At 48.5% G+C, this 57,671-nt stretch carries 51 protein-coding genes and 1 tRNA gene (2 of these 52 cut by a window edge); 23 read left to right on the plus strand and 29 right to left on the minus strand.

The window, feature by feature from the left end; all coding sequences use genetic code 11:
- On the minus strand, positions 1 to 1,307 hold the beginning of the coding sequence (locus tag DXD25_RS00825; protein ID WP_117661346.1) for a two-component regulator propeller domain-containing protein. Its footprint begins 1,519 nt before the window's first position; only the first 1,307 of its 2,826 coding nucleotides appear in the window; it begins with the start codon at positions 1,305 to 1,307; its stop codon lies off the left edge, out of view.
- A 171-nt stretch (positions 1,308 to 1,478) separates the two neighbouring features.
- Entirely contained in the window at positions 1,479 to 3,281 is a 1,803-nt protein-coding gene (gene typA / locus DXD25_RS00830; RefSeq protein ID WP_117661347.1) for a translational GTPase TypA, read from the minus strand.
- Between the two features lie 179 nt (positions 3,282 to 3,460).
- Here typA and rpsO point away from each other — a divergent pair, with 179 nt between their 5' ends.
- Positions 3,461 to 3,730, plus strand: a complete 270-nt coding sequence (rpsO, locus tag DXD25_RS00835) for a 30S ribosomal protein S15 (RefSeq protein ID WP_022122065.1) — start codon at positions 3,461 to 3,463, stop codon at positions 3,728 to 3,730.
- Positions 3,731 to 3,829: 99 nt separating this feature from the next.
- Here the strand turns inward: rpsO and DXD25_RS00840 are convergent, their stop codons facing one another.
- From DXD25_RS00840 to DXD25_RS00895, 12 genes are all read right to left on the minus strand, one after another.
- Positions 3,830 to 4,741 (minus strand): hypothetical protein, encoded by a 912-nt coding sequence (locus DXD25_RS00840; RefSeq protein ID WP_117661348.1) that lies wholly within the window; start codon positions 4,739 to 4,741, stop codon positions 3,830 to 3,832.
- Positions 4,742 to 5,013: 272 nt separating this feature from the next.
- Positions 5,014 to 5,418: a 2-amino-4-hydroxy-6-hydroxymethyldihydropteridine diphosphokinase gene (folK, locus tag DXD25_RS00845; RefSeq protein WP_117661349.1), complete on the minus strand. Its 405-nt coding sequence runs from the start codon at positions 5,416 to 5,418 to the stop codon at positions 5,014 to 5,016.
- Between the two features lie 94 nt (positions 5,419 to 5,512).
- Positions 5,513 to 6,697 (minus strand): tRNA preQ1(34) S-adenosylmethionine ribosyltransferase-isomerase QueA, encoded by a 1,185-nt coding sequence (gene queA, locus DXD25_RS00850; RefSeq protein WP_117661350.1) that lies wholly within the window; start codon positions 6,695 to 6,697, stop codon positions 5,513 to 5,515.
- Between the two features lie 62 nt (positions 6,698 to 6,759).
- Positions 6,760 to 7,473: a tRNA pseudouridine(55) synthase TruB gene (truB, locus tag DXD25_RS00855; protein WP_117661351.1), complete on the minus strand. Its 714-nt coding sequence runs from the start codon at positions 7,471 to 7,473 to the stop codon at positions 6,760 to 6,762.
- A gap of 3 nt (positions 7,474 to 7,476) precedes the next feature.
- Complete coding sequence (locus DXD25_RS00860) at positions 7,477 to 8,274, minus strand: undecaprenyl-diphosphate phosphatase (RefSeq protein WP_117661352.1); 798 nt, start codon at positions 8,272 to 8,274, stop codon at positions 7,477 to 7,479.
- An 84-nt stretch (positions 8,275 to 8,358) separates the two neighbouring features.
- Positions 8,359 to 8,586 carry a DUF3098 domain-containing protein gene (locus DXD25_RS00865; protein WP_117661353.1) on the minus strand — a complete coding sequence of 76 codons (228 nt, stop codon included), beginning with the start codon at positions 8,584 to 8,586 and terminating at the stop codon, positions 8,359 to 8,361.
- Between the two features lie 26 nt (positions 8,587 to 8,612).
- Positions 8,613 to 9,491 (minus strand): ABC transporter permease, encoded by an 879-nt coding sequence (locus tag DXD25_RS00870; RefSeq protein ID WP_117661354.1) that lies wholly within the window; start codon positions 9,489 to 9,491, stop codon positions 8,613 to 8,615.
- Between the two features lie 583 nt (positions 9,492 to 10,074).
- On the minus strand, positions 10,075 to 10,857 hold the full coding sequence (lpxA, locus tag DXD25_RS00875) for an acyl-ACP--UDP-N-acetylglucosamine O-acyltransferase (RefSeq protein WP_117661355.1): 783 nt from the start codon (positions 10,855 to 10,857) through the stop codon (positions 10,075 to 10,077).
- Between the two features lie 33 nt (positions 10,858 to 10,890).
- On the minus strand, positions 10,891 to 12,285 hold the full coding sequence (locus DXD25_RS00880; protein WP_117661356.1) for an efflux transporter outer membrane subunit: 1,395 nt from the start codon (positions 12,283 to 12,285) through the stop codon (positions 10,891 to 10,893).
- A gap of 27 nt (positions 12,286 to 12,312) precedes the next feature.
- Positions 12,313 to 15,579: an efflux RND transporter permease subunit gene (locus DXD25_RS00885; protein WP_117661357.1), complete on the minus strand. Its 3,267-nt coding sequence runs from the start codon at positions 15,577 to 15,579 to the stop codon at positions 12,313 to 12,315.
- 33 nt (positions 15,580 to 15,612) lie between these two features.
- Positions 15,613 to 16,824: an efflux RND transporter periplasmic adaptor subunit gene (locus DXD25_RS00890; protein ID WP_117661358.1), complete on the minus strand. Its 1,212-nt coding sequence runs from the start codon at positions 16,822 to 16,824 to the stop codon at positions 15,613 to 15,615.
- A gap of 157 nt (positions 16,825 to 16,981) precedes the next feature.
- Positions 16,982 to 18,430 carry a CCA tRNA nucleotidyltransferase gene (locus DXD25_RS00895; RefSeq protein WP_117661359.1) on the minus strand — a complete coding sequence of 483 codons (1,449 nt, stop codon included), beginning with the start codon at positions 18,428 to 18,430 and terminating at the stop codon, positions 16,982 to 16,984.
- 192 nt (positions 18,431 to 18,622) lie between these two features.
- Between DXD25_RS00895 and DXD25_RS00900 the strand changes: the two genes are divergently transcribed.
- From DXD25_RS00900 to DXD25_RS00920, 5 genes are all read left to right on the plus strand, one after another.
- Positions 18,623 to 19,171, plus strand: a complete 549-nt coding sequence (locus tag DXD25_RS00900; protein ID WP_158556270.1) for a DUF1599 domain-containing protein — start codon at positions 18,623 to 18,625, stop codon at positions 19,169 to 19,171.
- 57 nt (positions 19,172 to 19,228) lie between these two features.
- A complete protein-coding gene (locus DXD25_RS00905; protein ID WP_117661361.1) occupies positions 19,229 to 21,313 on the plus strand; it encodes a BT_3928 family protein in 2,085 nt (694 codons plus the stop codon).
- Between the two features lie 139 nt (positions 21,314 to 21,452).
- On the plus strand, positions 21,453 to 22,166 hold the full coding sequence (locus DXD25_RS00910) for an SPOR domain-containing protein (protein ID WP_117661362.1): 714 nt from the start codon (positions 21,453 to 21,455) through the stop codon (positions 22,164 to 22,166).
- A 118-nt stretch (positions 22,167 to 22,284) separates the two neighbouring features.
- Positions 22,285 to 22,878 carry a GTP cyclohydrolase I FolE gene (gene folE, locus DXD25_RS00915; RefSeq protein WP_089544011.1) on the plus strand — a complete coding sequence of 198 codons (594 nt, stop codon included), beginning with the start codon at positions 22,285 to 22,287 and terminating at the stop codon, positions 22,876 to 22,878.
- Between the two features lie 57 nt (positions 22,879 to 22,935).
- Positions 22,936 to 23,688 (plus strand): exodeoxyribonuclease III, encoded by a 753-nt coding sequence (locus DXD25_RS00920; protein WP_117661363.1) that lies wholly within the window; start codon positions 22,936 to 22,938, stop codon positions 23,686 to 23,688.
- 262 nt (positions 23,689 to 23,950) lie between these two features.
- Here the strand turns inward: DXD25_RS00920 and DXD25_RS00925 are convergent, their stop codons facing one another.
- Positions 23,951 to 24,457 (minus strand): hypothetical protein, encoded by a 507-nt coding sequence (locus DXD25_RS00925; RefSeq protein WP_117661364.1) that lies wholly within the window; start codon positions 24,455 to 24,457, stop codon positions 23,951 to 23,953.
- A gap of 387 nt (positions 24,458 to 24,844) precedes the next feature.
- Between DXD25_RS00925 and DXD25_RS00930 the strand changes: the two genes are divergently transcribed.
- The 4 genes from DXD25_RS00930 to DXD25_RS00945 all read left to right on the plus strand — a co-directional run bounded on the left by DXD25_RS00930 (position 24,845) and on the right by DXD25_RS00945 (position 30,526).
- Positions 24,845 to 26,086: a 3-phosphoshikimate 1-carboxyvinyltransferase gene (locus DXD25_RS00930; RefSeq protein WP_117661425.1), complete on the plus strand. Its 1,242-nt coding sequence runs from the start codon at positions 24,845 to 24,847 to the stop codon at positions 26,084 to 26,086.
- A gap of 20 nt (positions 26,087 to 26,106) precedes the next feature.
- On the plus strand, positions 26,107 to 26,490 hold the full coding sequence (locus tag DXD25_RS00935) for a hypothetical protein (RefSeq protein WP_117661365.1): 384 nt from the start codon (positions 26,107 to 26,109) through the stop codon (positions 26,488 to 26,490).
- 77 nt (positions 26,491 to 26,567) lie between these two features.
- Positions 26,568 to 27,386, plus strand: a complete 819-nt coding sequence (locus tag DXD25_RS00940) for a metal ABC transporter permease (RefSeq protein WP_117661366.1) — start codon at positions 26,568 to 26,570, stop codon at positions 27,384 to 27,386.
- A gap of 5 nt (positions 27,387 to 27,391) precedes the next feature.
- On the plus strand, positions 27,392 to 30,526 hold the full coding sequence (locus DXD25_RS00945; RefSeq protein ID WP_117661367.1) for a tetratricopeptide repeat protein: 3,135 nt from the start codon (positions 27,392 to 27,394) through the stop codon (positions 30,524 to 30,526).
- Positions 30,527 to 30,559: 33 nt separating this feature from the next.
- Here the strand turns inward: DXD25_RS00945 and DXD25_RS00950 are convergent, their stop codons facing one another.
- Entirely contained in the window at positions 30,560 to 31,162 is a 603-nt protein-coding gene (locus DXD25_RS00950; RefSeq protein ID WP_089544017.1) for a lysine exporter LysO family protein, read from the minus strand.
- Complete coding sequence (locus DXD25_RS00955) at positions 31,152 to 31,433, minus strand: LysO family transporter (protein ID WP_089544018.1); 282 nt, start codon at positions 31,431 to 31,433, stop codon at positions 31,152 to 31,154. Before DXD25_RS00955 ends, DXD25_RS00950 begins: the two co-directional genes overlap by 11 nt.
- Before the next feature lie 481 nt (positions 31,434 to 31,914).
- Here DXD25_RS00955 and DXD25_RS00960 point away from each other — a divergent pair, with 481 nt between their 5' ends.
- Together DXD25_RS00960 and tsaE are read left to right on the plus strand one after the other, a co-directional pair.
- Positions 31,915 to 33,531 (plus strand): bifunctional response regulator/alkaline phosphatase family protein, encoded by a 1,617-nt coding sequence (locus tag DXD25_RS00960; protein ID WP_117661368.1) that lies wholly within the window; start codon positions 31,915 to 31,917, stop codon positions 33,529 to 33,531.
- A gap of 92 nt (positions 33,532 to 33,623) precedes the next feature.
- Positions 33,624 to 34,034 carry a tRNA (adenosine(37)-N6)-threonylcarbamoyltransferase complex ATPase subunit type 1 TsaE gene (gene tsaE, locus DXD25_RS00965; protein WP_089544028.1) on the plus strand — a complete coding sequence of 137 codons (411 nt, stop codon included), beginning with the start codon at positions 33,624 to 33,626 and terminating at the stop codon, positions 34,032 to 34,034.
- Positions 34,035 to 34,130: 96 nt separating this feature from the next.
- Here the strand turns inward: tsaE and trxA are convergent, their stop codons facing one another.
- Positions 34,131 to 34,445, minus strand: a complete 315-nt coding sequence (gene trxA, locus DXD25_RS00970; RefSeq protein ID WP_117661369.1) for a thioredoxin — start codon at positions 34,443 to 34,445, stop codon at positions 34,131 to 34,133.
- A 47-nt stretch (positions 34,446 to 34,492) separates the two neighbouring features.
- Positions 34,493 to 38,203 (minus strand): DNA polymerase III subunit alpha, encoded by a 3,711-nt coding sequence (dnaE, locus tag DXD25_RS00975; RefSeq protein ID WP_117661370.1) that lies wholly within the window; start codon positions 38,201 to 38,203, stop codon positions 34,493 to 34,495.
- Between the two features lie 138 nt (positions 38,204 to 38,341).
- On the opposite strand from dnaE, the gene DXD25_RS00980 reads away from it, so the two are divergent.
- Both DXD25_RS00980 and pssA read left to right on the plus strand, forming a co-directional pair.
- Positions 38,342 to 39,034, plus strand: coding sequence for a phosphatidylserine decarboxylase family protein (locus DXD25_RS00980; RefSeq protein WP_117661371.1), 693 nt, complete (start codon positions 38,342 to 38,344; stop codon positions 39,032 to 39,034).
- 6 nt (positions 39,035 to 39,040) lie between these two features.
- Complete coding sequence (gene pssA, locus DXD25_RS00985; protein ID WP_117661372.1) at positions 39,041 to 39,769, plus strand: CDP-diacylglycerol--serine O-phosphatidyltransferase; 729 nt, start codon at positions 39,041 to 39,043, stop codon at positions 39,767 to 39,769.
- A gap of 150 nt (positions 39,770 to 39,919) precedes the next feature.
- On the opposite strand, the gene pyrH is transcribed toward pssA, so the two are convergent.
- From pyrH to DXD25_RS01000, 3 genes are all read right to left on the minus strand, one after another.
- Entirely contained in the window at positions 39,920 to 40,630 is a 711-nt protein-coding gene (gene pyrH / locus DXD25_RS00990; protein WP_089544033.1) for a UMP kinase, read from the minus strand.
- An 18-nt stretch (positions 40,631 to 40,648) separates the two neighbouring features.
- Positions 40,649 to 41,401 carry a biotin--[acetyl-CoA-carboxylase] ligase gene (locus tag DXD25_RS00995; protein ID WP_117661373.1) on the minus strand — a complete coding sequence of 251 codons (753 nt, stop codon included), beginning with the start codon at positions 41,399 to 41,401 and terminating at the stop codon, positions 40,649 to 40,651.
- A gap of 87 nt (positions 41,402 to 41,488) precedes the next feature.
- Positions 41,489 to 41,866, minus strand: a complete 378-nt coding sequence (locus tag DXD25_RS01000) for a YraN family protein (RefSeq protein ID WP_117661374.1) — start codon at positions 41,864 to 41,866, stop codon at positions 41,489 to 41,491.
- Between the two features lie 152 nt (positions 41,867 to 42,018).
- Here DXD25_RS01000 and DXD25_RS01005 point away from each other — a divergent pair, with 152 nt between their 5' ends.
- Positions 42,019 to 42,465, plus strand: a complete 447-nt coding sequence (locus tag DXD25_RS01005; RefSeq protein ID WP_117661375.1) for a nucleoside deaminase — start codon at positions 42,019 to 42,021, stop codon at positions 42,463 to 42,465.
- A 3-nt stretch (positions 42,466 to 42,468) separates the two neighbouring features.
- Here DXD25_RS01005 and DXD25_RS01010 read toward each other — a convergent pair whose 3' ends face one another.
- Both DXD25_RS01010 and rsmI read right to left on the minus strand, forming a co-directional pair.
- Positions 42,469 to 43,317: a hypothetical protein gene (locus DXD25_RS01010; protein WP_117661376.1), complete on the minus strand. Its 849-nt coding sequence runs from the start codon at positions 43,315 to 43,317 to the stop codon at positions 42,469 to 42,471.
- 39 nt (positions 43,318 to 43,356) lie between these two features.
- Positions 43,357 to 44,088 carry a 16S rRNA (cytidine(1402)-2'-O)-methyltransferase gene (rsmI, locus tag DXD25_RS01015; RefSeq protein ID WP_117661377.1) on the minus strand — a complete coding sequence of 244 codons (732 nt, stop codon included), beginning with the start codon at positions 44,086 to 44,088 and terminating at the stop codon, positions 43,357 to 43,359.
- A gap of 96 nt (positions 44,089 to 44,184) precedes the next feature.
- On the opposite strand from rsmI, the gene DXD25_RS01020 reads away from it, so the two are divergent.
- The 4 genes from DXD25_RS01020 (at position 44,185) to DXD25_RS01035 (ending at position 47,056) form a co-directional block, all read left to right on the plus strand.
- Complete coding sequence (locus DXD25_RS01020) at positions 44,185 to 44,766, plus strand: thymidine kinase (RefSeq protein ID WP_089544039.1); 582 nt, start codon at positions 44,185 to 44,187, stop codon at positions 44,764 to 44,766.
- Between the two features lie 81 nt (positions 44,767 to 44,847).
- On the plus strand, positions 44,848 to 45,987 hold the full coding sequence (locus DXD25_RS01025) for an AI-2E family transporter (RefSeq protein ID WP_117661378.1): 1,140 nt from the start codon (positions 44,848 to 44,850) through the stop codon (positions 45,985 to 45,987).
- Between the two features lie 77 nt (positions 45,988 to 46,064).
- Positions 46,065 to 46,137, plus strand: a tRNA-Lys gene (locus DXD25_RS01030).
- Positions 46,138 to 46,399: 262 nt separating this feature from the next.
- On the plus strand, positions 46,400 to 47,056 hold the full coding sequence (locus DXD25_RS01035; protein WP_117661379.1) for a DUF4840 domain-containing protein: 657 nt from the start codon (positions 46,400 to 46,402) through the stop codon (positions 47,054 to 47,056).
- 171 nt (positions 47,057 to 47,227) lie between these two features.
- Here DXD25_RS01035 and xylE read toward each other — a convergent pair whose 3' ends face one another.
- Positions 47,228 to 48,688 (minus strand): D-xylose transporter XylE, encoded by a 1,461-nt coding sequence (gene xylE / locus DXD25_RS01040; RefSeq protein ID WP_117661380.1) that lies wholly within the window; start codon positions 48,686 to 48,688, stop codon positions 47,228 to 47,230.
- Positions 48,689 to 48,820: 132 nt separating this feature from the next.
- Here xylE and DXD25_RS01045 point away from each other — a divergent pair, with 132 nt between their 5' ends.
- The 4 genes from DXD25_RS01045 (at position 48,821) to DXD25_RS01060 (ending at position 52,791) form a co-directional block, all read left to right on the plus strand.
- On the plus strand, positions 48,821 to 49,777 hold the full coding sequence (locus DXD25_RS01045) for a methylenetetrahydrofolate reductase (RefSeq protein WP_089544044.1): 957 nt from the start codon (positions 48,821 to 48,823) through the stop codon (positions 49,775 to 49,777).
- Between the two features lie 13 nt (positions 49,778 to 49,790).
- A complete protein-coding gene (locus DXD25_RS01050) occupies positions 49,791 to 50,903 on the plus strand; it encodes a DNA polymerase III subunit delta (RefSeq protein WP_117661381.1) in 1,113 nt (370 codons plus the stop codon).
- Positions 50,904 to 50,965: 62 nt separating this feature from the next.
- Positions 50,966 to 52,306, plus strand: a complete 1,341-nt coding sequence (locus DXD25_RS01055) for a regulatory iron-sulfur-containing complex subunit RicT (RefSeq protein WP_117661382.1) — start codon at positions 50,966 to 50,968, stop codon at positions 52,304 to 52,306.
- A gap of 2 nt (positions 52,307 to 52,308) precedes the next feature.
- The gene (locus tag DXD25_RS01060; RefSeq protein ID WP_117661383.1) at positions 52,309 to 52,791 is read left to right on the plus strand and encodes a gliding motility lipoprotein GldH; all 483 of its coding nucleotides are present in this window, start codon (positions 52,309 to 52,311) and stop codon (positions 52,789 to 52,791) included.
- A gap of 37 nt (positions 52,792 to 52,828) precedes the next feature.
- Here the strand turns inward: DXD25_RS01060 and rodA are convergent, their stop codons facing one another.
- From rodA to mreC, 4 genes are all read right to left on the minus strand, one after another.
- Entirely contained in the window at positions 52,829 to 54,301 is a 1,473-nt protein-coding gene (gene rodA, locus DXD25_RS01065; RefSeq protein WP_089544048.1) for a rod shape-determining protein RodA, read from the minus strand.
- 75 nt (positions 54,302 to 54,376) lie between these two features.
- The gene (gene mrdA, locus DXD25_RS01070; protein ID WP_117661384.1) at positions 54,377 to 56,227 is read right to left on the minus strand and encodes a penicillin-binding protein 2; all 1,851 of its coding nucleotides are present in this window, start codon (positions 56,225 to 56,227) and stop codon (positions 54,377 to 54,379) included.
- Positions 56,228 to 56,290: 63 nt separating this feature from the next.
- The gene (gene mreD / locus DXD25_RS01075) at positions 56,291 to 56,791 is read right to left on the minus strand and encodes a rod shape-determining protein MreD (protein WP_117661385.1); all 501 of its coding nucleotides are present in this window, start codon (positions 56,789 to 56,791) and stop codon (positions 56,291 to 56,293) included.
- Between the two features lie 33 nt (positions 56,792 to 56,824).
- Positions 56,825 to 57,671 carry the 3' portion of a rod shape-determining protein MreC gene (mreC, locus tag DXD25_RS01080; RefSeq protein WP_117661386.1) on the minus strand. The gene runs 32 nt beyond the window's last position, so 847 of the gene's 879 nt are visible here — the last part of the coding sequence; the start codon falls outside the window, past its right edge; its stop codon occupies positions 56,825 to 56,827.

Consider the following 57,671-nt stretch of genomic DNA (forward strand, 5'->3'; position numbering starts at 1 on the left):
AATTGAATCGCATGAGACTTTCTTACAGCCTTGACTAGGCGATTTTGATTACGTAGTTTCAACCACATTCCACCTGTATGAGAACGCTTCATCAAAGAAACCTCTCCCAAACCAAGAGTACTTCCGGATGTCATTGTTCCATTCTTTAAATCATAGAGCAATACCCCATAACGATCTTGTCCCATCCATAGCATATCAGCTCCATCATAACCGAGATTAACAATATTAGCATCATGCTGAAGCGTCTCCTTCAGATTAGGTAATGTATAACTCACAGCTCCAGAATGATCAAAGTAAATTGTATATCCCATATCATATGAACCCAACCAAAGATTTCCTTCACGATCTTTCAATATCATAGTGAACATCTTATGAGAATCTATAATTCCGGATATATCAACTGGTACCAATTTACCTTTCTGGTATTTCATTGCGTGTAACTCATCGTAAGAAAGCATCCATAAATAGCCTAACTGATCATCCTGAGCCATACTAAAGAAAATCTTATCTTCTGCATTTGTACCGGAGATTTTTACTATCTGTCGCTGATAACATGTAGAGTCGGACGCCTTAGGATTAAAAAGCCACAATCCATCACCCCAAGTACCAATCCAATAATGTCCCTGCTTATCCTGTAACATTGTATAGGGAGTAGCACCTTGAGGCATTGGGGGATATTTTATAAAGGAATTACGTATCTTATCATAAGCAAACAATCCACAATAGGTCATTGCCCAAAGGCGATTATCACGATCCACATACAATTGGCGAAAACCTATATCATGGGAATCTTTTTGCAAACCATAAGCAACAACCTGTTTCCCATCTGGGGAACAACGAAAAACATGATTGCCTGCAGCTACCCAAACTTCTTCTGTAGAGGGATTGGTGACAATATCCGTAATTGCTAAATCTTTTATTTTTTTATCTAGTATCTTCGTTGTCTTCCAAGTCTGCTTATCGTATAAAGTAATTCCTACACCAGTAGCTATCCACACATAACGATCATTATCTGTAATATATACAACACGGTTATCAGACAATAAATCTGGATGTTTATAATTAGATCTAAATGTATGTAAACGATAACCATCATACCTAGCCAAACCTGATGTCATACCAAACCACAAGTATCCAGTTCGATCTTGATAGATATCAAAGACCTCATTAGAATACAACTGATAGAAAAAAGGAATAGGGCGTGCCACCATATGCTGAGCTTTTACATCATTATAAGTGCAAAAGCTAATACATATAAAAATACACCTTATTATATAAATAACATCTAGGTTTTTATTTTTTGCCATAAATAAGTTATTCTTTAAAATGACTGTTAATTACATTAAGACAATACTAAGATAAACTTTCATAACCTATATCATACCCATATTGAATATAAAGAATCCCCTGCCAATCGAATACCTAAGTAATCGATTAGAGGGGAATTCTCACGGATCCATTTATATATAAGCTATAGCTTAATCCTTATTACTACGCTTGCGCTCCAAGTGATCGAGAATCACCTTGCGCATACGCATACTCTTAGGAGTTACCTCTACGTACTCATCCTCACGGATGTACTCCAGGCACTCCTCAAGGCTCATCACGGTCTTTGGAATCACGCGAGCCTTGTCGTCAGAACCAGAAGCACGGACGTTGGTCAACTGCTTTGCCTTGGTTACATTAACCACCAGATCGTTGTCGTGAACATGCTCACCAACAACCTCGCCGCCGTAAACCTCCTCACCTGGGTCGATGAAGAACTTACCGCGATCCTGCAGCTTGTCGATGGCGTAAGCATAGGCAGTACCTGTTTCCAGCGCAATCATGCTACCGTTAGAACGGCGGGGAATCTCGCCCTTATATGGCTGATACTCCTTGAAACGGTGGGCCATGATAGCCTCACCCTGAGAAGCAGTGAGCACATTGGTACGAAGACCGATGATACCACGTGAAGGAATATCGAACTCGATATCAACACGCTCGCCCATGTTCAGCATAGAGGTCATATCACCCTTACGACGGGTAACCATATCAATCATCTTAGAAGCAAACTCCTCCGGAACGTTGATGGTCAACTCCTCGATAGGCTCGCACTTCACGCCATCAATCTCCTTGTAGATAACCTGAGGCTGACCTACCTGAAGCTCATAGCCCTCACGGCGCATGGTCTCGATGAGCACAGAAAGATGGAGCACACCACGACCAGAAACGATCCACTTATCAGTGGTGTCCTCGTAAGGCTGAACACGAAGAGCCAGGTTCTTCTCCAACTCCTTGTTCAGGCGGTCCTGAATGTGGCGTGATGTACAGAACTTACCCTCCTTACCGAAGAATGGTGAATCGTTGATGGTGAAGAGCATACTCATGGTAGGCTCATCTACAGCGATTGGAGGAAGTGGCTCTGGGTTCTCGTAGTCGCAGATGGTATCACCAATCTCGAACTTCTCCAAGCCGACAACGGCACAGATGTCACCAGAATCCACATGGTCTGTCTTCTTATGACCCATACCCTCGAAGGTATGGAGTTCCTTGATCTTGGTCTTCTCCTGGGTACCGTCACGATGGCAGATAGTTACGTTCATACCATCCTTCAAAGTACCACGGTGTACACGACCTACGGCGATACGACCGGTGTAAGAGCTATAATCAAGAGATGTGATCAAGAGCTGAGGAGTACCCTCCAACTGCTTAGGAGCAGGGATAATCTCCACAATCTTGTCGAGCAGATAGTCAATGTTGTCTGTTGGCTTGTTGTAGTCATCGCTCATCCAGCCATTCTTTGCCGAACCGTAAACCACAGTGAAGTCAAGCTGTTCCTCTGTAGCATCGAGGTCGCACATCAGGTCGAACACCATTTCGTACACCTCTTCAGGGCGACAGTTAGGCTTATCTACCTTATTAACGACAACGATAGGCTTCAGTCCGAGCTGCAACGCTTTCTGCAGCACGAAACGAGTCTGAGGCATCGGACCCTCGAAAGCATCGACGAGGAGGAGGCATCCGTCTGCCATGTTGAGCACGCGCTCAACCTCACCACCGAAGTCAGAGTGTCCTGGAGTATCGAGAATATTAATCTTTGTACCTTTCCAATTGATAGACACATTCTTTGAGAGAATGGTTATACCACGCTCGCGCTCCAAGTCGTTGGAATCGAGCACCTCGCCGCTGTTATCCTGGCCGTCACGGAACAGCTTACCAGCGAGCATCATCTTGTCAACCAAGGTAGTTTTACCATGGTCAACGTGCGCAATAACTGCAATGTTTCTAATGTCTTGCATTTCCTTTACCTTAAATACTTAATGAATTTGGGTGCAAAATTACAAAAAAATCCCGAAAAATTTGCATAATTCACTGAAAAGTTGTACCTTTGCACCGCATTTTAACGGAAACCACCGTGAGGAAGGTCCTATTGTGCATAACATTCATTCATAATAATTAAATTTTAAGTATCACAGCTATGTATTTAGACAAAGCAAAAAAAGAAGAGATCTTTAGCAAGTACGGAAAGTCTAACTCTGATACTGGTTCAGCTGAGAGCCAGATAGCATTGTTCTCATACCGTATTGCTCATTTGACGGAGCACGTTAAGAAGAACCGTAAAGATTATACTACAACACGTGCGTTGACACAGCTTGTAGGAAAGCGTCGTGCATTGCTCGATTACTTGTATGATCGCGACATCAATCGCTATCGTGCTATCATCAAGGCCCTCGGTCTTCGTAAGTAATCAGCGAAAGCAGACACATTGCTTAACAGAATTAAAAATCCCATCGCTCGCAAGAACGATGGGATTTTTCTTTTTATATCAACTTATTAAGATTGCTACTTACTGCGCTGAGATAGGCAGATTGCGGAACTCTATATACTGATAGGTCTCGCCATTAGAATTGTACTTGAATGGAATCTTGACAACGCTAAACTCGGTGGCACTGGTGCTGACATTCTTGATGACAAACGTAGCCTTCATCGGGATACCTGCGAGCAAGGTATAGAAATTATAGCCTAACCAGCGATTCTTGCCCAAGAGGGTTGTTTCCGGATCACACTCGTAAGCATCGCCACCATCATCATATATAGTAGGAGTATTGCCATAAGCAGAAATCTCATATTCCTTGCTACCGATATTCTTGAATGTTGCAGTGATCACAACATTCCTGCCCTGACGAACACACTTCAAGAAGTTGAACTGCAACTCAGGCAATGAGCAGGTTACCAAATCGGAATTGGTATTCTTGACATCTGCCACTACCTGGGTAGGCAACTTAATCGCAAACTCCACATCATTAGCCTTACCCTTGACAAAAGTAGAATTAATCTGCTTGATGGTGCGATCTACATCCTCTATCACCATAATACCCTTGACAGGTACATTAGAAGGAAGCATCTTATCAGAATAGTTACCTAACTTTTCGCCACCCAAATAGAAGTGCATCTGATGTTTGACATTCTTGCTATCAAAAGCACAAGAGCCGTCATCAAAAGCATTGAAGTGCATTTTGAGTTCACTGGAAGTGGTGTTGGTAATCACAAAGTTGATGTGTACATCGTTGCCATTAGCTACGCAACTGGTATATTTTACTGTACACCCAGGGATAGAGCCAGACGCCTTATTAGTCTTCTGGTCATTAGTAAGCACGGTTTCTGCCACCTTGCCCAATTTCTTGAGCCACTTCTGTGCATGGATTTGCTGTACGCTCAAGAGAGAGAGCAGCAATACGAAAATGATGGATTTCTTCATAATTGTATCGGTTTATGTTATTAATTAAATAATTGTCAGTTCGTTCCTAGAAAGAGCCTTTATCCTAAGAAAAAGAAATGGCACCTTTACTTGTTCTTGCTTGCAAAGATAGGGAATTAAGCAATAACTTCCAAGCTTTTTGCCAAGAAAAGTAAAGGTACCATTGTGTAAATGAGCAATTTTATATCATTTGACGCTGTTTTTTACGGAATGACACTCCCCACCATCTGTCTTTATCCTTAAGAAGTAGCAACCTTTTTATGTGGAATCATCTATAATATCTCCTTCAGAGGTTTCATCACGAAATCGCGCTCTTCCATCAGAGGATGAGGAACCTTGAAATCGGGCTCATCAATGACCAGATCATCTATCATCAGAATGTCGATATCGATGATGCGGTCGTGATATTCCCCATTTACAGACTTCAGGGTTCTGCCCATCTCCTGCTCTATACGCTGGGTAGCCTCCAACACCTGGCGAGGGGCCATGGCGGTGAGAACCATCACACAGGAATTGATGAAGTCATTGGGTGAAGAATAGCCCCAAGGCTTGGTTTCGTAAAGAGCAGACTGGCGCTCTACCACGCCAATCTGCTCTCCTATTTTATCTATTGCCTCACGAATATTACGCTTCCGGTTGCCCAGATTCGTTCCGAGACCTAAATATACTTTATACATACTTATTCACACTTTTATAAAAACTGTGGATAACTCAGTTCATCTACTGAATATCAATCACTTCTATATGTACAAAAACTGTTTATTCCACCATTTAGTCTGGAAGTATCAACAGTGAGTCACCATAGCAACCAAACATATAGCCATTCTTCACAGCCTTCTTGTATGCCTCATATACCAGGTCGTAACCGCCAAAGGCAGCTGTACACATCATCAAGGTTGACTCTGGATGATAGAAGTTGGCAACAGCACAGTCTGCCAATCCGAAATCGTATGGAGGGAAGATGAACTTATTGGTCCATCCATCAAACTCCTTCATCATTCCGTCTGTACCTACAGCAGTTTCTGTAGCCTTCATCACGCTGGTACCGATGGCGCATACATGATGACCTTCCTGCTTGGTCTTATTCACCAGTTCGCAAGCTTCCTTAGAGATAATCATCTGCTCAGAATCCATCTTGTGCTTGGTAAGGTCCTCTACCTCAATCTCGTGGAAGTTGCCCAAACCGCAATGCAAGGTGATGTAAGCCTCGTTGATGCCGTTGATCTCCAAGCGCTTCATCAACTCACGAGAGAAATGAAGACCTGTAGCAGGAGCAGTTACGGCACCCTCCTTATCAGCGAATACACACTGGAAGTCGTCCATATCATCCTCAGTAGCATGGTGATCCTCGCGGGCATCGATGATATAGCGAGGAAGCGGAGCCTCACCCAATGCAAAGAGCGAACGCTTGAAGACATCGTGATTGCCATCCTCATCATAGAGGAAACGGAGGGTACGGCCACGGCTGGTGGTATTATCGATTACCTCGGCTACCATCTCGTTGACATCATCAAAGAACAGCTTGTTGCCGATACGGATCTTGCGCGCAGGCTCTACCAGCACATCCCAAAGACGCATCTCGGCATTCAGCTCACGGAGCAGGAACACCTCAATCTTGGCATCAGTCTTCTCCTTGGTACCATAAAGGCGCGCTGGGAATACCTTGGTATCATTGAAGATGAAGGTATCACCCTCTTCGAAGTAGTTGACGATATCCTTGAACTGCAGGAATACTGGATTGCCATCAGCATCCACCATATCCTTGCCATTCTCGTCCTTCTTATACATTTCGATGGTTTCAGACTTCTTGTGGAGCACCATGAGTCGAGACTCGTCACGACGGGTAATCTCGAATGTACGTTCACCACTGGCAGTCTTGACCACACGCTTAGTCTTATGTGGATAAAGTGCCACCTGAGCAGCTGGCAACTTAAAGTTGAATTGTGATAGTTTCATGTGATATTATATCTCCTTTCTTAAGATGATTTACTATTAATGTCATATCTCGAAATTCGAGCCTAGTTATTGGCAAGGCTGTCTTCTATCTCCTGTGCATCGAGCCATTCCTGGAAATGATCAAAGTCGATGCAGTTCTCTACCGAGAAGCTTCCAGCCTTGGTACGGCGGAGGGCTGTGAGAAAGGCACCGCTATCCAGGGCACGACCGATGTCGCGTGCCAGGGAACGGATGTAAGTACCCTTACCGCAAACCACTCGGATGCTTGCCGTCTTCTCCTCATCGTTGTAATCGGTGAGTTCGATTTCATCCACACGCACGGTCTTAGGCTTCAGCTGTACCTCCTCGCCTGCTCTGCGCAGGGCATAAGAACGGTCGCCATTCACCTTTACGGCACTATAGGTAGGTGGAACCTGCTGAATCTCGCCAACAAACTGCTTCAGCACCTCCTCTACCAGCTCACGGGTGATGTGCTTGGTAGGGTAAGTATGGTTCACACTGTGCTCCTTATCGTAGCTTGCCGTGGTAGCACCCAACTGAAGAGTAGCCGTATATTCCTTGGTATGTGTCTGTAATTGCTCTATCTGCTTGGTACATTTACCCGTGCAGAGCACCAACACACCCGTAGCAAGGGGATCGAGCGTACCGGCATGTCCTATCTTCACCTTGAAGCCGAGTTTCTTGCTGAGCAGATAGCGGACGTGCGCCAATGCTCCAAAGCTCGACATGCGATAAGGCTTGTCGATGGCTATAATTTCTCCTTTTCTAAAATCCATATATTAAATGATTGAACAGATGATGGTAACGGCACCTGCAATAGCACAATAGATACCGAAATATACCAACTTACCCTTCTTCACGATATTGATCATCCACTTACAAGCCAGGCAGCCAGAAACGAATGCTGCCACGAAGCCCACAATCATAGGGAATGCATCGATGCCGCCAAGAGCCTCTTCTCCCTTCAGACCCTTTAAGAGGTCGAGCAATGCCTCACCCAAGATAGGAGGAATCACCATGAGGAATGAGAACTGAGCCATCTTCTCCTTCTTGTCACCCAGCAAAAGACCGGTAGCAATGGTAGTACCAGAGCGTGAAAGACCTGGCAATACAGCAAGTGCCTGACCGAGACCGATGATGAATGCATGCAGAGGAGAAATATTCTCCTTCTGGCGTGGCTTGGCGAAGTAAGAGAAGGTAAGAAGACATGCAGTTACGAGAAGCATGATGCCCACGATGAGCAAGCCAGAACCGAACACTTCCTCTACCTGATCCTTGAAGAACAGACCTACTACTCCCACAGGAATCATAGAGATAACGATATTGAGGGCATACTTGGTTTCCTCATTCATCTGGAACTTGAAGAGACCCTTCAGAATCCAGTCGATTTCCTTCCAAAGAATTACCAATGTACTCAGCACGGTAGCTACATGTACCATGATGGTAAAAGTCAAGTTATCCTCACCATTGATGCCGAAAAGATGGGCACCGATAGCCAAGTGACCACTACTACTTACAGGCAAATACTCTGTGAGACCCTGGATGAGTCCCAACACTAAAGCTTCAAACCAATTCATTGATTACTGATTATTTTTTATACCTTATTATATATAGGGAATTGAAAAGCCTACTCCCTTGTTTATTTACTTGATTGTCTTACTCTATTCGTCCTTAGGCTTGCGTATAACCGCATAGATGATAGAGAGGAAACCAATCAGGGTAACGGTTGGTGCCACTACAATACGGCGAGTACTGAAAATATCAGCATCGAAAGAGTGCTCGTTAGAGCCAGCGCCGCTCATCAGGAGGAAACCGATGATGACAATTGCCATACCAATTGCCAACAAGATGAAGTTCATCTTGTCAAATGCTAAATTCTTCTTATCCATTATATATAATGTTTAATGTGTAATGTTTAAATTTTGTAGAGATCTCCCGCCTTCATCTTGAGGAACTTGTTCACCGAGATATTGGCACAGAGAGCCGTAATGATGATACCGAAGAGGAATACCGAACCGCCTGTGATGGCAAGCTCCTGCCAGCCGAGCACATTGACCAGTTCCGGCTCGTGAAGCGACCAGGCATAGAGGCATCCACCGAGGAAACCATCGGCAAGCAAAGCCGCAACTACACCCACCGATACAGCCCTCTTGATGAAAGGCTTGCGGATGAAGCCCCAGGATGCACCCACCAGCTTCATGGTATGGATGGAGAATCGGCGGGCATAGATGCCCAGTCTCACCGTATTGTTGATAAGCGAGAACGAGATAAAGGTAAGCAGAGCAGCTACGATAAGAAGGCCGATGCTTATCTTGGTGAGCGAATTGTTCACCTGTTCTATCAGGTCGTGCTGATAACTTACTTCCGTCACGCGCGAGTAGCTTTTCAGTTCCTTGGCTATCCACTTCAGGGAATCATTGTTGGCATAATCCGCCTGTGTCGTGATTTCGATAGATGGCTGGAAAGGGTTCACACCGGCAAATTCGCTAGGATTGGTACCCAGATCGTGGGTAGCCTCCTGCAAAGCCTGTTCCTTGGAGATATAGGTCAGACCTTTCACGTAAGGACGTGCCTTCAGGCGCTTACACATCTGCAAGCCCTCAGGATTGGTAACATCCTGCTCCAGCATCACCTGTACCACCAGGTTCTCCTTGACATAGGAAGAGAGGTTTTTTCCCATCAATACGGAAAAGATGACCAATCCCAACAAAACAAGCACCATGGCGGTGCTGATGCATAAAGTAACGACCTGCAATCCACGATGATTGCGAGGCTTATATTGTTTCTTTCTCATTTCTAAATCAATTTATTTTCAGACCGGAAGGGCGTAATTACCCAAATTGTTTGCAAAGATACACATAAACGAAGAGATAACAAAATAAAATTGCATTTATTTGCATTTATTCAATTAATTATTAAGGGTAGAGAGATTCGCTGCATAAGGTACTTGACTCTATTATAGTATGTGATGGATGATGGAATAGATTGATATTACGACTATCCTTAATAGAATTTGTGGATATCATAAGAGGAATTTATTGCTACCATTAACCGAAATTGTTGCTAAGCCTAATAAAAATCTTCGTTCAGCGACGTTGAATGTGTATTCAGCATCGTTGAATGTGCGTTCAAAACTTATGAACGGAGATTTCTATTAAGGATAGAAGCTTTTTCCATTAAGGATAGAAGCTTTTTCCATTAGGGATAGAATCTTTTTCTATTAGGGATAGTTGTATCACCCATGCTATCAAACATTAAAAAGGGCCGACCTCACGGCCAGCCCTTTCAAAATACTGAGTAAAATTCAAATAGGTATGACTTGAATTTTAACTAAACATAATAGTGAATTGAAGGTTATAAATCCTTCTAAGCAAATTTTACATCTTAGTGATGACACCCTTCTCTGAACTCTCCAGGAACTGGATGATGTTCTGAATCTCCGGACCATCTGGCACCTGATCCTTGATCTGGTTGATGGCATCGAAGAGGGATGTCTGACCATGGAATACCAGTCGGTAGGCATTCGCAATGTGCTTGCGAACCTTCTCGGTAACCTCGGCTGCTTCCATGATGATGGTATTAGGACCTGCATACTTCACAGGCTTACCACCGGCAATGATATAAGGAGGAACATCCTTAGAGAAGGTAGTACCTGCCTGAATCATCGCCAGGTCGCCTACTCGGGTCTTGGCGTTCTCTACTACAGATGTTGAGTAGATGACACCGTTACCAATCACGCAGTCGCCTGCAATCTTGGTACCATAACCGAATACGCAACCGTTGCCGATTACTGTATCGTGAGAGATATGGGAACCTTCCATCAAGAAGTTGTTGTTGCCCAGAACGGTCTTGCCACCAGCATGAGTACCACGGTTGATAACCACGCTCTCACGGATGGTATTGTTGTCGCCAATCACTACCTCACTCTCCTCACCGGTAAAGTTGAAATCCTGTGGGAGGGCAGCGATAACGGCTGACTGGAACACCTTATTGTTATTACCCATGCGAGTACCGTTCATGATGCTCGCGAAGGGATAGATGATACAGTTGTCACCGATGACCACATCGTCCTCGATATAGGCGAATGGGTAGATCTTGCAGTTGTCTCCAATCTTAGCCTTTGGAGAAACCTCTGCCTTTGGACTTATTATACTAGCCATAATAATTTAACATTTAACATTTAACACTAAACATTACTTAGCTCCTCCACCCAATGCATAGTAGAGATTAACTACTGCCTGCATCTTGTAGAAGTCATCAGCTACCTTAGAAAGCTGTACGTTGAGCAAAGATGACTGTGCCTGGATTACCTCCAGGTAAGAACCGCCAGCCTCTGACATCAACTTACGTGTATCCGCTACGTTCTGCTCGAGTACGGCGATGCGCTTAGCCTCCACCTTTCCTTTCTCGTCAGAATAGTTGTAGAGTACGAGGGCATTGCTTACCTCGCTACCTGCCTTCAGTACGGCGTTCTGCCAGGTGTTGTAAGCCTGCTCATACTGCATCTTAGCCACCTTCAAGCCAGCAATGATTCTACCATTCTGGAAGATTGGCTGAACCAATGAACCAACAGCAGAAAGCAACCACTTGCCTGGATTCACGATGCCTGCACCAGCAGAATTGGTGAATGCACCTGTACCAGAAATGGTGATAGATGGATAGAACTTGCTGCGGGCAGTCTCAATGCCATAGAAGCACTGAGCCAGATTCATCTCGGCTGCGTGAACATCAGCACGGTTGTTGAGCAACTGGATGCCTACGCCTGTAGAGAATGTTGCAGGAAGACTCTGATTCTCCAGCTTGCCACGGGCAATAGAATGAGCCTGGTCGCCGATGAGAAGACTCAGGGAGTTCTCTGTCTCACGAATCTGACGCAACAGGTCGGTCTTCTGGGTCAACACGGCATAGTAGTTGCTCTCGGCAGCCTGAACGGAAGTTCCGCGATAACCAATCTTGGTATCCTTCAGCACCTTCATGGTCTCCCAGGTATTCTTGGTCAATCCTTCCATATTGTTAACCAGTTCCACCTGCTTGTCAAGCATCAACAAGGTATAATACATGTTGGCGATATTGGCGATGAGGTTGGTCTTTACAGACACCTGATAGTCCTGCAACTGGAGCAGCGCCATCTGTGCACTGCGCTTCTGAGAAAGCAGGTTGCCGAAGAGGTCAACCATCCAACTGGCTGTAACAGGCAAGCTGTAAGTCTTGGTAGCAGCATTGCCATCCCAGGAAGCGATGGTTCCCTGAGGAGTGAAAGACAAAGAAGGCACAAATGCCAACTTGGCACACTTCAACTGCTCTTCTGCCATCTTCACGTTCAAAGCCGCATTGAGGAGGTTGACATTATTGTTCAATCCCTTCTCAATGATCGACTGGAGCTGAGGGTCGGTGAAGACGCTGCGCCAAGGGATGTTGGCAAAGGTAGTAGTATCCTTTACAGCCAAAGTATCTGTATCAGAAGCTACATCGCGAACGATACCGCTGGTCTTCACATCCGGACGCTCATACTTTCCGTAGAGAGTCTTGCAGCTGCTCAAAGAGAGCGCTGCGAGACCCAATATGATGATATTTAAATTCTTTTTCATTGTTTCCTTTGAAGTTACATTGCGTTATTACTTCTTCTCGATACCCTTCTTGTGGTGAGCAGCGTTGGCATACTGCACCAACTCGGCAGCAGCCTCCTCGTTCAACTCATCCTCGAACTTCAATGGAGTCAACTTCTCCTGCAACCACTGGAAGAGTGCGAAGAGAGCAGGAACCACGAAGATCTGACAGATAGTACCAATCAACATACCACCGACTGCGGCAGCACCCAAAGTCTGGTTACCATTCTTACCTACACCAGATGCGAACATCAGAGGCAACAGACCGATAACCATCGCCAGAGAGGTCATCAGGATAGGACGGAGACGGGCACCGGCACCCAGGATAGCAGAGTACTTGATAGCCATACCCGTACGACGACGCTCAAGGGCAAACTGTACAATCAGGATGGCGTTCTTAGCCAACAGACCGATCAACATAATCAACGAAATCTGCATGTAGATATCGTTAGAGTGACCGAAGATATTGGTGAAGATGAACGCACCTGCCAAACCGAATGGGATAGACAATACCACAGACAGAGGCAAGATGTAACTCTCGTACTGGGCACTCAAGATCAGGTAAACGAATACGATACAGAGTGCGAAGATCAAACCTGTAGAGTTGCTTGATTCAGCCTCAGAACGGGTCAAACCAGAGTACTCATAGCCGTAACCCTCTGGCAATGTCTCCTTGGCAACCTCAGCAATCGCCTTCATACCGTCACCGGTAGAGTAACCGCTGTTAGGAGTTACAGAAACATCCATAGAGGTAAACAGGTTGAATCGGGTGATGTTAGCAGGACCATAAATCTTCTTCAAGTTCACGAACTCGCTTACAGGAGACATGGTGCCATCAGAACAACGAACGTAAATCTTGCTCAAATCGTCTGGACGCATACGGCTCTCAGGACCAGCCTGAATCATCACGCGGTAGAGCTTACCGTAGGCATTGAAGTTAGATGCATAGAGACCACCGAGGTAACCCTGCATGACAGACAATACTGAAGATGGAGAGATACCAGCCTGCTTGGTCTTGGCAACATCTACATCTACCATATACTGTGGGTAGTTAGGGTTGTACTGAGTCTGGGCAGTCTGAATCTCAGGACGCTTGTTCAACTCAGCCAGGAACTTCTTCACATTATCAAAGAACTTATTCAAGTCGCCACCGGTCTTATCCTGCATGGTCATGGTAATACCATTCTGCATAGAGAAACCGGAAATCATAGGTGGAGCGAAGGCAAGAACCTGTGCATCCTTGATGGCAGCAGTCTGCTTGTAGATCATACCCAACACAGAAGTATATTCCATTGGGTTGACAAACAGCGCCTCAATACCGCCACCGGTACAAGCCTCCTTGATACGGTGGAAGAATCCACCCGGACGCTCCTCGAATGGCTTCAGCTTCACGATGATGGTACCCTGGTTAGAACCGGCACCACCGATAAAGCTATAACCCATGATGGCGTTACGGGTTGCGATGGCTGGGTTGCTAGCCAACATCTTATCTACCTGCTTAACCACCTCTGCTGTACGTTCCTGAGAAGTACCAGGAGCTGTAGAGATACAAGCGAAGATAGTACCGGTATCCTCATCAGGCACCAGACCCGTCTTGGTAGTACCCATCAGGGCAACCAGACCTACGATACTGACAGCTACCAAGCTACCAGCGATGATGCCATGGTTGATAACCCACTTGACACCACCCTTATACTTATTGGTAATCTTATCAAACTGATAGTTGAATCCAGCGTGGAATCGGTCCACGAAAGACATCTTCTTCTCATGACCCTCCTCGTGTGGCTTCAGCAACACGGCACAGAGTGCAGGAGACAGAGTCAACGCATTGATAGCCGAAATAACGATAGATACAGCCATGGTTACACCGAACTCACGGTAGAAGTAACCGGAAGTACCACCGATGAATGATACAGGAACGAACACGGCAGACATCACCAATGTAATAGAGATGATGGCGCTGGAAATTTCGTTCATCGCATCGATAGCTGCAGTAAGGGCACTCTTGTAACCCTGGTCGAGCTTGGCGTGAACCGCCTCGACCACCACAATGGCATCATCGACCACAATCGCAATCGCCAGCAGCAGGGCTGACAGCGTAAGCAGGTTGATGGAGAATCCGAAGATCCAGAGGAAGAGGAACGTACCGATCAAAGCCACAGGTACCGCAATCATAGGAATCAGCGTAGAACGGAAGTCCTGCAAGAAGATATACACTACGATGAATACCAATACCAGGGTGATGATCAAGGTGAAGATAACCTCCTCGATAGATGCGAACAAGAACTCGGTAACATCCATCAGGATGACATTCTTCAACCCTGGAGGATAACTCTTCTCCAATTCATCAAGCGTTTTCTTCACGTCGCTGGCAATCTGGGTAGCGTTGGAACCGGCAATCTGCTGAACCATACCCATCACGGCAGGCTGACCATCATTGAGCAGGTTTACGTTATACTGCAAACCACCCAGCTCAACCTTGGCAATTTCGCCCAGACGGAGAGTCTGACCGGAAGTATTGCTCTTGATGAGGATGTTCTCATACTCCAATGGAGTCTTCAAACGACCCTTGTAACGCAAGGTATATTCATACTGCATATCAGAGCTTTCACCAAAGCTACCAGGGGCAGCCTCAATATTCTGCTCTGCCAAAGCCTGAGAAACATCAGAAGGAACCAGTCCGAACTCCTTCATCTTCTCTGGCTTCAACCAGATACGCATAGAGTAGTTACGGGTAGAAGGGCTCTGCACATCACCCACACCACTGATACGCTTCAACTGAGGAATCACGTTGATCAGGGCGTAGTTGGTAACAAACTGGTCGTCGTAACGGCCATCGTCTGTAGTCAGAGCGAACATGATTACGTTGGAACTCTGTCGCTTGGTTACAGTGACACCCACCTTGGTAACCTCGGCAGGCAACAGAGACTGAGCCTGAGACACACGGTTCTGTACGTTGACCGCAGCCATATCAGGGTCAGAACCCTGCTTGAAGTAAACGGTGATCTGAGCAAAACCAGAGTTAGACGCGGAAGAGGTCATATAAGTCATGTTCTCCACACCGTTGATACTCTCCTCCAGCGGAGCAACGACTGAGTTCAACACCGTCTGGGCATCTGCACCCGTATAGGTAGCAGTTACCGTGATGGTAGGCGGCGCGATATTCGGATACTGCTCGATAGGCAGCGATACCAAGCCGATAATACCCAGCAAGACGAAGAAGATGGAAACCACCGTCGAAAGTACCGGGCGCTTTATAAAGTTTGTAAATGACATAATTTACTATTTTTCTTTATACCTTATTATATATTACTTCTTTCCGCCCATAGCAGCAGCGAAGGCATGAGCGTTATCCTGAGACTCAGCCAACTTGGCAGCCTCAGCAATCTTCTGATTGTAACGCTCCAGAGTGATAGGCTTGATCTGCTGACCATCGGTCAACTTGGTGATACCCTTCAATACGATGCGGTCGCCTACATGGAGACCAGAAGTTACGATATAGTTCTTGCCATCATCCTGTGGATTTACCTTGATCTCAGAATACTTCACCTTGTTATCCTTGGTTACGATGTAAACGAAAATCTTATCCTGAACCTGAGAACAAGCCTCCTGAGGGATGACGATAGCGCTGTTATGATCGTTAGGAACCACGATAGAACCTGCACCACCACTCTTCAGCAACTTCTCTGGGTTAGCGAAGTGAGCGATGAGAGAGATAGAACCAGAAGTTGCATCGATGACACCACTCATCTTGACTACCTTACCTGGATGATTATAGATAGAACCGTCTGCCAACTGCAACTTAACAGCTGGGAACGCAGCGATAGCAGCCTGAACGCTACCATTGGTCTTAGACATGCTCAAGATCTGAGACTCAGAGAGTGAGAAGAACACCTCCATGGTGCTGATGTTGGAAACTGTAGTCAAAGCCTGACCAGAAGCGCTGACCAAAGCACCAACCTTAAAAGGAAGGCTACCTACAACACCGGCAGAAGGACTGGTAACAGTACACCAAGCCAACTGCTCACGGGCTGAAGCCAGAGCAGCCTCTGCCTGAGCTACCTGTGCCTTAGCGGTTGCATAGCTGTTAGCTGCTGTAGAAAGTTCATATTCACCAATAATCTTGCTATCATACAACTTCTTGTTGTTCTGGTAAGTCAACTTTGCTGTGTTAGCCTGAGCCTTGGCAGTATTGACAGCGGCAGCAGCTGAACGGACTGCAGCCTGATAGGTCTCGCTATCGATAGAGAACAAAGCCTGACCTGCTGAAACAGTCTGACCCTCATGTACAAAAACCTTTGTAATGAAGCCAGAAACCTTAGGACGTACCTCAACATCCTGAATACCCTTGATGGTAGCAGGATAGGTAGTCTGCAATGCGGCGCTGGAAGTGCCGATGGTAGCCACGGCAAACTCATCATCGCCGAAGTCTGGTAAACCACCCTTCTTACTTCCACCACATGATGTCAAAGCAGCAAGAACACAAACTGCTGCAACAAACAAAACGTTTTTAATTTTCATACCTATTTATATTATAATTTATTATTTTATGTCATACCTTATTATATATACCGCCCTCTGACGGAAACTGAAACAATGCTTTTAGTTTTAAAAAGCGGTGCAAAATTACGAATAATAAACGAATAACGGCTCGCAGGGAGCCGTTATTTAACAAAAATTATTCTCTGTTTAAGTTTTCTGCCATATTCAGCCCCATATCCTGGGCTTTCTTCATCAGAAGTTCCATCAGCGGCTCGCGCTCGTTAGCCACCTTGTTGTCCAGCACGGCATCCTTGAGATACTGCTTCAAGACTCCTACTTCGCGGCATGGCTTGAGCTGGAACATCTCCATGATTTCATTGCCGTCGATACATGGCTGGAGCAGTCGCTTGTAGTCACGATCCTGAAGATCTACCAGTTTTTCGCGCACCATCTTGAAGTTATCCAGGAATCGCTGCTTGCGCACCTGATTCTTGCTGGTGATATCAGCCTCGCAAAGCGTCATCAGGTCGTTGATGTCATCACCGGCATCATTCAGCAATCGGCGCACGGCGCTGTCAGTCACCTCTTCATCCGCTATCACAATCGGACGCATGTGGAGCTCCACCAGCTTCTGCACATACTTCATCTTGGCATCCATCGGCAGTTTCATACGGCGGAAGATGTTAGGAATCATCTTGGCACCGATGATGTTATGGCTGTAGAAAGTCCATCCGATGTTGTTGTCCCATCGCTTGCTCCTCGGCTTTCCTATATCATGGAAGAGGGCAGCCCAGCGGAGCCAGAGGTTATCAGAATGCTTGCAAACATTCTCGAGCACCTCCATCGTATGGTCGTAATTGTTCTTGTGGGCTTTTCCGTTGCGGGTCTCCACCTTATCCATCGCCACCAGTTCCGGCAGGATGAGATCGAGCAGTCCGGTATCCTTCAGATAATAGAAGCCGCTGCTGGGATGCTTGGAGAGCATGATCTTGTTCATCTCGTCGCAGATACGCTCGCCACTGATAATCTTCAGTCGTTCGGCATTGCGCGAGAGAGCGGCATAAGTCTCATCTTCTATCTGGAAATTGAGCTGGGTAGCAAAACGTACACATCTCATCATACGGAGCGGGTCATCAGAAAAGGTGATATCCGGATCGAGCGGAGTGGCGATGATGCCATCCTCCAGGTCATAGACACCCTCAAACGGATCGACAAGTTCGCCAAAACGGTCCTTGTTCAGGCAGACCGCCATTGCATTGATGGTGAAGTCGCGGCGGTTCTGGTCATCCTCCAGGGTTCCATCCTCTACAATCGGCTTGCGCGAATCACGGTTGTAACTCTCCTTTCGTGCTCCCACGAACTCCACTTCTGTATCCTTATACTTAACCTGTGCGGTTCCGAAATTTCGGAACACCGAGAGATGTGCCTTCTTGCCCAGCTTCTTCTTGAGGGCAGAAGCCACCTCAATTCCGCTACCCACCACCACGACATCGATGTCATTGGAAGGGCGCTCCAGGAAGAGGTCGCGCACATATCCACCTACTACATAGCATTCCACAGACAGCGCATCCGCCGCCTCTGAAATCTCGTGAAAAATATCCTTATCTAGTATTTGTGCCAGTTCGGCATTGGTCAAATTTCTCATACTCATTTTATTTCGGGGTGCAAAGTTACTGCAAATCGAAGACAATACAAAATAAAAAAGCACTTTTTTTATTTTTATTGTTGAGATGCAGCGTAACTTGTCTAAAGTTACTGCAAATAATGTAAAATACAAAATAAATATTTGGCTATTTCACAATAAATGCGTAAATTTGCACCGAATTTCGAAATTATTATGGCAGATTTATTGAAAACAGAACAGCAGTTTAAAGTTGTTATGGGAGAATGCAGGGCATTATTTGAGAAGAAGCTTCACGATTATGGAGCCTCTTGGAGAATCTTGCGTCCATCTTCCTTAACCGACCAACTTTATATCAAGGCGAAGCGCATCCGCTCGCTTGAAATCAAGAAAGAATCACTCGTAGGCGAAGGCATCCGTCCGGAGTTTATCGCGCTGATTAATTATGGTATCGTAGGACTCATCCAGCTGGAAAAACCATTCGTGGATGAAGTGGATATGACACCGGAAGAGGCGATGAAGCTCTACGACAAGCATGCCCAGGAAGCCCTGGAACTGATGCTCAAGAAGAATCACGACTACGACGAGGCCTGGCGATCGATGCGAGTGAGCAGCTATACCGACTTTATTCTCACCAAGATACAGCGAGTGAAGGAAATCGAGGATATCGCAGGAGCCACACTCGTATCAGAAGGCATTGATGCCAACTATATGGACATCATCAACTACGCAGTTTTCGGTGCCATCAAAATGGGAGAAAAGTAAGAAGGCTCATCCTATAAACAAAAAGGCTCATTCTATCAGGTAAAAGAGGAAAATGATATGACGGCAAAGCAGATTATAACAAAAACATCGGTGAATATCGGGCGACTGCTCGTGGCTGTAACCTTCATCTTCTCAGGATTCGTGAAGGGAATGGATCCACTGGGCACGCAATACAAGATAACCGACTATCTGGAAGCGCTGCATATCGACTGGATATTTCCCGACTGGAGCACCCTGGTGATGTCGGTATTGCTTGCCACTGCTGAGTTTGCCATCGGTATCTTCCTCCTCTTCGCCATCCGACGGAGACTGATGAGCAAGATCACCCTTGCCGTGATGATCGTGATGACGCTGATTACACTCTGGATCGTCATCGCAGACCCAGTAAAGGATTGCGGATGCTTCGGTGATGCCGTAGTGCTCACCAATATGGAGACATTCATCAAGAACATCATCCTCCTGATATTCGCCATCCTGCTCTGGAGAAAGCCGCTGGAGATGCCGAGACTCATTTCGAGACAGACACAGTGGGTGGTGATCAACTACACCTTCCTCTTCTCCATCGTGATGAGCCTCTGGAGCCTGTGGTATCTGCCGCAGTTCGACTTCCGCCCTTATCACATCGGCGCCAACATCGCCAAGGGTATGGAGATTCCGAAGGGAGCCAAGCAGCCGAAGTTTGATACCACCTTCATCCTGGAGAAGAACGGCGAACGGAAGGAGTTTACGATAGACAACTATCCCGACTCTACCTGGACCTTCATCGACAGCAAGACGGTGCAGACCGAAGAAGGCTACGTGCCTCCTATCCACGACTTCAGCATAGAAGATATGAAGACGGGCGAAGACATCACCCAGGAAGTGATTCACCGCAAGGGCTACACCTTCCTGCTCATCTCGCCGCATCTCGACTTTGCCGATGACAGCAACTTCGGAAGCATCGACGAGATATACGAATATGCCACCGACCATGGATATCCCTTCCTCTGCCTCACGGCAAGTACGGAGAAAGCCATCAGGCACTGGCAAGACATCACGGGAGCGGAATACCCGTTCTACATCACAGACGAGACGACGCTGAAGACCGTGATACGCAGCAACCCGGGACTGCTGCTGCTGAAAGACGGAACCATCATCAGGAAATGGAGCCACAACGACCTGCCTAAGATGGCAGACCTGGCAGGCAAACCGCTGGAGAAGACAGAAATCGGCAAGATGCCGGAAGTAAGTGCCGCCAAGAAGATAGCCGGCATCATCTCCTGGTTTGTCATCCCGCTGGTACTCCTTACCATCGCCGACCGGCTTTGGGCATGGGGTGCCTGGATCAGAAAGAAAGAGAATTCAAACAGAATATTATCAACTTTTAAAAAGAAAAGAAAAATGAGAAAGAAAATTGTAGCAGGCAACTGGAAAATGAACATGAACCTGCAGGACGGTGTTGCTCTCGCTAAGGAGATCAACGAGGCATTGGTAGCAGACAAGCCAAACTGTGACGTAGTAATCTGTACTCCATTCATCCACTTGGCTTCTGTAGCTCAGGTTTTGGATTCAGAGATTGTAGGTCTCGGTGCTGAGAACTGCGCTGACAAGGCTAAGGGTGCTTTCACAGGTGAGGTTTCAGCTGAGATGGTAAAGAGCACAGGTGCTCAGTACGTTATCCTCGGTCACTCAGAGCGTCGTCAGTACTATGGCGAGACTGCAGAGATCTTGAAGGAGAAGGTAGAGTTGGCTTTGGCTAACGGTTTGAAGGTTATCTTCTGCTGCGGTGAGACTCTCGAGGAGCGTGAGGCTGAGAAGCAGAACGAGGTTGTTAAGGCTGAGTTGGAGGGTTCAGTATTCCACTTGAGCGCTGACGCTTGGAAGAACATCATCCTCGCTTACGAGCCAATCTGGGCTATCGGTACAGGTAAGACTGCTACTTCTGACCAGGCTGAGGAGATGTTGGCATACATCCGCTCAATCGTAGCAGAGAAGTATGGCAACGAGGCTGCTGAGGAGACATCTATCCTCTACGGTGGTAGCTGCAAGGCTAGCAACGCTCCTGAGCTCTTCGCTAAGCCAAACATCGACGGTGGTTTGATCGGTGGTGCTTCTTTGAAGGCTGCTGATTTCAAGGGTATCATCGACGCTTGGAAGAAGTAATCTCACAAGGATATTTACCAAAGGGGATGCCTTCTTTCCTGGGGGCATCCCTTTCCCTATCTTTATAGGATGACAGAAGCAGATTGCTGACACATTATATATTAATAAAAGGTATATATATATTAAATAAGGTATAGTCATGAAACAATTCGTCACATTATTGATTTTCATCCTCTGCTCATCTATCCAGATGAATGCGCAGACTTACTTGGATTATCTCAAGCAGAAGAATCCAGGACAGGGTGTCGTGACCGTACACCAAAGCAAGGCTATCGACGAATTGGTGAACGGAAAACAGGTTCCAACCCATACGAATCAGGTGAATCCACAGGACGATAAGACTAAGACTACCCCACAACCACAGAAGAAACCAACAGATACTCAGCATAAAGAAGTAACTCCAGCTGCCCAGCACAAGCAGACTCCGGACTCTCACAAGCAGACTCCAGACTCGCTCAAGAAGGCCGAGCCACAGCACGAAACTGCCAAGGAGAAACAGCATGGAAACAATGCACAGAAGGCTGAGACACATCAGGAAGAAACCGAGATGCCTGTAGTGGACATGCGCAAGAAGGTAATGCGCAGAAGCTATAAGGTTACAGGATATAGAGTACAGATCTTTGCCGGAGGTAACTCACGCAACGACCGACTGAAGGCTGAACAGACGGGCAACAACATCAAGATGAAGTTCCCAGACCAGCCTGTATATGTGCACTTCTACTCGCCAAGATGGATTTGCCGCATGGGCAACTTCCGCGAACTGGGCGAGGCTAAGAAGGTGCTAGCCAAGGTGAAAGCCCTGGGATACAGACAGGCATGCCTGGTAAAGGGACAGATTACCGTGCAATATTAAAGTAAGTGAAGAGTGAAAAGTGAAGAGTGAAGAGTGAAGAGTGAAGAGTGAAGAATTCAACAGTCTTACTATTCATAAAGTTCAAAGTTCAAAATTCAAAGTTCAAAGTATATAAGATATGAATCCAGAAACAGAATTTCGCGAGGGATTGGATGAACTCGCAGGACACTATAAGGAAGTATTGAAGCTCCTGGGTGAAGACACAGAGCGCGAAGGACTTGTCAAGACTCCTATGCGCGTAGCCAAGGCGATGCAGGTATTGACCCGCGGCTACTATCAGGATGCTCACAAGGTGTTGACCGATGCCCTCTTTGAGGAGAAATACGACCAGATGGTCATCGTGAAGGACATTGATTTCTTCTCTCTCTGCGAGCATCACATGCTGCCTTTCTATGGCAAGGTACACGTGGCTTACATCCCTAACGGCAAGATTACCGGACTGAGCAAGATTGCCCGCGTGGTAGATATCTTCAGCCACCGCCTTCAGGTGCAGGAGCGCCTTACCCAGCAGATCAAGGACTGCATCCAGGAGACCTTGAATCCTCAGGGCGTGATGGTGGTGATAGAAGCTAAGCACATGTGCATGCAGATGCGTGGCGTGGAGAAGCAGAACTCCATCACTACTACCAGCGATTACAGCGGCGTATTTAATTCACTGAACACCCGTCAGGAGTTCATGAGCCTGCTCAGAGGTGAGAGCAAGAGAATCTAAAGAGTTCAAAGTTCAAAATTCAAAGTTCAAAGTTCAAAGTTCAAAGTTCAAAGTAATATGAAGTTTATATCCTGGAACGTGAATGGCCTGCGTGCTTGCGTGGGCAAGGACTTCGAGAGCCAATTCAAGGCGCTCGATGCCGACTTCTTCTGCCTGCAGGAGACCAAGATGCAGGAAGGTCAGCTCGACCTGAAGTTCGATGGCTACGAAAGCTACTGGAACTATGCCGAGAAGAAGGGATATTCGGGCACAGCCATCTATACCCGCCACCAGCCACTGAGCGTGAGCTACGGTATGGGCGTGGAGGAGCACGACCACGAAGGAAGAGTCATCACCCTGGAGTATGACAACTTCTATCTCGTAACCTGCTATACCCCGAACTCCCAGACCGAGTTGAAGCGACTGGATTACCGTATGACCTGGGAAGATGATTTCCGCAAGTTTCTGAAGGCCTTGGATGCCAAGAAGCCTGTGGTGGTCTGCGGCGACCTGAACGTGGCACATCAGGAGATAGATATCAAGAATCCGAAGACCAACCGTCGCAATGCCGGTTTTACCGACGAGGAGCGCGAGAAGATGACCGAGCTTCTGAACGACGGCTTTACAGATACCTTCCGCTATCTGCATCCCGAAGAGATTACCTATTCGTGGTGGTCATACCGATTCAAGGCACGTGAGAAGAATGCCGGCTGGCGCATCGACTACTTCCTGGTATCCGACCGCTTGAGAGAACAGATTACAGAAGCCAAGATTCATACCGACATCATGGGCAGCGACCACTGCCCGGTAGAGGTTGACCTGGCACTCTAAATATTGTAAAAAGGTCTGGCGAATATCATCGCCAGACCTTTTTTCAGTTATGCATATATCAGAAAAATAAAGGGGATGTACCTTCCTCCCGGAAGCCATCCCCATATTGGTCATATCAACATAAAATTTTAATTTATATAAGAGAGATTTTTCTATTTAATTTAAGAGAGATTTTTCTATTTAATTTAAGAGAGATTTTTCTATTTAATTTAAGAGAGATTTTCTATTTAATTTAAGAGAGATTTTCTATTCTAGAGATCTTCTACATCAAAGACTGAATCTCAGAGAGATTTCTCTTCTCAGTGGTACCATCCTTGTATGTTACCATGAAGTAATTGTGAATAGACTTACCATTCTTGAACTGAACGATAGCCACGCCACCTTCACGGAGCTGGAGAGTGAAATATCCCTCACGCTTGCCGTTAACATACTTTCCGTGCCACTTCTCCTTACCATTCTTGTAGTAAGTAGTAACCTCACCATTAAAGATAGTATTGCGGTCGTTACCGAGATCGATGAAGCTGTAGCCACCCTCGGCACGAAGATTACCGTTCATATAGAAGTCCTGGAACACATCCTTCTTATTGATGCCAGCGCCGGTAGTCATCAGCAATCTGTAATAACTAGCCTGATCTGCACTAGCTACATTACTCATATTTTCTGCATAGAAAATAGTGTCTGCTACTACTGTTGCATTCTCTACGTGCTTGCGACCGAAAGTAGCTACGGTCATGAGAGCCATCAATGAGAATAATATAATTCGTTTCATATTTTTTATTTTTAGATTGTTACTTATTGTCTGTTGTTTCTTTTTTCTGATGCAAAGGTACTACAAATTCCGGTAAGTTGTATCATTCCTTAACGCTATTTTATGTTATTTTTGGGGTCAGTTTTACTTTTTGAAAGAAAACGCACACAAAATTACAATTTGACATTTTAGGGGGTCGATTTTTACACTTTGAAATCGGCATATCTCCATATACCCCATTATTTACCCCATCTCGTTTACATATTGATAGCAAGAGATGAAAACAGAGCACGGCAGCCCATGCTTTTTTTTGAGATATTTCGAAAACTTTTCGCAAGAAAACTAGCGTATATACTTTTTATTTTGTACTTTTGCACTAAAATATATATAATATAAGGTACGCGTATGATAAAATATACCATCAAGGCACCAAGCCAACTGAACGCAAGTATCAACTTGCCAGCATCCAAGAGTATCAGCAACCGAGCTCTCGTAATCAGTGCGATGGCTGGAAGCCATATCCAACCCGACAACTTGAGCGACTGCGATGATACGGAAGTAATCGTTGCCGCCCTTCAGAATATGCCCGAGGTCATCAACATCAAGGCAGCAGGCACGGCCATGCGTTTCATGACCGCCTATCTCTCTGCCACCCCCGGCGAGCATACCATCACCGGCACCGAGCGCATGCAGAACCGTCCTATCGGCATCCTCGTAGATGCCCTGCGCTATCTGGGTGCCGACATCACCTACGAGAAGAAGGAAGGTTATCCCCCACTCCATATCCGGGGCAAGGCGCTGGAAGGCGGACACCTGGAGGTAGTGGGCAATATCAGTTCGCAATACATCTCGGCGCTTCTGATGATCGGTCCGATTCTGAAGAACGGACTGGAACTGAAGTTGACAGGAGAGATTGCATCCCGCCCTTACATCGACCTTACGCTCTGGACGATGAAGGAATATGGTGCCGATGCCGACTGGACGGATATGGACACCATCACCGTGAAGCCACAGCCTTACAAGGAGACTTCTTATATGATAGAGAACGACTGGAGTGCTTCTTCCTACTGGTATGAGATGATGGCACTGAATGGCAACATCGACTCCAGAATCCAGCTCGAAGGCTTGATGGACTGCTCGAAGCAGGGAGATTCCGTGGTGAAATACATCTTCAGTCTGCTGGGAGTGAAAAGTGAATTTGAGAACCATGACCATCTTTCGAATGTCATGCTGAAGGCAAACCGCTGTCTTCTGCCGAAATTCGATTACGATTTCTCCGGTTCACCAGATCTGGCTCAGACCATCGTGGTAGCCTGCTGTGCCTTGGGTGTGAAGTTCAAGTTCACGGGTCTTGCCAGCTTGAAGATCAAGGAGACCGACCGCATCGAGGCACTGAAGACAGAGTTGAAGAAGGTGGGCTATGTCATCCACGATGAAAACGACAACACTCTGTATTGGGATGGCGAAACCTGCGAGCCTTCATTTGCTCCAATCGATACCTACGAGGATCATCGTATGGCGATGGCATTCGCCCCTCTCGCCTTCAAGTTCCCTCAGATCGAGATCAACAATCCGGAGGTAGTGAGCAAATCCTATCCTCATTATTGGGAAGACCTGAAGAAAGTAGGGTTTGAGATAGTTGAAAGTTAATAGTTGATAGTTAATTGTTTATGCTATATTTAGTTTTAGCCCTGGTGGCATTAGGCCTGATCAGCGCCATATTCGGAATCGTATCTCACCGCAGGGGAGAGGACGAGGAGCCTCTGCAGGAAGGCGTATCGTGCAACACCTGCAACGGTGAGAACTCGAAGTGCGAGCAGGAGTGCATGATGGAAGCCGCCACCAAAGAAATAGAATATTACGATGATGAGGATCTCGACCGCTTTGCCGGTCGGGATGCCGACGCCTATACCGATGAGGAGGTTGAGGAATTTTCGGAAGTGCTCTATACCATGCAGCCGGAAGAAGTGGCTGGATGGAACAGAAGTCTGATACTGAGAGGCATCAACCTGCCCAACCAGCTGAAGGATGAAGTCATCGGCTTTTTAAGCTAGAAATTTGCAGTTCTAAGTTAAGCAGCTTTGCTAATCATAAAGTTCAAAGCTCAAAGTTCAAAGTTCAAAGTAAAAGAATGGATATACTACAATATACATTTTTCCAAAACGCACTGATAGGCGCCTTTCTGGCAAGCATCCTGTGCGGCTTTATCGGAACCTACATCGTTACCCGCCGATTGGTATTCATCAGCGGCGGCATCACCCATGCCTCTTTCGGAGGCATCGGCATCGGCGTGTTTACAGGAATCAATCCGATACTCTCCGCCATGGTTTTCGCCATCCTCAGCGCCTTCGGAGTGCAATGGATATCACGCAAGAAAGATGTGCGGAAGGATTCCGCCATCGCCATGTTCTGGACCCTGGGAATGAGCGTGGGCATCATCTGCTGCTTCCTGACTCCAGGATTCATGCCCGACCTGCCCTCCTTCCTCTTCGGAAGCATCCTTGCCATCGACAGCGCAGACCTGTGGCTGCTGGGCGGACTCGCCCTCATCGTAGCCCTCCTCTTCACCTTTCTCCTGCGCCCTATCCAGAACATCGCATTCGACAGTACCTTCGCCCGTTCGCAGCACCTGCCGGTTACAGCCATCGAATACCTGATGATGACGCTCATCGCCATGACCATCGTGGCTACACTGAAAATGGTGGGCATCGTGCTCGCCATCAGTCTGCTCACCATTCCGCAGATGACCGCCAACCTCTTCACCTACAATTACAGGCAGATGATATGGGCAAGCATCATCCTGGGATGGATAGACTGCATCGCCGGTCTCTACATCAGTTATCTGCTCAACGTGCCATCGGGTGCCACCATCATCTTCATCAGCATCGTGGTATTCGCACTCGCCAAAATCGTCCTGGGCATCAGGAAAAAGATGCCAGATAAACAATAGAAAGCATGAAAGGCAAAAGCCCCATCCAGCTCCTTTTTCTGATAGGACTCGCTGTGATTGCAGCGAGCCTTACGGGATGCTCTACGCAGAAGAATACGGCGCAGAGCAGGTGGTGGCATGCCTTTAATGCCCGATACAATACCTATTATAATGGTACCGTGGCTTATATCGACGGGGCGCTGGAGAAGGAAGAAGGCAACCGGGACAACTTTACGGAGCAGATTCCGCTCTATACCGTAGGCAATAAGAACAGCCGCGATCTGGGCAAAGCCAACTTCGACCGTGCCATCGAGAAATGCGAGAAAGCCATCCACCAGCACAGCATCAAGCGCCGCCCCGTATGGGAACCCGGCAAGAGAAAGACGGCGAAAGACATCGAATGGCTCAGTCGCAGGGAATACAATCCGTTTTTATGGAAAGCGTGGATGCTGATGGGCCGCTCGCAATTCCAGAAAGGGGATTTCGAGGGGGCTGCTGCCACCTTCGCCTATATGAGCCGCCTTTACTCCACCCAGCCTGCCATCTACGGCAAGGCACGCGCCTGGCTTGCCAAATGCTATATCGAGCAGGGATGGACCTACGATGCAGAAGATGTGATCCGCAACATCCAGCGCGATTCCATCCACTGGCGTGCCCAGAAGGAATGGGATTATGCCTTCGCCGATTACTATATCCACACGGGTGATGCCCCGAAGGCGATTCCCTATCTCAGGAAGGTGATAAGCCATGAGATGCGACACAAGCAGAAAGCCCGCCAGTGGTATCTGATGGGACAGTTGCAGGCTTCCATCGGCAACCAGCAGGAGGCTTATCAGGCTTTTCGCCACGTCATCCGGCTCAATCCGCCCTACGAACTGGAGTTTAATGCCCGCATCGCCATCACCGAGGTCTTGGCTTCGGGCAACAGCAGGAAGATGATTAGCCGACTCAAGCGCATGGCGGCATCGGATAAGAACAAGGATTATCAGGACCAGGTATATTATGCCATCGGCAATATCCACCTGGCCCAGAAAGATACCCTGCGTGCCATCTATGCCTACGAAAAAGGCAACCGGAAGGCTACCCGAAACGGCATCGAGAAGGGTGTACTCCTGCTGCGTCTGGGCAATCTGTATTGGGAAACCGGACGATATGCTGATGCCAAGCGCTGCTATGGCGAAGCTATCGGCTTGCTCGACCAGGACAGAAAGGATTATCCGCAACTGGCTCATCGCTCCAAGGTGCTAGACGAGCTGGTGCCTTATACCGATGCCATCGCCCTCCAGGATTCCCTGCAGTCTCTTGCCAAAATGGACGAGAGAGACAGAAATGCAGCCATCGACCGTGTGATAGCTGCCCTGAAAAGAAAGGAGAAAGAGGAAGAAAGAAGGAGATGGGACAACGGTGCAGAGATGAATTCGGAATTTGAAGGAGGAGTTGATGGGAATGGTTCCGGGAATGATTCCGGAAACGGATTCGGGAATGCATCAGGAAATGGATTCGGAAATACCAATACCTGGTATTTCTATTCCCCTGTAGCCGTAAGCCAAGGTAAGGCGCTCTTCGAGAAACTCTGGGGCAAGCGAAAGAACCTCGACAACTGGCAGCGAATCAACAAAACAGTTGTAGCTTCGGCGCAAGAAACGAATATCGCTCAAGGAACAGATTCTGAGCAAGGTTCAGATTCAGCTCAAGGTCAAGATTCTGCACAAGATTCCAAGCTTCAGAATGATGCATTAAATGATGCATCACGAGATTCTCTATCCCATTCTTTATCCCAGAAAGAATCCGGCAAGCCATCTGCCGACAGCACCAGCCTCGACCCTCATCAGCGGGCTTATTATCTGGCTCAGATTCCGTTCACCCCAGAGCAGATGTCAGCGAGCAACCAGCTCCTGGCGAATGGCTTATACCATGCCGGAATCATCTTCAAGGACCGGCTCGACAACCTGGCTCTGAGCGAGAAGATGCTGCTCCGACTGGTGGACAACTACCCGGATTTCAAGCATCTCGACGAAGCCTATTACCATCTGTATCTGCTTTATTCCAGAAAGAAGCAAACTCAGATGGCGAACAGTTATGTCGATAAATTAAAGAAGGATTACCCTGAAAGCCAGTTCACAGCCCTCCTCTCCGACCCTTACTATCTGGAGAATGCGAGGATGGGTGTGCACATCGAAGATTCCATCTACACCCTCACCTACCAGGCATTCAAGGAGGGCAAGTACGAGGTGGTGATGCACAACTCGGAAATATCAGACAAGCGGTTCCCTACTGGCGCCAACCGCGACAAGTTCCTCTTCATCAGCGGTATGACCCAGCTCAACGAGGGCAAGGTTTCCGAATGTCTGGAAAAGATGAACCAGGTGATAGCGCAATATCCCAACAGTCGGTTGAGCGAGATGGCGGGAATGATCGTAAACGGCGTGAATGCCGGAAGACGACTCTACGGCGGAAAGTTCGACCTGAGTAATGTCTGGGCGAAACGCAGCTATGTGCTCAGCTCCCAGGACTCCACCCGGCAGAAAGGATTCTCAGCCGACCGCAACGACCGTTTTGTCTTCCAGCTCGCCTACAGTCCAGATTCCGTCAACGAGAACCAGCTGCTCTTCGAGGTAGCCAAGTATAACTTCACCACCTATATGGCGCGCAATTTCGACATCAGCATCGAAGACCTCCAGGGGTTGCATCGCCTGCAGGTAAGCGGTTTCCAGAACTACGACGAGGCGCGCCAGTATGCCAACGAGCTGCATCAGCAAGCCGGCATCCTCCGTCTGATTTCCAAGGCGAGAAGCTACGTAATCAGCGAGCCGAACCTCGAACTTCTGGGCAGAAATCTCTCGTATGATGATTACGACAAGTTCTATACCCGCCACTTTGCACCGCTGAAGATCAGCAAGATGCGCCTGCTGATGGAGCCAACGGAAATCGTAGTGGATAAGGATTCCCAGAAGGAGGAAGATGCTCTGGAGGAAGAAAATTCTCAGAAAAAGGATTCCCAGAAGGAAGAAAATGATTCTCAGAAGAAGAATCCTGAAGATAATGGAATCGATATCGAGGGCCAGCCAGCAGAAGATACCGATACCGGCATCTACTTCGATGACTCGAATGCCCCAGAATCTGAAGCCGATGATGAATACATCGAGCTGAATGGATTCTGATAAAGCAAGAAAGCTCTAGCGGCAAGGAAGCCGTTAGAGCGAACAGAAGAAGGTAACCAGAAACGGTACGGAGAAATCTACGCAGAAGCCGTGGAAGATGGAAACGATGATGAAGCTCTCGCCCGAATAGCGGGTGATGATAGGCAACGTGGTATCCATCGTGGTGGCTCCACCTACGCTGATAGGTGCCAGCTTGCCGAAATACTTCGCCAGCAGAGGCGCACCAAGAAGGGTGAGAATCTCACGGAAGATGTTGGCAAGCAGGGCGATGGTTCCCAGCTCGGCACCCCGATACTGCGTGATGAAGATGCTCGACAATGAGTAGTATCCGAAGCCCGAACCGATGGCGAGACAGTCGGAGAGCTGACGGTGTCCCAGTATCAGGGAGGCAGCCGCGCATCCGGCAAGGGTTCCCAGGATGGTCATCACCGGCAGCATCATCAGCCGGGGATTCACCTTTCTGAAACTCTTCAGGATAGAAGTATCGCAGCCGATGCTGATACCCACGCAGAACATCAGGCAGCAGAGGGCATAATAGCTCACGTCGCTCGCCAGGAAACTGGCAGGAATCACATCCCACACTCCCACGATGATGCCCAGCACGAAGAAGCCTACGATAATCAGACTACCTTTCATTTCCAGCCTCCTTTCTGCAGACATATCTCCACAATGCCCACGCAAAGATTGCACTACCCAGACTTCCGGCTATCGTAAGCACGATGGCTTCGAGTCCCAGGGTCTGAAGACCATTGATAATACGAGGGTTCGCTCCCACCTCGATGCCGAGCAGGAAGAGGAGTACCCAGATAAGCGCCGTGATGACACGGCCGATAAAACTCATTTTCTTGTTGCGGAGCAGGTACCCCGTACCAATTCCGCATAGCATGATCATTACAATCTTGAGCATTGTTTCTTCTTTTCTTTCTTTTTTTTATTATTTTTGATTGATTACTTTTATCTTCGATAATAATAACGGATTCCCGGTCTTAATATTATAAAAAAGACCGAGAATCCTGAAGATTCAGGCGATGCAGCCAGATATGGGAATCGCCGTAGTGCCCTTCATCTTCTGCGCCTTCTTGCCCGAAACCCTGCCCAGGCGCACGTTTACCTCCTCGGGCTGGAGTTCCACGCCCTGGGTTTCAGGGCGACTTTACTTTTTGTCAACATTACCCAGGGCGATGCCCTGGGCTAGGAGCTTTTGGGCTTTCAGCCCGACTTCGGCTGCCATAATCTAAACTTATGACACACCCTTTTTTTTTCAATTAAGTTTCTTTAACCACAACTCTCTTCCGTCATTCAATTATTCTTTGTACTTTAGCACCTCGAAAATAAAAATATATCCTAAAAGGATACAGCAATATGATACTCTAAAAGGATAATGCAATATGAGCAACGGATTATTACTATGGATCGATGATGAAATTGAGCTTCTCAAGGCACATATCATCTTCCTGGAGAAAAAAGGTTACGAGGTTGCCACGGTGAGCAATGGATCGGATGCCATCGAGCTATGCCGACAGCAATCCTTCGACCTCATCCTTCTCGATGAAATGATGCCTGGACTGAGCGGTCTGGAGACCCTGCAGCAAATCAAGGACATCCAGCCCGCTACTCCCGTTGTGATGTGTACCAAGAGCGAAGAGGAAAACATCATGGACCAGGCTATCGGGTCGAAAATCGCCGACTATCTCATCAAGCCCGTCAACCCGAGCCAGATTCTGCTCTCGCTGAAAAAGAACATCCACCAAAAGGATATCGTGACCGAGATGACGCAGAGCGGATACCAGCAGGACTACCAGCAGATTGCACTGAAGATGATGGACTGCCGTACCTGCCACGACTGGATGGAGATATACAGAAGACTCGTGAAATGGGAACTGGAACTGAGCGATACCGACAGCCAGATGACCGAGATGCTCGCCATGCAGAAGGAGGAGGCTAACATCGGATTCGCCAAATTCATCGCCAGGAACTATCTGGAATGGATAGACCTGATGAGGAATGGGAATGCCGGGAAGAATGGGAATACCGGGAAGAATGGGAATGCATCTTCTTCCGACGACCGCCCGATGATGAGCCCGGATGTCTTCAGAAACAGGATCTTCCCGATTCTGGACAAGGGGGAGAAGGTGTTCCTCATCGTGATAGACAACTTCAGATACGACCAGTGGAAGATGCTGGCGGCTGACATCGGCGAGCTGTTCGACATAGACGAAGATATGTATATGAGCATCCTGCCTACCGCCACGCAATACGCCCGGAACGCCATCTTCAGCGGTCTGATGCCCAACAGGATTGCCGAGATGTTTCCGGAGCTCTGGGTGGATGAAGACGAGGAGGAGGGCAAGAACCTGAACGAGGAGCCGCTGATACAGACAATGCTCGACAGATACCGCAAGCGATACAGCTTCAGCTATCACAAGGTGAACGATTCGCAGGGCGCCGACCGGTTTATGGAGCACTACAACGAATGCAGGGAGAAGGACCTGAACGTGCTGGTAATCAACTTCATCGACATGCTCTCGCATGCCCGGACGGAATCGAAGATGGTACGCGAGCTCGCCAATACGGAGAGTGCCTACCGCAGCATCACGCAGAGCTGGCTGCGCCACTCGGTGCTCTCGGAACTGTTCAGAAGACTGTCGCAGGATGACTGCAAGGTGGTGATCACCACCGACCACGGAAGCATCCGCGCCTCGAAGCCCATCAAGATCATCGGCGACCGCAACACGAATACCAACCTGCGCTACAAGCTGGGCAAGAACCTGGCCTGCAATGCCAAGGAGGTTTTCACCATCAGGGACCCGAAAAGGGCACAGTTGCCTGCTCCCAACCTGAGTACATCGTATGTCTTTGCCTACGGAGACGCCTTCTTCGCCTATCCGAACAACTACAATTACTACGTTTCGTACTACAAGGATACCTTCCAGCACGGTGGCATCTCGATGGAGGAAATGCTCATTCCGATCATCACACTGACACCGAGAAAGAGAAAACAGTGATAGTTAACGGTTAATACTTAACGGTTACTGGTTAATAGTTTATAGTAATCATAAAGTTCAAAGTTCAAAATTCAAAGTTCAAAGTAAAAAATATGAAGATTAAGATTGATTCATTAGACAACATCCATGCTGCAGCCAAGGAATTCCTGCAGAACATGGGCGACGGCAAGGTCTTTGCCTTCTATGGCAAGATGGGTGCCGGAAAGACAACTTTCGTAAAAGCTATCTGCGAGGAACTGGGCGTGGAGGATGTAATCACCTCGCCTACCTTCGCTCTCGTCAACGAATACACTGCCGGAAACGGCGATCCTATCTACCATTTCGATTTCTACCGCATCAAGAAAATTGATGAGGTGTATGATATGGGATACGAGGATTACTTCTACAGCGGAAACCTCTGCTTCCTGGAGTGGCCGGAACTCATCGAGGACCTGCTGCCGGAGGATTGTACCAAGGTGACCATCACCGTAGAGGAAGATGGTAGCAGAAGCGTAGAATTCTAGAGGCTATTTCGCAAATTCGGATTCTAACAAAAAAGCATACGTCCCGATGCAGCTGATGCCGCACCGGGACGTATTTTTTTAGTCGTCTGCCCTCTCTTACAGCAGAGCCTCAAACTTCTCCTTGAGGGTTGACTTGTTGGCTGCACCAACAAACTTGTCAACGAGCTGGCCACCCTTGAAGAAAAGGATGGTAGGGATATTGCGAACGCCAAACTCCATTGCGATGTCGTCGTTCTCCTCTACATCACACTTACCAACTACCAACTTACCGTCAAACTCCCCTGCCAATTCTGACACGATAGGAGCAATCTGACGGCAAGGGCCACACCATGTAGCCCACAAATCTACTACCAATGGCAACTCGCCATTCTTGTAACTCTCGAAATTCTCGGTTGTAATTGTTACTTCCATTTTTTCTTCCTTTTTTATATAGTTAATAATATTCTCATGAATTATTTTTAATTGATCTGATACGACATCTTCGGATGGTCGTTGACAAACTGTATCAGATCCCTGCTCACTCCCACCGTGCGGTCCTGCGCACGCAGCAGCACATTGGTCTTGGTCTCGGCATCGTGAATCTGAAGGAAGAGCTGAGCCTTGCCCTCATCATTCTCCACCAGCGTCTTGATATCATTCACCAGCGTTTCGTCTATCACAGTACTGTCCACGATGATGGTAAACTTCTCCAGACGGTTCTCCTTCACGGTCTGGAGATACTCCACGGTGCTGATCTTGAAGTCAAGATAGTTGCTGTTGCCGTAACGGGACACACACTTCGCCGTAACGAAGATGGTGCTGCCCTCTACCATGATGCCGCGCCAGTTGCCCCAGTCCTCACCGAAGAGCGCCAGCTCGCCCGATCCTTCGAAATCCTCGATGGTGACGAAGCCGCACGGCTTTCCGGTCTTGGTGAACTTGGATTTCACCCCGGTGATGATACCGCCGAACACCACATCCTCCTTCTTGGCAAGCTCCACCTTGTCGCCCAGTTCAGAGCAGTGGGTATTGCAGAGGTTGCGGAGGATGATTTCGTAATCGTCGAGCGGATGAGCCGAGAGATAGATGCCCACGAGCTCACGCTCCCTGTTGAGCCTCTCGATGGTGCTCCAGGATTCAGCTTCCGGTATAGGAGGGGTGGCTATCTCCACCGCCTCTACGCCTCCGAAGAGCGAGGTGGCAGCCTCACGCTGCTCCTGCTGGTAGAGCTGACCGTATCTTACGAGCGTATCCAGGAAGGTATCGCCCTTGCTGTTCTTGCCGAAGTACTGCTCGCGGCGGATGCCGAAGCTGTCGAAACCGCCACTCAAAGCCAGACTTTCGAATGCCTTGCGGTTGACATTGGAGAAATCCACGCGCTCGGCAAAATCGAAGATGTTCTTATAAGGGCCGTTCTTCAGGCGCTCTGCCACGATGGCATCGGCGGCCGGAGCACCCATACCCTTGATGGCTGAAAGACCGAAACGTATCTCTCCATGCTCGTTCACACCGAACACGCGGTAACTCTCGTTCACATCCGGTCCCAAGGTCTTGATGCCCATCGACTGGCACTCCTCCATCAGCTTGGTGATTTCGGTAATCTGTGCAAAGCGTCGGGTCATCAGCGCCGCCATATATTCGGCAGGATAGTGCGCCTTGAGATAGGCAGTCTGATAGGCTACCCAGGAATAGCAGGTGGCGTGCGACTTGTTGAAGGCGTAGGATGCAAACTTCTCCCAGTCGCCCCAGATTTTCTCGAGCACAGCCGGATCGTGGCCGTTCTCCTGTCCCTGCTTGATGAACTTCGGCTTCATCGCATCTACGATAGCCTTCTTCTTCTTACCCATCGCCTTACGGAGGGCATCCGACTCGCCTCGGGTGAAGCTTGCCAGCTGACGGGAAAGGAGCATCACCTGCTCCTGATACACCGTGATGCCGTAGGTATCCTTGAGGTATTTCTCCATGCAGGGGATATCGTAGGTGATGGCCTGCTGACCGTTCTTGCGGGCAATGAAGTCGGGGATGTAATCCATAGGTCCTGGACGGTAGAGGGCGTTCATGGCGATGAGGTCCTCGAAAACCGTAGGCTTCAGCTCACGGAGATACTTCTGCATACCCGGCGACTCAAACTGGAAGGTTCCGATGGTCTGGCCGCGCTGATAGAGCTGATAGGTCAGCTCGTCATCGATAGGGATGGTATCGAGATCTACGACATCGCCCGTGGTCTGCTTGATCACCTTGCACGCCTCCTTCATCTCGGAGAGGGTCTTCAGACCCAGGAAGTCCATCTTGATGAGTCCGGTGGTTTCGATCACGTGACCGTCGTACTGGGTTACTGCCGTCTTCAGTCCCGGGAAATCAGGGTCATCGGCGGTAGATACAGGCACCCAGTTGCTGATAGGGTCGCGGCAGATGATGAATCCGCAGGCATGGATACCCGTGCCGCGGATGGTACCCTCGAGCATGCGGGCATACTTGATGGTATTGCTCTCGCGGGGGTCGCTGGAGTATTCTGCCTCCTTCAGCTCGGGGGTATATTTGATGGCATTGGTCAGGTTCATCTTGGCACCGTCAGGCAAACGGTCTGGAATCGCCTTGCAGAGTGCATTCGCCTTGTCCAAAGGCAGCTTCTCTACGCGCGCCACATCCTTGATGGAGTTCTTGGTGGCCATCGAACCGTATGTAATAATGTGGGCACAGTTCTCGTGACCGTACTTATCCATTACCCAGCGCAACACCTTGCCTCGGCCGTCGTCATCGAAGTCGGTATCAATATCAGGCAGGTTCACACGGTCTGGGTTCAGGAAACGCTCAAACAGCAGGTCGTACTTCAGAGGGTCGATCTTGGTGATTCCCAGGCAATATGCCACTACGGAACCTGCCGCTGATCCACGGCCCGGGCCCACCATCACGCCCAGCTCTTCGCGTGCCGCCCTGATGAAGTCGGACACGATGAGGAAGTAGCCCGGGAAACCCATGGTCTTCATCACGTGAAGCTCGAAGTTCACGTGCTCATCCACATTCTCGGGCAGCGGATCGCCATAAAGCTTCCTGGCTCCCTCGTAGGCGAGGTGGCGCAGGTATTCTGCCTCAAACTTGATGCGGTATATCTTGTCGTAGCCGCCCAGACGGTCGATTACCTTCTGACCTTCCTCGGGCGACAGCTGGTTTTCTCCGTTCTCATCAGTGGTAAACTCCCTGTAGAGGTCTTCTTCCGACACCTTCTGGCGCAGCTGCTCCTCGGTACCGAAACTCTCCGGAATGGGGAAGAACGGCATGATAGGACCGTGATCGATGCTGTAGATTTCCACCTTATCCAATACTTCGAGGGTATTCGAGAGCGCCTCGGGGATATCAGAGAACACTTCGTTCATTTCCTCGCGGGTCTTGAACCACTCCTGCTTGGAGTAGCGCATGCGGTTAGGATCGTCCAGGTCCTTGCCGGTGGCGATGCAGAGCAGATGGTCGTGCGCCTCGGCAGTCTCCTTGTCCTCGAAGTGGCAGTCGTTGGTACACACGAGCTTGATGCCGTATTCCCTGGCAAACTCGATGAGCACCTTGTTCGCCTTCTGCTGCAGTTCGTAAGCCTCGCGGTTGGCGAGCAGGCTCGGATCATCGGGCACCTTGTGGCGCTGCAGCTCCAGGTAATAGTCATCGCCGAAGAGATTGTGATACCACTCGCATGCCTCACGGGCTCCGGCGATATCGCCCTTCAGGATCTTGGCTGGCACCTCGCCGGCGATACATGCCGAGCAGACGATGAGGTCTTCGTGATACTTCTCCAGGTCGGCACGGTCGGTTCGAGGGCGCATGTAGTATCCATCCACCCACGAATTGCTCACCAGCTTGATGAGGTTCTTGTATCCGTTATAGTTCTTGGCGAGCACGATGAGGTGGTAACCACTCATATCGCCCTTGTCCTTCTCGCGGTCGCCCTTGGTGCGTCGTGCCACATACATCTCGCAACCGATGATGGGCTTGAAGGGTTCGAGTCCCTCCTTCTTGCGGTCTTTGTTGACCTTTCCGCAATAGTCAACCAGCTCCTTGATGCCGAACATCACACCATGATCGGTTACTGCCATACCCTTCATGCCATCCTTGATGGCCTTGTCCACCAGACGTGGAATCTTGGACTGGCCATCGAGGATGGAATACTGAGTATGGACGTGTAAATGAACAAAATCTTCCATTTTTTGCGTTAAAATTCGTAATTTGAGAACAAAGTTACTGCTAAAAGTTGATATTGCCAAAAGAAATGGGAGAAAAATTTGCAAAAACGATAAAAATGACGTATCTTTGCACCGAAAATAAAAACGTAAACCTTTCTCATGGGACAAAAAATAAAGAAACTAAAAAAGATAAGAATTCACCGTGAAGGCACCGACCAGCTGGTGTTCGGCGGTATAGCACTGGTGGCTGTCGCAGCAGTACTGTGGATGGCCTTTGACAACAAGATACCTTTCTGGGCATTCCTTGTGGTCTTCGGTGTGGTATATGGTATCGTGCTCAACTTCTACCGATGCCCGATCAGATTCCTGAACGTGGAAGATACCGAGAAACTCGTGGTAGCTCCTGCCGACGGCAAGATCGTGGTGATAGAGGAAGTGGATAATGCACCTTACTTTAACGATAAGCGACTGATGATTTCCATCTTCATGAGTCTCTGGAACGTACATGCCAACTGGTTTCCGGTGGATGGCAAGGTGAAGTTCGTGAAGCACGAGGACGGAAAGTTCATGAAGGCTTGGCTGCCTAAGGCGAGCGAGGAGAACGAGCACGCCGACATAATGATCACTACCCCAGAGGGCGTGGATGTATTGTGCCGACAGATTGCCGGTGCCGTAGCCCGCCGCATCGTAACCTATGCCAAGGAGGGAGAAGAGTGCTACATCGATGAGCATCTCGGATTCATCAAACTGGGTTCACGAGTGGATGTGTATCTGCCTCTCGGCACGGAAGTATGCGTGAAGATGGGACAGTCAACCACAGGTGATCAGACAATCATAGCAAAACTGAAATAAGAAAAAATGAGTATTAAGAAGCATATTCCAAACACGATTACCTGCTGCAACCTCATCTCAGGCTGCATCGCTACATCGTTTGCCTTCGGTGGAAATCCCGAAATGGCACTGTTGTGGATTATCATTGGAGCTGTTTTTGACTTTTTCGATGGCATGAGCGCCCGCTTGCTGCACGTTTCATCGCCTATCGGCAAGGAGCTGGACTCGCTTGCCGACGATGTGACCTTTGGCGTAGCACCCGCCACCATCGTATTCTCACAACTCTTCGTCATGGAGTATCCGGAGTTTCTGGAGCCTTTGCGCTCTTGGTTGCCATACGTAGCCTTCATCATCGCAGCTTTCTCTGCCCTGAGACTGGCGAAGTTCAACCTGGATGAGCGCCAGACAACCTCTTTCATCGGCGTACCTACGCCAGCCAATGCGCTGTTCTGGGGTTCGCTGGTAGTAAGCAGCCCCAGCTGGATTACCAACCAGAGCTGGTCGATATATCTCGTGCTGGCGCTGATTTTCATCACCAGCTTCCTGCTGGTATGCGAGTTGCCGCTGTTCGCCCTGAAGTTTAAGCAGTGGTCGTTCAAGGGCAACGAGGTGAAGTATTGCTTTGCCGGTTTCGCCATCGCCGTTCTTGCGGTATCTGTGGCTGCCGAAGGAGCAAGAGGATTCCTGGAGGGATGGTGGCCTATCATCCTGATGTACGTACTTCTCTCCTGGATCATGTTTCTGAAGAAAAAATAAAAATATAGGTTTTGTCATTTCCCTTTCAAGGAAAGGCGTTAATTGTTAGTATAGGCATCAGCTTTCTAACAAAGATAAAAAGATTAAGGAATAACAAAGGCTTACTTCCGGCGGGAAGTAAGCCTTATTTTTTTATATGATCTCTGATGATTAGTTGTGTACGAGTGTACCAATCTCTTCACCTTCCATCACCTTCTTCAGGTTGCCTACTACATCCATATTGAATACGTAGATAGGAAGGTCGTTCTCCTTGCACATGGTAGTAGCCGTGAGGTCCATCACCTTCAAGCCCTTGGTGTAGATTTCATCATAGGTGATGTCCTTGAACTTGGTAGCGGTAGGATCCTTCTCTGGATCGGCGGTATAGATGCCGTCCACACGGGTACCCTTGAGCATCACGTCTGCCTCAATCTCGATACCACGGAGAGAAGAACCGGTATCGGTAGTGAAATATGGGCTGCCGGTACCTGCAGAGAAGATGCAGATGTAGCCGTCTTCCATTGCCTCGATGGCTTTCCACTTGGTGTAGAACTCACCGATAGGCTCCATGCGGATAGCTGTAAGCACCTTGTTCTTCACGCCCAGTGCACCGAGGGCACTGCTCAGGGCGAGAGAGTTGATGACGGTGGCACACATGCCCATCTGGTCGCCCTTCACACGGTCGAATCCCTTCTGGCTTCCGCTCAATCCACGGAAAATGTTACCACCACCGATCACGATACCAATCTGCACGCCCATCTCGTGAACTTCCTTAATCTGCTTAGCATAATCACTCAAGCGCTCAGGGTCGATGCCGAAGCTCTGCTTGCCCATCAGGCTCTCACCGCTCAACTTCAAAAGAATTCTTTTAAACTTTGCCATAAATATCTTGTTTAATGTTTATTGTTTCATATTTGCTGAAGGAATCAGGAACCTGATTTCGCCGAAGGCATACGACCGGATCATTCCCTTCCTGTCGTGAAGGATGAGATGGCCGTCATCTTCCACCTCCACGAAGGCACCCTCGAACTTGCCGTCGGCATCCTCGTACCAGTGGAATCCCTTGCGGCGGTAGAGCGAGAGATGATAGATGCCCGAAACATCCATAAAGTCGGCACGGCGGAGCAGCTCATAATACTTCTTGAATGCCTCGATGATCTTCTGCAGCACCTCTTCCCTATCCACCTCGTGACCCAGAATCTGAGCCAGGGATACCGGATTGGGCGCATCGCTGTGGAACTCGGTCTGATTGATGTTCACCCCGGTACCGAAGATGCATCGCTTGATGCCCTTGGAATCGACAGAGGTTTCTATCAGCGTGCCGCTGATCTTCCTGTCGTTCCAATATACATCGTTCGGCCATTTCAGCGTAATGCCGTCGGTATAGGTATCCAGGGCATCCTTGACGGCTAGGGCTCCTGCCTCAGAGAGCAGGAACTGCTGGCGTACGGGCACCCAGGTAGGAGTCATCAGTAAACTGAACAGGAGGTTCTTGCCCGGTTCGCTCTCCCAGGTATGCGTGCCCTGTCCCCTGCCTGCCGTCTGATAATCGGCTACAGCCACGATGAGCGTATCATCCTCGCAGGCTTTCATTCCCTTCAGGAAGGTATTCGTAGAATCCACTTCCTGCATTCTTATGATTTTTGTTTTCATTTTCACCTTATTATATATAATTCAAGTTTCGCATGTAAGTTCCACACGCCCTGAAAGGGCAGAAGCTTTTAAGTACCAGCATAGAATCTAAAGTATCAGCATCGGATTGAAGGCATCCTTGAGATGCTGCAGACTCTTCACCTGATGTTCGCTTCCCACGATGGAGATGACATCGAAGCGCAACTCTTTGTCCACCTGGCATTCCTTGACATAGGCATTGGCAGCTATGGCAAGATTCCTCATCTTGCCGGGGGTGACAGCCTCTTCGGGCTGCTGGTATTCCTCGCCGGTGCGGGTCTTCACCTCTACCACCACCAGCGTGTTGCCATCGGGCGAAAAGGCAAGGATATCCAGGTCGCGGCGGCCTAGCCTCCAGTCACGATCTACGATGGTATAGCCCTCATCTTCCAGATAGAGCACCGCCTCATCTTCTCCCCATTTGCCCAAATCATTATGTTCAGCCATAGATTATTTTCTTATGTTTACCCCTGGCGGTATCATTTTCCGCACAAAAGGCACTATTACTATGCAAAAATAACACTTTTCTTTCATCCATCAAAGTTTTTTATGTATTTTTGCACAAAAATAGAAAAAGAGAAATCATAAAGAATAGAAATATGGAAGACAATCTGAAAAAAGACGAAGAATATATGCGCCGTGCGCTGATGGAGGCGCAGGCGGCATTCGACGAAGACGAGATTCCGGTAGGTGCCGTCATCGTTTGCAGGGACCGCATCATCTCGAGAGCCCACAATCTTACAGAGATGCTTACCGATGTTACCGCCCATGCCGAGATGCAGGCGATTACATCCGGAGCGAACATGCTGGGCGGAAAATACCTGAAAGACTGTACCCTCTATGTCACCGTAGAGCCGTGCGTGATGTGCGCCGGAGCCTTGGGATGGTCGCAGATCAGCCGCGTGGTGTATGGTGCCGGAGATGAAAAAAGGGGCTATACAAAATATGCGCCCGATGCACTGCATCCTAAGACAACAGTTACATCGGGCGTATTGGAAGATGAGTGCCGCACACTCATGCAGGATTTCTTTCAGAGAAAGAGATAATCATTACTTCACGAGAACAACCAGGTACTTGCTGGTGCTCCAGAAAATCTGAGAGTTGGTGATGCGGAGAGTATATTGCTTGTTGGCATCACGAACCAGAGTATAAGAGCTTGAAGGATGAGTAGTGAGCAACTTGGCTGACTTAGAATAGAGCTTGATCTCAGAAACCTCACGGATATCTACCTTTGTAAAGTAGCTCTTGTTGAAGTTACCGGTCATAACCTTGCCATTCTCCATGATGTGCTGGTTCTTCAGCTCCTTCTTGGTACCGAATACATACCATGCAGTGTTGAGCTGCTTATCCTGAGCATTGATCACCTCAGTCTTATTACTGCTTTCCTTGGTAAGGTTGCTGGTCTTGGTATTCAAGTTGTTGATAGTCTCATCAAGAGCAGCAATGTGGATATCCTTGCTATCCAACTCCTCACGGAGTGCCTGGAGCTGCTTCTCCTTCTCAACCAGCTGCTTCTGCAGGTTCTCTATGGTCTTCTTAAGCTGGTCGCCCTGGATAGAGCTGTTAGCCAACTGCTTCTGCAACTTGGCAAGGAGCTCCTTGTTCTGCTTCATGCGAGTAGCGATGAACTGCACATCCTCCTTGAGTTTCTGTCTCTTGGTGGCACCCTCACCATTCTTCAAGAGCACCACGCGGTTCTCAGCCTCATTGATCTGGTTGAGACCATCCTCAATCTCATTCAGAGTACCCAGCATATCATTCAGTTCGCTATCCTTCTGCGCAATGATGCTGTTGAGCGAATCTGATTGAGCCGCATTGTTAGCGGCATTGTTCTTGCCGTCGTTACATCCTGTTAAAACAAAGGCTGCGAGGCATGCCATCATTAATAGCTTTTTCATAATCCTTCTCCTTTTTGTTAATTTTATGATTAATACTTTTTATTTATTATTCTTACGCTCTTCGCGTCGCTTTTCCTTCAATTCCTCCTTCAGCTGCTTGGGATCCTTACCCGCCAGAACGATGACAAACTCACCGCGCGGTTCCGTCTCCTGGAAGTGGGCAATCACCTCGGCAAGGCTTCCACGCACACTTTCCTCGTGCAGCTTCGAGATTTCACGGCAGCAGCTCACCTGTCTGTCTTCTCCAAAAACCTCGGCAAACTGCTGCAAGGTCTTCACCACTCTATAGGGTGACTCGTAGAAGATCATGGTGCGCACCTCATCCTTGAGCGATTCCAGATAGGTTTGTCTGCCCTTCTTCTGCGGGATGAATCCCTCGAAGCAGAATCTGTCGCAAGGTAATCCGGACGACACGATGGCTGGGATACAAGCCGTAGGTCCCGGAAGGGTCTGCACGGTGATGCCTGCTTTCGCAGCCTCACGAGCCAGATAGAAACCAGGGTCGCTGATGCCTGGGGTTCCTGCATCACTGATCAAGGCGATGGTCTCACCAGCCTTCAATCGCTCTACGATGCCAGCCGATGTGCCATGCTCATTAAACTTATGATGCGCCACTAATCGATTTTTAATATCGAAATGCTTAAGCAGGACGCTCGATGTCCGAGTGTCCTCAGCGAGCACCATATCCGCCTCTTTCAAGACCCGGATGGCTCGCATTGTCATGTCCTCCATATTGCCTACTGGAGTCGGTACGATATATAATATGCCCATAAGTGGGTACAAATGTAGTTAATTAATCTTTCATAGCAAAAAAAAACTGCGTATCTTTGCATTTTTTAAAACCTTATTAGTAATTTTGTCCCCGAAATGACTGAAATACTGAATGGGGAGGCACACCGTCCCGGAAGAATTGAAGTGGTGTGCGGATCGATGTTCTCCGGAAAAACCGAGGAACTGATCCGAAGAATGAAGCGTGCCAGCTTCGCCAGACAGAAGGTGGAAATCTTCAAGCCGGCGATAGATACGCGCTACTCCGAAGACAATGTAGTGAGCCATGACCAGAATTCTATCCGTTCTACTCCTATTGAATCTTCCGGATCGATTTTGCTATTGGCTTCGGATATCGACGTGGTCGGTATCGACGAGGCTCAGTTCCTGGACAATGGATTGGTGGAGGTCTGCAACGAACTCGCCAACCGCGGCGTACGCGTCATCGTGGCGGGGCTGGATATGGATTTCAAGGGTGTTCCCTTCGGTCCGATTCCTGCGCTCTGTGCCATCGCCGACGAGGTGACCAAGGTGCACGCCATCTGCGTGAAGTGCGGTGCACTGGCATACGTCAGCCATCGACTGGTGGCTAACGACAAGCGCGTGCTCCTGGGTGAGCAGGATGAATACGAGCCGCTCTGCAGAGACTGCTACCAGAAAGCCATCAGCCAGGAGAAATAGAAGAACGAAGGGTGAAGAGCAAAGATACAACAGCTTTGCTAATCATAAAGTTCAAAGTTCAAAATTCAAAGTTCAAAGTAAATGAGTAAGGAGATTACATTCGACAAGTTCATCAGATGGGCTGGTATCGTTACCCTCGTCATTGCAGTACTCTACATCACCAACTATCTGAGTGAGGTACTGCTTCCTTTCTTTATAGCATGGTTTTTCGCATACCTGCTCTATCCCGTCGTGAAGTTCATCGAGAATAAACTCCATGTCAAGGTTCGTGCCATCTCCATTCTTCTGGCAATGGGAGCTGCGATTGCCATCGTGGGGGGTGTCATCTGGCTCATCATCCCACCGATGATCGACCAGTTTGACAAACTGGGAGAAGTGTTGACCCGATGGGTTCATCAAACCACCCATACCAACAATCTCACGATGCTGATCAAGGAGTGGCTGCAGGACAACCAGACCACCATAGAACGATTCTTGAAGAGCAAGGACTTCAGCGATGCCCTGAAGACTACGATGCCGAAGGTTTTCTCGGTAGTGAGCCAGACGGCAACCGTGCTGATGAGTATCGTGGCATCCATGATTACCTTATTATATATGTTCTTCATCCTGCTCGATTACGAAACCCTGACAGCCAACTGGGTGCGCATCTTCCCGAAGAAGAACCGTCCGTTCTGGTCGGCACTGATGAAGGATGTAGAGCGCGAGCTCAACAACTATATCCGAGGCCAGGGAATGGTGGCGCTCTGTATGGGCATCATGTTCTGCATCGGCTTCACCATCATCGGCTTTCCGATGGCGATAGGCCTGGGCATTCTGATCGGCATCATGGACCTGGTACCGTATCTTCATACCTTTGCCCTCATTCCTACGGCATTCCTGGCAATGCTCAAGGCGGCAGATACGGGACAGAACTTCTGGGTAGTCTTCGGATTGGCGGTATTGGTATTCTGCGTGGTGCAGGTGATTACGGATATGGTGGTTACGCCGAAGATTATGGGCAAGGCGATGGGCTTGAACCCAGCCATCCTGCTCCTGAGTCTTTCGATATGGGGTGCTCTGCTGGGCTTCCTGGGGCTGATTGTTGCCCTTCCGCTCACCACCCTTCTCATAGCTTATTGGCAGCGGTATGTAACGAGAGAAAAGCCGCAATATGAAGAGAAATTAGGGCCGGATCTACCGGAAACTGCCACTGAAACGGGTAAAATAGAAGAAAAACAATAAAAAAACGACTAAATATTTGGTGATTTCAAAAAATAGTCGTACCTTTGCACTCGCTTTTGAACATAAAGTTAGAGATTGACTCGCTAGCTCAGCTGGTAGAGCACAACACTTTTAATGTTGGGGTCATGGGTTCGAGCCCCATGCGAGTCACAGTCTCAGAAAAGGACTTTCCGTTAAGGGAAGTCCTTTTTTCGTATATAGTTCGGGGAGGTGGATTCTTTTAACTCTCATTAACTAAAAACAGATGCAAGATTCTTGCTTTTCTGCGTTTAATATAATGGAATATAGGGCAAAAATGCCCTCGGATACCAAAAGGTGCCGGAAAGATTCCCACATAGAAACAAAAAATTAGAATAAAATAAAATTTCATAAGACAAAAATAACAAAAGAAAAAAGAAAATTTCATAAGACAATGAAGAAAATTACATTATTCTCAATCCTGGCTGTACTCTTTGCAGCTATGTCATTCACCTCTTGTAACACAGACGGTGACAGCGGTATGAACTTCCTGACCCTTGAGCAGCAGAAGAGCTTCCAGCAGGCTATGTCATTGGGTTCATACAACAACATGGCCATTCTCTACGAAAAGAAGAATGATGCCAACGTAAAAAATCAGGTTGACTCTGTTGCATCATCTTGCAGCATCAGCATGTACGGCGACAGCACCATGACAATGACCAACTTCCCTGTGGCTGCACTCGCAGAGCACATCAATAACAAGGATTTGGCTGCCGCCATCGCCAAGGTGACTCCAAGAACCATCAAGTGCAAGTATAATGTAATGCCAAACAGTACTTCTGAAGTAGCTTACTTCATTGCTTGCCCTAATGCTGTCGAGTTGAATCTGGCTTATGGCACAGACAACAAGAGTCACAAGGTAGTGCTTGTTTTCATCCCTAGCCAGATGTATTACGGCTACTGCACACTCAAGGAGCCAAGACAGCTGGGCTTCCAGTTCGCGCTCTATCAGATCTGGGTGGATGGCAACCAGACCAACTTCATCCAGAACTCAACCAACTCTTCTAACACCACTGTAGGTTTTCTCTTCCGCAACGCATGGAAGAAGTAAGAAGAGAGGGCTAGAGAATTCAAATTCAAGAAATTAAGTTAATACTCTTTTAAATACAAACAACTTACAAATATATGGTCTGAATTTATCACTCAGCGTGAAAACTACATAAAAAGGCGCGATAGCTCTCCTGCTATCGCGCCTTACTTTTTTATCCTATATTTCAGTATCCTAATCTTTCTTCCAGAGCTTGCTCATATCCTCCAAGCTCTTGCCCTTGGTTTCAGGTACCAGCTTCCATACGAAGAAAGCTGCAACGATACAGATGGCACCATACAGACCATAGGTAAACCAATGACCGAAATCATCGCCCGGAGTCAGGTGCATATTGAACAGCGGTACGAAGGTAGAGCTGACGATGAAGTTGAATATCCACTGGAAAGCTACGGCAATCGCCACAGCCGCACCACGGATGGTATTCGGGAAAAGCTCGGCGATAAGCACCCAGGCAATAGGTCCCCAGGAGAACATAAAGCTGGCACTATATACCATGATACTCAGCATGGTAACCGTACTCAAGGCTTCATTTCCAAAGGTCAAGGCTACGCCCAAGGCTCCTGCTGCCATGCCGATGGAACCAAAGATAAGCAATGGCTTGCGACCCAGCTTCTCTACCGTAAAGACGGCAACCAGCGTGAACGAGATATTCACAATACCCATGATGACGGTCTGAACCATCGGATTGCCCATACCCATATCCTGGAAGATACGAGGCGCATAATAGAGCACCGCATTGATACCCACTGCCTGCTGGAATACAGAAAGCATCACGCCCACAAAGATACACATAAAACCGTAAGAGAAGAGTTTCTCGGTCTTCACGGTCACCGTATTCCTGATATCGTGGATAATCTCGCGTGCCTTCTCAGAACCATTGATCTTGGCAAGCACGCCGTATGCCTTCTCATCCTGTCCGATCATCACGAGATAACGAGGGGTTTCAGGTACGAAGCAGATCAGGAAGGTGAACAGTCCTGCCGGAACCATCTCGCTTCCAAACATATATCTCCAGCCCGTCTCGATGGTCCACTGCGCATCCACCATATTGGCGATGGCACCCACAGCATCATAAATAGGATTGGCATGGGAACCCATAATGATGAAATTGACGAAGTAAACCACCAGCTGACCGAAGATGATGGCAAACTGATTGCAGCTCACCAACATACCGCGCATATTGCTCGGAGCGATTTCGCCGATATACATCGGACAGATGGCTGAAGCCATACCTACACCGATACCACCCAGCACACGATAGAAGTTGAATACCACCAGCAACGTCCAGTCGGCATGTCCCTGAGGCAGGAGATAAGATTCCGGTTCCATAGATCCCCAGGCAGAGAGGAAGAAGCAGACACCCGCAAAGATGAGCGAGCGCTTACGACCCAGCCTGCTGGCGAAAAGACCAGAAAGCGAACTACCGATGATACAGCCGATCAGCGCACTGGAAGAAGTGAATCCGTGCATCACATCGGTGTATTCGAAATCTCCGGCACCCTTGAAGAATGCCTGCAAACCCTTCTCGGCACCTGATATCACAGCGGTATCGTAACCGAAAAGCAAGCCACCCAATACGGCGACCATCACAATCGAGAAAAGATAGGCCTTAGAGCCCGTTTGTTGTTGTTCCATTTTACTATAGGTTATTTGTTTATTTTTATATTTTTATCTGTTTATTTTAAAATAATACGCATAATCTGCACATTTCCCCTATTTTTTTTGTAAATTTGCAACCAAAATAAGAGAACATAGATATTACGTAATATGAACATCGCAGAATTCTTACATCAGAAGGGCGACAAAAGAGGCTTCTCTTTCGAGGTTTTGCCACCTCTCAAGGGTAATGGCACTGCGGCTCTCTTCCGCACCATCGACAGCCTCAAGGACTTCGACCCACGGTTTATCAACATTACCACACACCACAGCGAGTATGTTTACAAGGAACTGGAAAACGGTCTCCTCACTCGTCAGCGTGTGCGTCGCCGCCCTGGTACCGTTGCCATCGCAGGCGCAATCCAGAACAAGTACGACATCCCAGTCATCCCTCACGTCATCTGTAGCGGTGCCACGAAGGAAGACATCGAATACGAATTGCTCGATCTCCAGTTTCTGGGCATCAGCAATATCCTTGTGCTGAGAGGCGACAAGGCGAAGGAAGACCGACAGTTTACTCCAACAGAAAACGGTCATTCCAATGCCACCGACCTGCTGAAGCAAGTAAACCAGTTTAACGACGGTTTCTTCTTCGACGGCACCCCGATCAAGCATCCGGGTGATAAATTCTGCTGTGGCGTAGCCTGCTATCCGGAGAAGCACGAAGAGGCTCCCAATCTGGAGATGGATATGCAGCATCTCCTGGAGAAGCAGCAGTTGGGCGCTGACTATGCCATCACCCAGCTCTTCTACGACAACGAGAAATTCTATGCTTTCGTAGAGAAGGCTCGCCAGATGGGCATCACCATCCCTATCGTTCCGGCGCTGAAGCCATTCGCCAAGCTGAGTCAGCTCACCATGGTACCAAAGACCTTCCATTGCGACATCCCGGAAGCTCTGGCGCAGGAGGTTTTGAAGTGCAAGAGCGATGAAGATGCCAAAGCGCTCGGTATCGAGTGGACGACTGCCCAGGTGAAAGATCTCTTCGATCACGGATACAATCATATCCATTTCTTCACCGTTTCGGCGGTGGATAGCGTGAAACAGATAGCTAAAATTTTATTTTAAAGTTCAATGTTCAATGTTAAATAGTGAAGTGATAGGTCAGCAAGATATATGGAACCGTCTGATGGAGATGGTTCAGGAGAATCGTGTGCCCCATGCACTGATGTTCTGCGGTCCACAAGGTTGTGGAAAACTGGCAGTGGCGCTGGCTTTCGCCAGCTATCTGCTGGGCGATTCCCCGATGCTGAGAAAATGGGAGCATCCCGACCTGCATTTCACCTTCCCTACCATCAAGACATCCGAGATGAGCGGCGACCATACGCCCGTAAGTCTCGACTTTATGAAAGAATGGCGTGAGATGCTCCTCCAGGAAGGTCCGTATGTGCTGATCAGCGACTGGATGCAGCGCATGGGCAAGACTGATGCCGACTTCAACAAGCAAGCAATCATCACCGCCGATGAGACCGACAATCTTTCGAGAGAACTGAGCATGATGTCGAGTCAGGGCGGTTACAAGATCAGTCTGATATGGTTGCCGGAGCGTATGAACCTCACGAGTGCCAACAAGATATTGAAACTGCTGGAAGAGCCGCCTCATCAGACACTCTTCCTCCTGGTAAGCGAACAGCCGGAACTCCTGCTCGAAACCATCAGAAGCCGCGCACAGCGTATCGACCTGAAAAAGATTGAAACTTCCGAGGTGGAGAAAGCGCTCATAGAACGAAGAGCGCTGGATGCTGAATCAGCCCACCGCATCGCCCGAATCGCCAACGGCAACTGGAACCATGCATTGGAGGAGCTGGACTCTGGCAATGAAAACCGCCAGCATCTGGATATGTTCATCATGCTGATGCGCCTCTCCTATATGCGCAACATCCACGATTTGAAGAAGTGGAGCGAGGTGGTTGCCACCTTCGGCAGAGAGAAGCAGAAGCGAATGCTCGATTACTTCATGCACATGCTGCGCGAGAGTTTTATGTATAATTTCCGCCAGCCGGAACTCAGTTATATGACACAGGAGGAGGAGAATTTCGCCAGGAACTTCGCCCGATTCATCAACGAGGCGAATATCATCGACATCTCCAATCTCTTCGAGGAAAGCAAGCGATTCATCGCCCAGAATGCCAACCCGAAAATCGTGTTCTTCGACCTGGCGCTGAAGAATATCGTTCTGCTCATCAGAAAATAAAGGAAATACATCCCCCGAAAGGGCAATATATATTAATCAAGAAATAATAAATAGAATACATCGTGGATTATAAAAATATGAAATTCAAAATGTGGAATGGCTGCGATAGAGGTCTATGCTGTAAGGCTGTGGGACGACAGGATCGACAGCTCAACACATACGACTGGCTAGCCGATGTGCCAGGAAACGCTGAGAGCACCGACCTGGTGGAAGTGCAATTTAAAAATACCCGAAAGGGATATTATCACAATGTTAACAACCTCGACCTCAAGAAGGGCGACATCGTGGCTGTAGAGGCTAACCCGGGTCACGACGTGGGTGTAGTAACATTAACCGGCCGACTGGTAAAACTGCAGATCAAGAAGGCAAACCTCAAGTCGCAGGATGACATCAAGCGCATCTACCGACTTGCCAAGCAGGTGGACCTCGACAAGGCAAAGGAGGCCAAGAGCCGCGAACACGACACTATGATCCAGAGCCGTCAGATAGCCAAGGACCTGGGCCTGAAGATGAAAATCGGCGACGTGGAGTATCAGGGCGATGGCAACAAGGCCATCTTCTACTATATCGCTGATGAGCGTGTAGATTTCCGCCAGCTCATCAAGGTACTTGCCGATACCTTCCATGTCCGTATCGAGATGAAGCAGATTGGTGCACGTCAGGAGGCTGGCCGTATCGGCGGTACCGGTCCTTGCGGCAGAGAGCTCTGCTGCGCTACTTGGATGAAGAACTTCGTAAGTGTGAGCACCAATGCTGCACGCTACCAGGACATCTCGCTCAACCCTCAGAAGTTGGCTGGCATGTGCGCCAAACTGAAGTGCTGCCTCAACTACGAGGTAGATAACTATGTAGAGGCAAGCCGAAAGATGCCACCTAAGGATGCCGTGCTTCAGACTGCCGACGGCGAGTTCCATCAGTTCAAGGTAGATATCCTTGCCGGACTCATCACCTACTCTTCTGACAAGAACATGGCTTCCAACCTGGAGACCATCACCGCAGAACGTGCCAAGGAAATCATCGAGATGAATAAACAGGGCGAGAAACCGCTCAGTCTGATGGAGAACGGCAAGATGAAGGAAACTTCCAAGAGCATCGACCTGCTCAATGAGTCTGATCTCAGCCGATTCGACAAGGCGAAGAAAAAGAAGAAGAACAAGAACCGCAATGCGAACCGCCCAGAAAAGGGAGATAACCGTCAGCCAAACGGCAATAACCGCAATAGGGATAATAGAAACAAGGGAACTCGCCAGCAGGGAAACAGACCCCAACAGGGCAATAACAATAAGCCTCAGCAAGGCAATAATAACAAGCCTCAGCAGGGCGAGAATAACAAGCAACAGCAGGCAAACAACAACAAGCCTCAGCAGGGCGAGAATAACAAGCCACAGGAAGACAAGAAGTAAAAATGAAAAGACTGATCCATTTCGTTTTCATACTGGTGGCAACCATAGCCTTCAGCGCTTGCAATCATGCCAAGGTATATGACGAATATGCCCACACGCCGATTGCAGGATGGGAGAAGAACGATACCCTATCGTTCGAAATCCCTCCAATGGCTGCCACCGGCTATTACCGGCAGAGCCTGGGTCTGAGAACCACAGGTGCCTATCCGTTTACGGCATTGACACTCATCGTGAACCAGACCATCTACCCTGCCAACAAGGGCAAGCGTATCGAGAAGACTGATACCGTACTCTGCCAGCTCATCAACCAACATGGCGAGAACAAGGGACAGGGCATCAGCTACTATCAGTACAACTTCCCTATCAATATCTATAAGATAAACAGAGGCGATTCCATCCATATCGCCATCCGCCACGATATGAAGCGAGAAATTCTTCCGGGTGTAAGCGACATCGGAGTGAAAATAACGAAAAATGACCAATGAGACGTATCTCACTGGTCATTTTTTTATGCTGTAAAATCTAGCTTCTTACCAGGTTTCTTCCGGCATCAATACGCAGGAAGATGAAGAGCAGGATGGTAAAGCCCCAAAGCGAACTACCTCCATAACTGAAGAACGGAAGCGGAATACCGATTACCGGCGTCAGTCCCAGCACCATTCCCACATTAATAAATAGGTGGAACAGAAATACCGAGAGCACACAGTAGCCATATATTCGTCCGAACTTGAAAGGTTGTCGCTCCGCCAGATGTATCAATCTCAATATCAACATCAGGAAGAGCAGCAGCACGCCTGCCGAACCCAGGAATCCTTCCTCCTCTCCTACCGTACAGAAGATGAAGTCGGTATCCTGCTCAGGCACGAACTTCAGCTTGGTCTGGGTTCCGTTCAGGAATCCCTTTCCCTGCAAGCCACCCGAACCGATGGCTATCTCACTCTGATGTACATTATATCCGGCACCCGCCAGGTCTTCGTCCAATCCCAGCAGCACGTTGATACGCACTCGCTGATGAGGTTCCATCACGTTGTTCAGCACGTAATCGGCACTGTAGAAGAAGGCAATACTTCCCATTGCGAATATCGAAATCAGGAAATAGTTGCGGAAGCGGGTCCTCAGACCGTGATACACCAGGAATCCGATCATCACCGCACAGAGCAGCAGCTGCACCCATACGATGTCAAACGGAATGATGTAGGTGGAGAAGAGTGCAAAGATGAGCGTGATGCCCACCGAGTAGCACAGGATGATGAGAGCATGCTTCCTGTTGCCCGTATAGCTGTTCACCAGTCCTGCCGTGAAGATCTGCACCAGCAGCAGCACCGTGAACTTTCCCACCGAGGTGTAGGTATCCCACATCGTCACGTTCTCGTACTTGATACCCACCACAAAGTAAACCACCATCGAGACTCCGGTAAAGAGGATGGCACCTGGCATTCCCTCGCGGTAAAGCATCAGGAAGAAGGCGGAATATACCAATGCCGAACCCGTCTCGCGCTGTCCCACGATACATATCATAGGCAAAATGATGATGCCCATAGCCGCCATGAAATGCTTCATTTTGTGGATATTGAATCCATAGCTGCACATAAACTTCGCCACAGCCAGCGCCGTAGCAAACTTACCGAACTCGGCAGGCTGCAGTCGCAGCGGTCCCAGCACCAGCCAGGAGTGCGAACCCTTGATGCTATGCGGATTGAATATCGTGGCAAAAAGCAGCAATATCAGCACGGCATAGATCACGTAGGCGAAGGTATCGAAAAAACGGTCGTCCATCATCAGGATGACGAAGCCCAGCGCGATGGAGGTACCTATCCATATAATCTGCATACCCGAACGGGCACCCAGACTGAAGATATCGTTGTCACCATAGGTATAGCTGGCACCGCAGACACTGATCCAGCCGAAGCAGAGCAATGCCAGATAGATGCCGATGGTCCACCAGTCGAGCGAACGGAGAATACCAGCTGGTTGTTTATTATCTGATTGAGCCATTGTCTTTATTATTCAATGAATTGAAACTGCAGTCTCAGGATAGAAACTGCAGTTTTGATTTGAAACTTCAGTATATTATCTGCTACTAGAGCCGTAGGCAATTCTTCGGGCCTGCATCTGTGCCGCCTGACTTTCAGAAGCTGGAGAAAGCTTTCCCTTCAGATACTGCTCCATCATCAAGCCACCGATAGGCACACCATAGTCGGCACCCCATCCACCATTCTCCACATACACGGCGATGGCGATTCTCGGATTGTTCATCGGAGCAAAGCCCATGAAAACAGAGTGGTCGTGACCACGGTTCTGAGCCGTACCGGTCTTGCCGCAAGCCTCGAAGTCGTAACGGGAGAGCATCTTACAGGTACCCTTCAGTGCCGAACTTCTCATACCAGCCACCACATAGTCATAGGCTCGCTTCGAAGCCTTGGTGTAATGACGGCGGGTATAAAGCGTATCGAGCGGTTCGCCCTGCACCTTACGCACTACGTGAGGCACATAGTAATAGCCTCGGTTGGCGATGGTGGCACCCAGATTGGCAATCTGCAGAGGAGTGAGGTTCACCTCACCCTGTCCGATAGAGATACTGATGACGGTCAATCCGTTCCAGGAGCCCTTGTAGGCCTTGTCATAGAACTGTGCATTAGGAATCAGACCTCTCTTCTCGCCCGGCAAATCGATACCCAGCTTATAGCCGAATCCCATACTCACCATATAGTCTTTCCATACGGTCATCGCATTCTGCACCGAGCCATACTTTTTCTTGTTGCCTATCATATAATAAAGTCCCCAGCAGAAGTAACCGTTACAGGAAGTACTGATGGCATCCACCAGCGCAATAGGCGACGGGTGACCATGACATCCCACATGCAGACCTCTGTAAGAGAAGCCGTGATTACATGGGAAGGCTGTGCCCGGAGTGATGATTCCCTCGGTAAGATAGGTCAGCGCCTGGGAGGTCTTGAAGGTAGAACCCGGAGGATACTGTCCCATGATACTACGGTTCAGGAGCGGTTTCCAAGGGTTCTGCGAGAGCCACTTGTGCATCTTTCCTCTATTCTTACCCACCAGTCGGCGCGGATCATAGGTAGGAGAAGAGACCATCGCCAGCACCGACCCGTCTCTTGGGTCAATGGCAACGATACTTCCTATCTTGCCCTGCAGCAGTCTTTCGCCCAGAGCCTGAAGGTTGACATCGATACCCAGCGTCAGGTCCTTACCGGCAACAGGCCGCTGGTCGAGTTTTCCGTTCTGATAGCTTCCCTGTATTCTTCCCCGGGCATCGCGAAGCATAATCTTCACGCCCTTGATACCTCGGAGCTCCTTCTCGTAATGCTTCTCCAGTCCCAGCTTACCGATATAGTCACCCGGCTGATAGTAGTCATCATCCTCGATATCGCTTGGCGAAACCTCACCCACATCTCCCAGAACATGGGCAGCGTATGGATAGGCATATTCTCTCACACTTCGCTTCTGCACATAGAAGCCCGGAAACCGGAACATCTTCTCCTGGAAAACGCTGAAGTCCTTGTCAGAAAGCTGACTCATGAAGAGCTGCTGGGTATATCGCGAGTATCCGGGATTCTTGTTTCTGTCCTTGATGGTCTCCATTCGCTTCTCGAAAGCCTCCTTGGTAATGCCCAGGGAGTTGCAGAAGTCCATCGTATCCAGACGTCCCTCCTGCTCCTTCATCACCACCATGATATCATAGGAAGGCGAATTATACACCATCAGCTTGCCGTTTCTGTCGTAGATGGCGCCACGCGAAGGGAACTCAATCTGCTTCAGGAAGGCATTGGAATCGGCATTCTTCTTATAATCCTCACTCATAATCTGAAGCGTAAAGAGACGAATGGCGTATATGACTACAATTGCTATAGCCACACCACCAATCACATACTTACGCTTATCAAGATTGTAATCCACCATATTATATATATAGCTGAAATTTTTTGTTTGATCTTTTACTGTTCTCTGTCTTGCAGCAAGGTTCTATCCCTTGCGGAAGCTCTCCAATGCCATGATGAGCAGCATCGTGATGGCTGTACCGCCACCGATGCGGAGGAGCCACTCCATCCAATTGAAGAAATTGAAGGTCTCCAGAGTAAAGAATACCAGATTATAAACGAGTACGATAACCAACGTGTAGAGAACATACGAACCGACACCGATGGTGCGCATGGACGGCTCCAGGTCGTCGGCACTGTCTCTTGGCACGAAGAGTTCGAAAAGATAAGGCTGAAGCAGTCCGATGAAGGTCATCGAAGCTGCAGCTACTCCCGGCGTATTGGCAAACACGTCGATACAAAGTCCCATCATGAAGCTCCACAGCATCACCGACCAGCGTGGGTGGTTTCTGCGGAAATGGAGCACCATGAGAATATACAGCAAGGGGGTGGCGCAGTTGAACAAGTGGATATGGTTGAATACCAATCCCTGCACCAGCACAAGCACCACGAAGATGCCGAGTCGTTTTATCAAATCTATACTCATTGCTACTTATATATCTCCTCTTACTATGATCTTTTAATTTTTACCTTTGGCATTGCCGTCGGGCATGATACTATCCTGTGCAGCACGCATAATCTGAAGGCGTTCCTTCATCACGGCATCATCGATGACGCAGACATCACGCAGACAGGCAAAGTCGGTAGAAAGTCTCAACTGTACTCTATACGACAATCCATCAGCAGAATTAAACACGTGCAGAATCTTGCCCACTCTTACTCCCGGAGGGAACACAGCCGAATAGCCACTCGTTACTACGTAGTCGCCCAGCTTGAAGTGGGCATGGCGTGGCACCTCTTCCAGATATGCCAGTTCCGAAACGCCACCCTTCCATCGCAGATAGCCGAAATAGCCTCTGCCCTGGATGGTACAACTGATATTCGACTTCACGTTGAGCACTGGTATCACGATGCTGTAATGCTGAGCTACGAGATACACGATGCCCACCACTCCGGTACCGCTTATCACACCCATATCCTTATGGATGCCGTCAGCGCTACCCTTGTCGATGGTAATCAGGTTGTCTGGCTTGTCCAGGCTGTTGGCCACCACCTTGGCAGGGATGAGTCGGTAATTCTGAAGCAGCGCAAACTGGTCGCGGTGATAGATGGCACTATCCTTGGTTACCCCATAGAGGCTGTCGCTCAGCTGCTGCACCTGCTGCTCCAGATAGGCATTCCGCTGGGTAAGTTCCTGGTTCACCTTGGTCAGGGAGAAGAAAGTCTCCACGTTGGCATCCCATTCATAGATCTTGCCCGTCACGGCATTGGCTGTAGAAAACCACGCACTGCCCTGGTAGCTGTTATACTGGAACAGAAGCACCATGCTCACCACCTCCAGAATCACGAAGACAAACCAATGGTTG

Origin of the sequence: Prevotella sp. TF12-30 (assembly GCF_003436715.1) — a bacterium.
GTDB lineage: Bacteria > Bacteroidota > Bacteroidia > Bacteroidales > Bacteroidaceae > Prevotella > Prevotella copri_A.

What these genes read in the sequence shown, in the direction of transcription:
- typA (WP_117661347.1), bottom strand. Translation starts at nt 3,281, where the DNA reads ATGCAAGACATTAGAAACATTGCAGTTATTGCGCACGTTGACCATGGT.
- rpsO (WP_022122065.1), top strand. Translation starts at nt 3,461, where the DNA reads ATGTATTTAGACAAAGCAAAAAAAGAAGAGATCTTTAGCAAGTACGGA.
- DXD25_RS00840 (WP_117661348.1), bottom strand. Translation starts at nt 4,741, where the DNA reads ATGAAGAAATCCATCATTTTCGTATTGCTGCTCTCTCTCTTGAGCGTA.
- folK (WP_117661349.1), bottom strand. Translation starts at nt 5,418, where the DNA reads ATGTATAAAGTATATTTAGGTCTCGGAACGAATCTGGGCAACCGGAAG.
- queA (WP_117661350.1), bottom strand. Translation starts at nt 6,697, where the DNA reads ATGAAACTATCACAATTCAACTTTAAGTTGCCAGCTGCTCAGGTGGCA.
- truB (WP_117661351.1), bottom strand. Translation starts at nt 7,473, where the DNA reads ATGGATTTTAGAAAAGGAGAAATTATAGCCATCGACAAGCCTTATCGC.
- DXD25_RS00860 (WP_117661352.1), bottom strand. Translation starts at nt 8,274, where the DNA reads ATGAATTGGTTTGAAGCTTTAGTGTTGGGACTCATCCAGGGTCTCACA.
- DXD25_RS00865 (WP_117661353.1), bottom strand. Translation starts at nt 8,586, where the DNA reads ATGGATAAGAAGAATTTAGCATTTGACAAGATGAACTTCATCTTGTTG.
- DXD25_RS00870 (WP_117661354.1), bottom strand. Translation starts at nt 9,491, where the DNA reads ATGAGAAAGAAACAATATAAGCCTCGCAATCATCGTGGATTGCAGGTC.
- lpxA (WP_117661355.1), bottom strand. Translation starts at nt 10,857, where the DNA reads ATGGCTAGTATAATAAGTCCAAAGGCAGAGGTTTCTCCAAAGGCTAAG.
- DXD25_RS00880 (WP_117661356.1), bottom strand. Translation starts at nt 12,285, where the DNA reads ATGAAAAAGAATTTAAATATCATCATATTGGGTCTCGCAGCGCTCTCT.
- DXD25_RS00885 (WP_117661357.1), bottom strand. Translation starts at nt 15,579, where the DNA reads ATGTCATTTACAAACTTTATAAAGCGCCCGGTACTTTCGACGGTGGTT.
- DXD25_RS00890 (WP_117661358.1), bottom strand. Translation starts at nt 16,824, where the DNA reads ATGAAAATTAAAAACGTTTTGTTTGTTGCAGCAGTTTGTGTTCTTGCT.
- DXD25_RS00895 (WP_117661359.1), bottom strand. Translation starts at nt 18,430, where the DNA reads ATGAGAAATTTGACCAATGCCGAACTGGCACAAATACTAGATAAGGAT.
- DXD25_RS00900 (WP_158556270.1), top strand. Translation starts at nt 18,623, where the DNA reads ATGGCAGATTTATTGAAAACAGAACAGCAGTTTAAAGTTGTTATGGGA.
- DXD25_RS00905 (WP_117661361.1), top strand. Translation starts at nt 19,229, where the DNA reads ATGACGGCAAAGCAGATTATAACAAAAACATCGGTGAATATCGGGCGA.
- DXD25_RS00910 (WP_117661362.1), top strand. Translation starts at nt 21,453, where the DNA reads ATGAAACAATTCGTCACATTATTGATTTTCATCCTCTGCTCATCTATC.
- folE (WP_089544011.1), top strand. Translation starts at nt 22,285, where the DNA reads ATGAATCCAGAAACAGAATTTCGCGAGGGATTGGATGAACTCGCAGGA.
- DXD25_RS00920 (WP_117661363.1), top strand. Translation starts at nt 22,936, where the DNA reads ATGAAGTTTATATCCTGGAACGTGAATGGCCTGCGTGCTTGCGTGGGC.
- DXD25_RS00925 (WP_117661364.1), bottom strand. Translation starts at nt 24,457, where the DNA reads ATGAAACGAATTATATTATTCTCATTGATGGCTCTCATGACCGTAGCT.
- DXD25_RS00935 (WP_117661365.1), top strand. Translation starts at nt 26,107, where the DNA reads ATGCTATATTTAGTTTTAGCCCTGGTGGCATTAGGCCTGATCAGCGCC.
- DXD25_RS00940 (WP_117661366.1), top strand. Translation starts at nt 26,568, where the DNA reads ATGGATATACTACAATATACATTTTTCCAAAACGCACTGATAGGCGCC.
- DXD25_RS00945 (WP_117661367.1), top strand. Translation starts at nt 27,392, where the DNA reads ATGAAAGGCAAAAGCCCCATCCAGCTCCTTTTTCTGATAGGACTCGCT.
- DXD25_RS00950 (WP_089544017.1), bottom strand. Translation starts at nt 31,162, where the DNA reads ATGAAAGGTAGTCTGATTATCGTAGGCTTCTTCGTGCTGGGCATCATC.
- DXD25_RS00955 (WP_089544018.1), bottom strand. Translation starts at nt 31,433, where the DNA reads ATGCTCAAGATTGTAATGATCATGCTATGCGGAATTGGTACGGGGTAC.
- DXD25_RS00960 (WP_117661368.1), top strand. Translation starts at nt 31,915, where the DNA reads ATGAGCAACGGATTATTACTATGGATCGATGATGAAATTGAGCTTCTC.
- tsaE (WP_089544028.1), top strand. Translation starts at nt 33,624, where the DNA reads ATGAAGATTAAGATTGATTCATTAGACAACATCCATGCTGCAGCCAAG.
- trxA (WP_117661369.1), bottom strand. Translation starts at nt 34,445, where the DNA reads ATGGAAGTAACAATTACAACCGAGAATTTCGAGAGTTACAAGAATGGC.
- dnaE (WP_117661370.1), bottom strand. Translation starts at nt 38,203, where the DNA reads ATGGAAGATTTTGTTCATTTACACGTCCATACTCAGTATTCCATCCTC.
- DXD25_RS00980 (WP_117661371.1), top strand. Translation starts at nt 38,342, where the DNA reads ATGGGACAAAAAATAAAGAAACTAAAAAAGATAAGAATTCACCGTGAA.
- pssA (WP_117661372.1), top strand. Translation starts at nt 39,041, where the DNA reads ATGAGTATTAAGAAGCATATTCCAAACACGATTACCTGCTGCAACCTC.
- pyrH (WP_089544033.1), bottom strand. Translation starts at nt 40,630, where the DNA reads ATGGCAAAGTTTAAAAGAATTCTTTTGAAGTTGAGCGGTGAGAGCCTG.
- DXD25_RS00995 (WP_117661373.1), bottom strand. Translation starts at nt 41,401, where the DNA reads ATGAAAACAAAAATCATAAGAATGCAGGAAGTGGATTCTACGAATACC.
- DXD25_RS01000 (WP_117661374.1), bottom strand. Translation starts at nt 41,866, where the DNA reads ATGGCTGAACATAATGATTTGGGCAAATGGGGAGAAGATGAGGCGGTG.
- DXD25_RS01005 (WP_117661375.1), top strand. Translation starts at nt 42,019, where the DNA reads ATGGAAGACAATCTGAAAAAAGACGAAGAATATATGCGCCGTGCGCTG.
- DXD25_RS01010 (WP_117661376.1), bottom strand. Translation starts at nt 43,317, where the DNA reads ATGAAAAAGCTATTAATGATGGCATGCCTCGCAGCCTTTGTTTTAACA.
- rsmI (WP_117661377.1), bottom strand. Translation starts at nt 44,088, where the DNA reads ATGGGCATATTATATATCGTACCGACTCCAGTAGGCAATATGGAGGAC.
- DXD25_RS01020 (WP_089544039.1), top strand. Translation starts at nt 44,185, where the DNA reads ATGACTGAAATACTGAATGGGGAGGCACACCGTCCCGGAAGAATTGAA.
- DXD25_RS01025 (WP_117661378.1), top strand. Translation starts at nt 44,848, where the DNA reads ATGAGTAAGGAGATTACATTCGACAAGTTCATCAGATGGGCTGGTATC.
- DXD25_RS01035 (WP_117661379.1), top strand. Translation starts at nt 46,400, where the DNA reads ATGAAGAAAATTACATTATTCTCAATCCTGGCTGTACTCTTTGCAGCT.
- xylE (WP_117661380.1), bottom strand. Translation starts at nt 48,688, where the DNA reads ATGGAACAACAACAAACGGGCTCTAAGGCCTATCTTTTCTCGATTGTG.
- DXD25_RS01045 (WP_089544044.1), top strand. Translation starts at nt 48,821, where the DNA reads ATGAACATCGCAGAATTCTTACATCAGAAGGGCGACAAAAGAGGCTTC.
- DXD25_RS01050 (WP_117661381.1), top strand. Translation starts at nt 49,791, where the DNA reads ATGTTAAATAGTGAAGTGATAGGTCAGCAAGATATATGGAACCGTCTG.
- DXD25_RS01060 (WP_117661383.1), top strand. Translation starts at nt 52,309, where the DNA reads ATGAAAAGACTGATCCATTTCGTTTTCATACTGGTGGCAACCATAGCC.
- rodA (WP_089544048.1), bottom strand. Translation starts at nt 54,301, where the DNA reads ATGGCTCAATCAGATAATAAACAACCAGCTGGTATTCTCCGTTCGCTC.
- mrdA (WP_117661384.1), bottom strand. Translation starts at nt 56,227, where the DNA reads ATGGTGGATTACAATCTTGATAAGCGTAAGTATGTGATTGGTGGTGTG.
- mreD (WP_117661385.1), bottom strand. Translation starts at nt 56,791, where the DNA reads ATGAGTATAGATTTGATAAAACGACTCGGCATCTTCGTGGTGCTTGTG.